Origin of the sequence: Microcoleus sp. CAWBG640, assembly GCF_020883015.1 — a bacterium.
Lineage (GTDB): Bacteria > Cyanobacteriota > Cyanobacteriia > Cyanobacteriales > Microcoleaceae > Microcoleus > Microcoleus anatoxicus.
The window spans coordinates 24,620-82,290 of the sequence record NZ_JAHRFC010000010.1; the positions used below are offsets into that span (position 1 = coordinate 24,620).

56 protein-coding genes (1 of these 56 cut by a window edge) are annotated in these 57,671 nt (G+C 45.2%); 22 read left to right on the top strand and 34 right to left on the bottom strand.

From position 1 onward, the window contains the following. Positions 1-439: 439 nt before the first annotated feature. From AAFP11_RS07585 to purE, 4 genes are all read right to left on the bottom strand, one after another. Positions 440-1,816, bottom strand: coding sequence for an ammonium transporter (locus tag AAFP11_RS07585; protein ID WP_341736490.1), 1,377 nt, complete (start codon positions 1,814-1,816; stop codon positions 440-442). Positions 1,817-2,303: 487 nt separating this feature from the next. Next, complete coding sequence (locus AAFP11_RS07590; protein WP_341736491.1) at positions 2,304-3,206, bottom strand: SGNH/GDSL hydrolase family protein; 903 nt, start codon at positions 3,204-3,206, stop codon at positions 2,304-2,306. 260 nt (positions 3,207-3,466) lie between these two features. Then, positions 3,467-4,963: an ammonium transporter gene (locus tag AAFP11_RS07595; RefSeq protein WP_341736587.1), complete on the bottom strand. Its 1,497-nt coding sequence runs from the start codon at positions 4,961-4,963 to the stop codon at positions 3,467-3,469. Between the two features lie 148 nt (positions 4,964-5,111). Beyond that, positions 5,112-5,633, bottom strand: coding sequence for a 5-(carboxyamino)imidazole ribonucleotide mutase (gene purE, locus AAFP11_RS07600; RefSeq protein WP_341736492.1), 522 nt, complete (start codon positions 5,631-5,633; stop codon positions 5,112-5,114). Positions 5,634-5,708: 75 nt separating this feature from the next. Here purE and nagA point away from each other — a divergent pair, with 75 nt between their 5' ends. Together nagA and bchM are read left to right on the top strand one after the other, a co-directional pair. Further along, positions 5,709-6,938: an N-acetylglucosamine-6-phosphate deacetylase gene (gene nagA, locus AAFP11_RS07605; protein ID WP_341736493.1), complete on the top strand. Its 1,230-nt coding sequence runs from the start codon at positions 5,709-5,711 to the stop codon at positions 6,936-6,938. A 223-nt stretch (positions 6,939-7,161) separates the two neighbouring features. Further along, positions 7,162-7,848 (top strand): magnesium protoporphyrin IX methyltransferase, encoded by a 687-nt coding sequence (gene bchM / locus AAFP11_RS07610; protein ID WP_341736494.1) that lies wholly within the window; start codon positions 7,162-7,164, stop codon positions 7,846-7,848. Positions 7,849-8,027: 179 nt separating this feature from the next. On the opposite strand, the gene AAFP11_RS07615 is transcribed toward bchM, so the two are convergent. From AAFP11_RS07615 to AAFP11_RS07630, 4 genes are all read right to left on the bottom strand, one after another. Beyond that, positions 8,028-8,996: a type II restriction endonuclease gene (locus AAFP11_RS07615; protein ID WP_341736495.1), complete on the bottom strand. Its 969-nt coding sequence runs from the start codon at positions 8,994-8,996 to the stop codon at positions 8,028-8,030. 10 nt (positions 8,997-9,006) lie between these two features. After that, complete coding sequence (locus tag AAFP11_RS07620; protein WP_341736496.1) at positions 9,007-10,416, bottom strand: site-specific DNA-methyltransferase; 1,410 nt, start codon at positions 10,414-10,416, stop codon at positions 9,007-9,009. 162 nt (positions 10,417-10,578) lie between these two features. Next, positions 10,579-11,547 carry an arsenosugar biosynthesis arsenite methyltransferase ArsM gene (gene arsM, locus AAFP11_RS07625; RefSeq protein ID WP_341736497.1) on the bottom strand — a complete coding sequence of 323 codons (969 nt, stop codon included), beginning with the start codon at positions 11,545-11,547 and terminating at the stop codon, positions 10,579-10,581. A 78-nt stretch (positions 11,548-11,625) separates the two neighbouring features. After that, a complete protein-coding gene (locus AAFP11_RS07630) occupies positions 11,626-13,359 on the bottom strand; it encodes a hypothetical protein (protein ID WP_341736588.1) in 1,734 nt (577 codons plus the stop codon). 648 nt (positions 13,360-14,007) lie between these two features. Between AAFP11_RS07630 and psaA the strand changes: the two genes are divergently transcribed. The 4 genes from psaA (at position 14,008) to AAFP11_RS07650 (ending at position 19,284) form a co-directional block, all read left to right on the top strand. Continuing rightward, positions 14,008-16,302 (top strand): photosystem I core protein PsaA, encoded by a 2,295-nt coding sequence (gene psaA, locus AAFP11_RS07635; RefSeq protein ID WP_341736498.1) that lies wholly within the window; start codon positions 14,008-14,010, stop codon positions 16,300-16,302. A gap of 108 nt (positions 16,303-16,410) precedes the next feature. Further along, positions 16,411-18,639: a photosystem I core protein PsaB gene (gene psaB / locus AAFP11_RS07640; protein WP_341736499.1), complete on the top strand. Its 2,229-nt coding sequence runs from the start codon at positions 16,411-16,413 to the stop codon at positions 18,637-18,639. Positions 18,640-18,736: 97 nt separating this feature from the next. Further along, positions 18,737-19,081, top strand: coding sequence for a hypothetical protein (locus AAFP11_RS07645; protein WP_341736500.1), 345 nt, complete (start codon positions 18,737-18,739; stop codon positions 19,079-19,081). Then, positions 19,078-19,284: a hypothetical protein gene (locus AAFP11_RS07650; RefSeq protein WP_341736501.1), complete on the top strand. Its 207-nt coding sequence runs from the start codon at positions 19,078-19,080 to the stop codon at positions 19,282-19,284. Before AAFP11_RS07645 ends, AAFP11_RS07650 begins: the two co-directional genes overlap by 4 nt. 445 nt (positions 19,285-19,729) lie before the next feature. Here AAFP11_RS07650 and AAFP11_RS07655 read toward each other — a convergent pair whose 3' ends face one another. The 4 genes from AAFP11_RS07655 to AAFP11_RS07670 form a co-directional block, all read right to left on the bottom strand. After that, positions 19,730-19,924: a hypothetical protein gene (locus AAFP11_RS07655; protein ID WP_293190080.1), complete on the bottom strand. Its 195-nt coding sequence runs from the start codon at positions 19,922-19,924 to the stop codon at positions 19,730-19,732. A 150-nt stretch (positions 19,925-20,074) separates the two neighbouring features. Then, positions 20,075-20,269: a hypothetical protein gene (locus AAFP11_RS07660; protein WP_236506337.1), complete on the bottom strand. Its 195-nt coding sequence runs from the start codon at positions 20,267-20,269 to the stop codon at positions 20,075-20,077. Positions 20,270-20,424: 155 nt separating this feature from the next. Next, entirely contained in the window at positions 20,425-20,637 is a 213-nt protein-coding gene (locus AAFP11_RS07665; protein ID WP_006631308.1) for a helix-turn-helix transcriptional regulator, read from the bottom strand. 85 nt (positions 20,638-20,722) lie between these two features. After that, positions 20,723-20,935, bottom strand: a complete 213-nt coding sequence (locus AAFP11_RS07670) for a helix-turn-helix transcriptional regulator (protein WP_006631306.1) — start codon at positions 20,933-20,935, stop codon at positions 20,723-20,725. Between the two features lie 168 nt (positions 20,936-21,103). On the opposite strand from AAFP11_RS07670, the gene AAFP11_RS07675 reads away from it, so the two are divergent. Then, the gene (locus AAFP11_RS07675) at positions 21,104-21,574 is read left to right on the top strand and encodes a hypothetical protein (protein ID WP_341736502.1); all 471 of its coding nucleotides are present in this window, start codon (positions 21,104-21,106) and stop codon (positions 21,572-21,574) included. Between the two features lie 157 nt (positions 21,575-21,731). On the opposite strand, the gene AAFP11_RS07680 is transcribed toward AAFP11_RS07675, so the two are convergent. The 6 genes from AAFP11_RS07680 to AAFP11_RS07705 all read right to left on the bottom strand — a co-directional run bounded on the left by AAFP11_RS07680 (position 21,732) and on the right by AAFP11_RS07705 (position 28,636). Next, positions 21,732-22,037 (bottom strand): transcriptional regulator, encoded by a 306-nt coding sequence (locus AAFP11_RS07680; protein WP_341736503.1) that lies wholly within the window; start codon positions 22,035-22,037, stop codon positions 21,732-21,734. Positions 22,038-22,197: 160 nt separating this feature from the next. Beyond that, a complete protein-coding gene (locus AAFP11_RS07685) occupies positions 22,198-22,404 on the bottom strand; it encodes a hypothetical protein (protein WP_341736504.1) in 207 nt (68 codons plus the stop codon). Positions 22,405-22,628: 224 nt separating this feature from the next. After that, the gene (locus AAFP11_RS07690; RefSeq protein ID WP_341736505.1) at positions 22,629-23,951 is read right to left on the bottom strand and encodes a CO2 hydration protein; all 1,323 of its coding nucleotides are present in this window, start codon (positions 23,949-23,951) and stop codon (positions 22,629-22,631) included. A gap of 237 nt (positions 23,952-24,188) precedes the next feature. Continuing rightward, a complete protein-coding gene (locus tag AAFP11_RS07695) occupies positions 24,189-25,742 on the bottom strand; it encodes an NADH-quinone oxidoreductase subunit M (protein WP_341736506.1) in 1,554 nt (517 codons plus the stop codon). A gap of 215 nt (positions 25,743-25,957) precedes the next feature. Continuing rightward, entirely contained in the window at positions 25,958-26,671 is a 714-nt protein-coding gene (locus AAFP11_RS07700; protein ID WP_341736507.1) for a carbonic anhydrase, read from the bottom strand. Positions 26,672-26,776: 105 nt separating this feature from the next. Continuing rightward, the gene (locus AAFP11_RS07705; protein ID WP_341736508.1) at positions 26,777-28,636 is read right to left on the bottom strand and encodes an NAD(P)H-quinone oxidoreductase subunit F; all 1,860 of its coding nucleotides are present in this window, start codon (positions 28,634-28,636) and stop codon (positions 26,777-26,779) included. Between the two features lie 15 nt (positions 28,637-28,651). On the opposite strand from AAFP11_RS07705, the gene AAFP11_RS07710 reads away from it, so the two are divergent. Further along, a complete protein-coding gene (locus tag AAFP11_RS07710) occupies positions 28,652-28,792 on the top strand; it encodes a hypothetical protein (protein ID WP_341736509.1) in 141 nt (46 codons plus the stop codon). 311 nt (positions 28,793-29,103) lie between these two features. Here the strand turns inward: AAFP11_RS07710 and AAFP11_RS07715 are convergent, their stop codons facing one another. From AAFP11_RS07715 to AAFP11_RS07725, 3 genes are all read right to left on the bottom strand, one after another. After that, complete coding sequence (locus AAFP11_RS07715; protein WP_341736510.1) at positions 29,104-30,129, bottom strand: glycosyltransferase; 1,026 nt, start codon at positions 30,127-30,129, stop codon at positions 29,104-29,106. A gap of 258 nt (positions 30,130-30,387) precedes the next feature. Beyond that, positions 30,388-31,503 (bottom strand): phospho-N-acetylmuramoyl-pentapeptide-transferase, encoded by a 1,116-nt coding sequence (gene mraY / locus AAFP11_RS07720; RefSeq protein ID WP_341736511.1) that lies wholly within the window; start codon positions 31,501-31,503, stop codon positions 30,388-30,390. 217 nt (positions 31,504-31,720) lie between these two features. Beyond that, the gene (locus AAFP11_RS07725) at positions 31,721-31,960 is read right to left on the bottom strand and encodes a DUF3134 domain-containing protein (protein WP_340522256.1); all 240 of its coding nucleotides are present in this window, start codon (positions 31,958-31,960) and stop codon (positions 31,721-31,723) included. A gap of 242 nt (positions 31,961-32,202) precedes the next feature. Here AAFP11_RS07725 and AAFP11_RS07730 point away from each other — a divergent pair, with 242 nt between their 5' ends. The 4 genes from AAFP11_RS07730 to AAFP11_RS07745 all read left to right on the top strand — a co-directional run bounded on the left by AAFP11_RS07730 (position 32,203) and on the right by AAFP11_RS07745 (position 36,511). Next, positions 32,203-32,412, top strand: coding sequence for a hypothetical protein (locus AAFP11_RS07730; RefSeq protein ID WP_341736512.1), 210 nt, complete (start codon positions 32,203-32,205; stop codon positions 32,410-32,412). Then, on the top strand, positions 32,403-34,076 hold the full coding sequence (locus AAFP11_RS07735) for a glycosyltransferase family 4 protein (protein WP_341736513.1): 1,674 nt from the start codon (positions 32,403-32,405) through the stop codon (positions 34,074-34,076). The genes AAFP11_RS07730 and AAFP11_RS07735 overlap by 10 nt, the downstream gene beginning before the upstream one ends. 176 nt (positions 34,077-34,252) lie before the next feature. Further along, positions 34,253-34,837 (top strand): PAP/fibrillin family protein, encoded by a 585-nt coding sequence (locus AAFP11_RS07740; RefSeq protein WP_341736514.1) that lies wholly within the window; start codon positions 34,253-34,255, stop codon positions 34,835-34,837. A gap of 153 nt (positions 34,838-34,990) precedes the next feature. Next, positions 34,991-36,511 (top strand): serine/threonine-protein kinase, encoded by a 1,521-nt coding sequence (locus AAFP11_RS07745; protein ID WP_341736515.1) that lies wholly within the window; start codon positions 34,991-34,993, stop codon positions 36,509-36,511. A 422-nt stretch (positions 36,512-36,933) separates the two neighbouring features. Here AAFP11_RS07745 and AAFP11_RS07750 read toward each other — a convergent pair whose 3' ends face one another. Next, the gene (locus AAFP11_RS07750; protein ID WP_341736516.1) at positions 36,934-37,173 is read right to left on the bottom strand and encodes a helix-turn-helix transcriptional regulator; all 240 of its coding nucleotides are present in this window, start codon (positions 37,171-37,173) and stop codon (positions 36,934-36,936) included. 163 nt (positions 37,174-37,336) lie between these two features. Between AAFP11_RS07750 and AAFP11_RS07755 the strand changes: the two genes are divergently transcribed. From AAFP11_RS07755 to AAFP11_RS07785, 7 genes are all read left to right on the top strand, one after another. Then, a complete protein-coding gene (locus AAFP11_RS07755) occupies positions 37,337-37,597 on the top strand; it encodes a hypothetical protein (protein WP_341736517.1) in 261 nt (86 codons plus the stop codon). A gap of 147 nt (positions 37,598-37,744) precedes the next feature. After that, positions 37,745-38,413, top strand: coding sequence for a Uma2 family endonuclease (locus AAFP11_RS07760; RefSeq protein WP_341736518.1), 669 nt, complete (start codon positions 37,745-37,747; stop codon positions 38,411-38,413). A 130-nt stretch (positions 38,414-38,543) separates the two neighbouring features. After that, the gene (locus AAFP11_RS07765) at positions 38,544-38,726 is read left to right on the top strand and encodes a type II toxin-antitoxin system RelE/ParE family toxin (RefSeq protein ID WP_341736589.1); all 183 of its coding nucleotides are present in this window, start codon (positions 38,544-38,546) and stop codon (positions 38,724-38,726) included. A 104-nt stretch (positions 38,727-38,830) separates the two neighbouring features. Next, positions 38,831-39,646, top strand: a complete 816-nt coding sequence (locus AAFP11_RS07770) for a PD-(D/E)XK nuclease family protein (RefSeq protein WP_341736519.1) — start codon at positions 38,831-38,833, stop codon at positions 39,644-39,646. Between the two features lie 104 nt (positions 39,647-39,750). Next, complete coding sequence (locus AAFP11_RS07775; protein WP_341736520.1) at positions 39,751-41,412, top strand: family 10 glycosylhydrolase; 1,662 nt, start codon at positions 39,751-39,753, stop codon at positions 41,410-41,412. A 418-nt stretch (positions 41,413-41,830) separates the two neighbouring features. Beyond that, positions 41,831-42,454 (top strand): restriction endonuclease subunit R, encoded by a 624-nt coding sequence (locus AAFP11_RS07780; RefSeq protein ID WP_341736521.1) that lies wholly within the window; start codon positions 41,831-41,833, stop codon positions 42,452-42,454. Between the two features lie 73 nt (positions 42,455-42,527). Then, positions 42,528-43,805, top strand: a complete 1,278-nt coding sequence (locus AAFP11_RS07785) for a bifunctional sterol desaturase/short chain dehydrogenase (protein WP_341736522.1) — start codon at positions 42,528-42,530, stop codon at positions 43,803-43,805. A 406-nt stretch (positions 43,806-44,211) separates the two neighbouring features. Here AAFP11_RS07785 and AAFP11_RS07790 read toward each other — a convergent pair whose 3' ends face one another. Then, positions 44,212-44,811, bottom strand: coding sequence for a glyoxalase-like domain protein (locus AAFP11_RS07790; RefSeq protein WP_341736523.1), 600 nt, complete (start codon positions 44,809-44,811; stop codon positions 44,212-44,214). A 279-nt stretch (positions 44,812-45,090) separates the two neighbouring features. Here AAFP11_RS07790 and AAFP11_RS07795 point away from each other — a divergent pair, with 279 nt between their 5' ends. Next, positions 45,091-45,492 carry a gamma-glutamylcyclotransferase gene (locus AAFP11_RS07795; RefSeq protein WP_341736524.1) on the top strand — a complete coding sequence of 134 codons (402 nt, stop codon included), beginning with the start codon at positions 45,091-45,093 and terminating at the stop codon, positions 45,490-45,492. A 265-nt stretch (positions 45,493-45,757) separates the two neighbouring features. Here AAFP11_RS07795 and AAFP11_RS07800 read toward each other — a convergent pair whose 3' ends face one another. Beyond that, positions 45,758-45,895: a hypothetical protein gene (locus AAFP11_RS07800; RefSeq protein ID WP_341736525.1), complete on the bottom strand. Its 138-nt coding sequence runs from the start codon at positions 45,893-45,895 to the stop codon at positions 45,758-45,760. On the opposite strand from AAFP11_RS07800, the gene AAFP11_RS07805 reads away from it, so the two are divergent. Then, complete coding sequence (locus tag AAFP11_RS07805; RefSeq protein ID WP_341736526.1) at positions 45,894-46,361, top strand: AHH domain-containing protein; 468 nt, start codon at positions 45,894-45,896, stop codon at positions 46,359-46,361. The two genes, AAFP11_RS07800 and AAFP11_RS07805, sit on opposite strands and share 2 nt — an antisense overlap. 79 nt (positions 46,362-46,440) lie before the next feature. On the opposite strand, the gene AAFP11_RS07810 is transcribed toward AAFP11_RS07805, so the two are convergent. Genes AAFP11_RS07810 through AAFP11_RS07820 form a run of 3 tightly spaced genes read right to left on the bottom strand, consistent with a single transcriptional unit; the run spans position 46,441 to position 47,873 of the window. Further along, complete coding sequence (locus tag AAFP11_RS07810; RefSeq protein ID WP_333106246.1) at positions 46,441-46,845, bottom strand: hypothetical protein; 405 nt, start codon at positions 46,843-46,845, stop codon at positions 46,441-46,443. After that, positions 46,820-47,452 (bottom strand): type II toxin-antitoxin system antitoxin SocA domain-containing protein, encoded by a 633-nt coding sequence (locus tag AAFP11_RS07815; protein WP_341736527.1) that lies wholly within the window; start codon positions 47,450-47,452, stop codon positions 46,820-46,822. Before AAFP11_RS07815 ends, AAFP11_RS07810 begins: the two co-directional genes overlap by 26 nt. Next, positions 47,424-47,873 (bottom strand): hypothetical protein, encoded by a 450-nt coding sequence (locus AAFP11_RS07820; RefSeq protein ID WP_341736528.1) that lies wholly within the window; start codon positions 47,871-47,873, stop codon positions 47,424-47,426. The genes AAFP11_RS07815 and AAFP11_RS07820 overlap by 29 nt, the downstream gene beginning before the upstream one ends. Positions 47,874-48,082: 209 nt before the next feature. Between AAFP11_RS07820 and AAFP11_RS07825 the strand changes: the two genes are divergently transcribed. After that, positions 48,083-48,388: a hypothetical protein gene (locus AAFP11_RS07825; protein ID WP_341736529.1), complete on the top strand. Its 306-nt coding sequence runs from the start codon at positions 48,083-48,085 to the stop codon at positions 48,386-48,388. 9 nt (positions 48,389-48,397) lie between these two features. Here the strand turns inward: AAFP11_RS07825 and AAFP11_RS07830 are convergent, their stop codons facing one another. The 7 genes from AAFP11_RS07830 to cysC form a co-directional block, all read right to left on the bottom strand. Then, positions 48,398-48,715, bottom strand: coding sequence for a transcriptional regulator (locus AAFP11_RS07830; RefSeq protein WP_341736530.1), 318 nt, complete (start codon positions 48,713-48,715; stop codon positions 48,398-48,400). Further along, positions 48,687-49,031 carry a type II toxin-antitoxin system RelE/ParE family toxin gene (locus AAFP11_RS07835; RefSeq protein ID WP_341736531.1) on the bottom strand — a complete coding sequence of 115 codons (345 nt, stop codon included), beginning with the start codon at positions 49,029-49,031 and terminating at the stop codon, positions 48,687-48,689. The genes AAFP11_RS07830 and AAFP11_RS07835 overlap by 29 nt, the downstream gene beginning before the upstream one ends. Before the next feature lie 907 nt (positions 49,032-49,938). After that, positions 49,939-51,576: an acetolactate synthase large subunit gene (locus AAFP11_RS07840; RefSeq protein WP_341736532.1), complete on the bottom strand. Its 1,638-nt coding sequence runs from the start codon at positions 51,574-51,576 to the stop codon at positions 49,939-49,941. Positions 51,577-51,756: 180 nt separating this feature from the next. Further along, a complete protein-coding gene (locus tag AAFP11_RS07845) occupies positions 51,757-53,124 on the bottom strand; it encodes an NAD-dependent succinate-semialdehyde dehydrogenase (RefSeq protein WP_341736533.1) in 1,368 nt (455 codons plus the stop codon). Between the two features lie 466 nt (positions 53,125-53,590). Beyond that, the gene (locus tag AAFP11_RS07850) at positions 53,591-55,921 is read right to left on the bottom strand and encodes a polysaccharide biosynthesis tyrosine autokinase (RefSeq protein ID WP_341736534.1); all 2,331 of its coding nucleotides are present in this window, start codon (positions 55,919-55,921) and stop codon (positions 53,591-53,593) included. 38 nt (positions 55,922-55,959) lie between these two features. Continuing rightward, on the bottom strand, positions 55,960-57,561 hold the full coding sequence (locus AAFP11_RS07855; protein ID WP_341736535.1) for an SLBB domain-containing protein: 1,602 nt from the start codon (positions 57,559-57,561) through the stop codon (positions 55,960-55,962). A 36-nt stretch (positions 57,562-57,597) separates the two neighbouring features. Beyond that, positions 57,598-57,671, bottom strand: the 3' portion of a protein-coding gene (gene cysC / locus AAFP11_RS07860) for an adenylyl-sulfate kinase (protein ID WP_341736536.1). 451 nt of this gene lie beyond the right edge of the window; only the last 74 of its 525 coding nucleotides appear in the window; its start codon lies off the right edge, out of view — the gene reads right to left on this strand; the stop codon is at positions 57,598-57,600.

Below are 57,671 nucleotides of genomic sequence, written 5' to 3' on the forward strand. Positions count from 1 at the left end.
CTTAAAAAAAAGCGCCAAAAGAGGGAAGAACGACTGAACCGCGAAGACGCGAAGGACACGAAGGAAGAAGAAAGAGACACTTGGGCGAACAAGTAGAACAGCAACGCATCATTCTCTCCTTTCAACCTTCTTCCTCCTCTTCCTTCTTCGCGCTCTTCGCGTCTTCGCGGTTCGTTAAAAAAAACTTAAAAAAAAGCGCCAAAAGAGGGAAGAACGACTGAACCGCGAAGACGCGAAGGACACGAAGGAAGAAGAAAGAGACACTTGGGCGAACAAGTAGAACAGCAACGCATCATTCTCTCCTTTCAACCCTTCTTCCTCCTCTTCCTTCTTCGCGCTCTTCGCGTCTTCGCGGTTCGTTAAAAAAAACTTAAAAAAAAGCCTAGAGACGCAGATACCTGCGTCTCTAGGCTAAAGTCGATCGAACTGAGCTAAAAAATCAGCTTCCCACCTTCTTCGGCGCAAAAGGAGAACCTGACTCAAAGGCACTAAAACCACCAGCAAAATCCTCGCCGTAGGCTTCTTCACCGTGTTGACCAATATCCAAACCTTGGTCTTCAGTAGAGGAAGGTACTCGCAATTCCATAAACTGTCCCAGAAGTTTCAGGATCAAAAAAGTACCAACCGCAGCAAAAACATAAGTAGCTATAACACTGAGAAATTGAATTCCCAGTAGCCCAGGATTGCCGAACAGCAGCCCATCATTTCCGGCTGAGTTAACGGCTTTAGTCGCAAACACGCCAGTCAGCAGCGCGCCCACAGTCCCGCCGAGACCGTGTACTGGGTAGGTATCCAAAGTATCATCAAATCCCAGTTTAACCCGCAAGCTAACGGCAAAGAAGCAACACACCGACGTGATAGAACCGATCATGAGCGCCCCAATGGGAAGGACGAAACCAGCAGCAGGAGTGATGCCCACCAATCCGGCCAGGAAACCACTAGCAATGCCCACTGCTGTGGGTTTGCCTCGGAGTACCCATTCCAAAATTGTCCAAGTTAAGCCGCCTGCTGCTGTAGAAATCATCGTGGTGACAAAAGCTACAGTTGCCAAGGAGCCAGAACCCAGAGCACTACCGCCGTTGAAGCCAAACCATCCGAACCACAGCATTCCAATGCCCAGCAACACGTAGGGGACGTTGTGAGGGGTGTGGGGTTTGTTCAAATGGTCTTTGCGAGGTCCAATTACCCAAGCTGCGACTACGGCAGAGACACCGGAACTGATGTGTACTACGGTGCCTCCGGCAAAGTCGAGGGAGCCGATCGCCCCCAGCCAGCCTCTACCCCAAACCCAGTGGGCTAAGGGAGAGTAGATGAAGGTGGACCACAGTAGTACGAACCAGAAATAGGTTTTAAAGGTGACTCGTTCGACGATCGCCCCAGAAATCAATGCTGGAGTGATGATGGCGAACATCATCTGATAAACCATGAATACTTGGTGAGGAATTGTCGGTGCGTAGCCGACGGGATCGATTTTGTCGGCTGTGACACCGTTCAAAAACATCCAGTCTAAGCCCCCGATGAAGCTTTCGAGTCCTGTGCCAAATTCCGGGGCTTTGATGGATACATCAAAGGCTAAGCTGTAACCCCACAGCGTCCAGGTGACACCGATCATTCCCATCATCACCAAACTCATCATCATGGTGTTGAGGACGTTGCGCGATCGCACCAGTCCTCCATAGAAAAATGCTAGTCCAGGTGTCATGAACAGCACCATTGCTGAGGAAACTAGCATCCAAGCTGTATCGCCAGTGTCGATCGGGTTTGGTTCAGCAACCGCAGCAGCAGGGGCAGTGTCTTGAGCTAAGGCATTATTCATCAGTGGCCCGCTCAACAGCCACATTGCAATTAGTCCGATCTTTAAACTTTTTTTGAACACGTTAGTGTTACCTCTAATACTCAGTAATTTGCAGAGTTGACCGAGCCGATTTTAGATGTGAGGATGTTAGATGCAATAGTTATTTGGTTTTAAGATCCTGTATGAGTGGAACAAATCTTAAATAGATAATTCCCGCTCCTCAATTTTCCAACTGCTGATAGGCAGACTCATCTAAAATCGTCAATCTTTCGCCCCAAATTTAGTGACTTTTGGATTGCACCATTTGTGACCTAGGTTTTTCTGTATCTAGATATACTAAATTTTCTCGTCTTAGATTTTCTTAATCATCCACTGGTACTTGACTCATGAGTAACCTATATTCGTGTTTCTAGTAATTAGAGTGACATACTCCCACGTCAAGCCGAGTACAGCTATGACGTGGGCATCTTTGCAGCCCTACTAAGGGCATACAAAATTTCCTTTTTAGCTAATTTTTTAATTGGATCTGACCAAAAAGTTGCAATGCCGATCGCCATACTAAATAACCTCGATCGTTGAGGTGCAGCCCATCTGTGCTGAGTTCAGTTAATAGGTTGCCGTCGGCATCTGTAAACATGGGGTGCAAATCCAAATACAAGACATTTTCCGAAATTGCAATTTCTTTCAATCGCCGATTGATTTCCCGAATCCGATGATTAGAAATAGCTAACAGCCGATCGCGATTTTCCCAAGTAGCCTGTTCCCCGCTGTGTGGCAAAATCGACTGCACCACCACTTGTGCTTTGGGGTGTGCCCATCGCAAATCGCGAATAATCTGTCGCTGGTTGTCCAAAATCCCTTCGTCGCTTGCCCCTTTGAGCAAATCGTTAATCCCAATCATCACAAACACCGCATCCGGCTGAGTGCGATCGAACAACTGTAACCGCTTCAGCAAACCCACGGAAGTTTCTCCCGAAATTCCCTGATTCAGCCAAGTTCGATCGATCGGCAACAGCTTCGTCGGAAACCACATACTCAAAGAATCCCCAGCCAAAACACTCAGCCTGGAGGGTGGATTTACTGCCGCCGCCTCAGCTTCCCTCCCTAATTGTGTTACCCACTGCTGGTAAGTCCACTTATGTCGCTGTCCCACCATCGGCTGATCGGAGACAGATTTGAGGGGATTTTGCTGGCGTATTTGTTCATCCACCCTAGCAGCACTAACCGCTGCACTGGCTGGGGAGCTTTCTGACAAGTTTTGTCCCCCCAGCACAAGCTGAGCTACAGTGACTATCAGTATCCCGTTTGTCAACAGAGATAGCCAAGCCCAAAAGGGAACTCTTTTAGATCGTTCCCTTGCGAATATGAGCCGTTGACTCTTCCGTCCGCTAAATCCTCCAAACTTCTCCATAAACTCAGGCGATTTGCAGGCACCACAACAAATAATTGGCACGCATTACTGCATCAAAGTTTACCGCTCCAGTTTCGCCTCAATTCTTTTGAGAATCAAGCACTGTAATGTGTTTGGCAAGGGCGGCGATGCAGAAATTGGCTTTTGCCGACCACTCTACCACAAAAAATCTACCAGCCAAAGTTTATGAGTTAGTCCTGGAGGCAAAATCCCACCATGTCCTAAATCCCAAATCAAGGAGCATCGGCTAGGGGATGTGGTTAGAATTTCATACCTTTGTTTCTGTTGCCAAAGTCAGCTTCCTTCACAAATCCGCTGTAGGCTTCCATACCGTGTTCTCCGATATCCAAACCTTCAGTCTCCTCTACAGCACTGACTCGGATGCCCAGCAACACCTTGAGTGCATACCAAAAAATTGCACTCAGCAGCACAGTCATCCCGCCTACAGAAATAATCCCGATCAATTGTGGTATTAATTGATCGAAACCACCCCCTACCAGCAATCCTGCTTTCGGCCCTGCCGTATAAATGCCAGTTGTCGGGCCATCGGCAAACAAGCCCACTGCCAGAGTTCCCCAAATGCCACAGACTAGGTGAACCGAGGTTGCCCCCACAGGGTCATCAATTTTCAAGTTGTCAAAGAAAGTTACCGCAAAAACTACCAGGATGCCCGCGATAATGCCGATAATCGCAGCATTGGGCACGTTGATCCAAGCGCAGCTAGCAGTAACTCCCACTAAGCCAGCCAGGATGCCGTTGATAATCATCGAAAGGTCGGGTTTGCCCAGGTACAGCCAAGCGGTGATGGTAGCCGCAACTCCCCCGAAGGATGCTGCGGTGTTGGTGGTGATGGCAATATGGGCGATCGCATTAGCATCCACTGCCATTGTCGAACCGGGATTGAACCCGAACCAACCCAACCACAGAATCAAACAACCCAAGGTAGCAATGCTCATATTGTGTCCCGGCATCGCCACAGTATCACCGTTACGGTACTTACCAATCCGCGGGCCCAAAAATGCTGCTCCCATCAAAGCGGCCCAACCCCCTACAGAGTGAACCACCGTCGAACCAGCAAAGTCATAAAAACCTACTTTTGCCAGCCAGCCGCCGCCCCAAATCCAGTGTCCGGTAATTGGGTAAGCAATCCCTACTAACAACAAGCTGAACACTAAAAAATCAAGGAATCTAATTCGCTCTGCAACGGCTCCAGAAACGATCGTGGCAGTAGTTCCGGCAAAAACTAATTGGAAAAAGAATTTGGCATTCAGAGGTACTCCCGTCCAATTTAACGAGCTGAAAATACCTTTGTAAGCATCTCCGATCGCGGGGCTGTTGTCAGCTATATTCCACAGGAAATATCCGCCACTTGTACCCATAAAACCGTTACCATCACTGAACATTAAAGCAAAGCCCATCGCCCAATAGGCAATGGTAGAAAGTGCAAAAACAATCAAGTTTTTTGCTAGGACATTAACCGCATTTTTCTGGCGACAAAATCCAGTTTCTAACATCGCAAAACCGGCGTTCATAAAGAACACTAGCATCCCTGTTACCATCACCCACATGGTGTCCATACCCACCTTCAGGGTTGCCAATTGTTCGTCAGTGCTAGGTTTGGGGGGCGTTTGGGCTACTGCTGCATATCCCCAGACTAAACAGATGATTGCAGCTAAAGGTATACAGGCTTGCCAACTGGGACTGAGCCTGCGGATGGCTAATTGTATTTTTGGCAAATTGGGGACTTGCTGCCACAATTTTGCTCCGTTTTTGGGCAGATATTTTTGCCTGATTTTTTTCCAGTTTGTCTGTTTCCGACTATTTGTTTTCACTGTTGATTTTCTCCAGACTAATCGCAACAACAATAATTTTAAAAAATCTCAAGCTTACTCCAAAATTGAGAGATTATTGCTTCAGATTGAGATAGTTATGATACCCTAATTCTTCTAGTTGATGTTGTTTTTCCATTACGGATTCGGACAAGCTTCGACGATATTGTTGGACTCGCTCTAGCAATTCTGGCTGGTAAACTGCTAAGATCTGAACTGCTAACAAGCCAGCATTTTTAGAATTGCCGATCGCCACTGTGGCTACAGGTATCCCTGCTGGCATTTGGACGATCGAGTACAAAGAATCTAATCCTTGCAGGTGACGGCTCGGCACTGGCACACCAATCACCGGCAAAGGTGTTAAAGATGCTACCATACCAGGTAGGTGGGCGGCTCCCCCCGCACCCGCAATAATCACTTTCAATCCCCGTTGGTGCGCGTTTTGGGCATATTCTACCATGCGCTCAGGAGTACGGTGGGCTGACACGATCGCCACGGAGCAAGGGATATTGAATTCTTCGCAAACTGCGATCGCATCTTTCATAGTGGGCAAATCAGAATCGCTACCCATGATAATTCCAACAGTCGGTTGATTCATCTAGTTTTGAGATTTGAGCTTTCCGATCAATGCTAATCTAAAATCTAAAATCTAAAATCTAAAATCTAAAATCGGATGACTGAAGCGACAAACTCAACTTTTTTCCCTACAAATATTCTCAATGCGAGGCTCCCCGGTTGTAAGGAATTGCAGATGCTGGCTGTGGATGAAACTGGCATCATTCAAGAAGTTTGCCCGATGGACAAAGTGTTTAAACGGGTTTCTCCCCCAAATTTACAAGTCATCGATGCAGCAGGTGACTGGGTTTCTTTGGGCGGAGTTGACTTGCAGATTAACGGTGCCCTCGGTTTGGCTTTCCCGGATCTAGAAACCAAGCATAGGGAATTTTTGCCCGAAATTTGTCAATTTTTATGGAATCAGGGAGTCGATGCTTTTTTGCCGACTTTGGTGACAACTTCACTAGATAAATTTAGACGATCGCTCTCAACTATTGCTAATTTTATACGCACTCAAAAAAAGAATACTTCCCCAACCAATCAAGTCAAAACAGCCTCAATCATAGGCGTTCACCTGGAAGGCCCTTTTCTTAATCCCCACAAGCGAGGTGCTCACCCGTCAGAATTTCTTTTGCCACTAACCATAGAAAATGTCAAGTTAGTTTTAGGAGATTGTGCTGATATTGTCAAAATAATTACTTTAGCACCAGAGTTAGATAGCACTGGGGAAGTAATTTCTTATTTACAAAGTTTGGGAATTACAGTTAGTCTCGGACACTCTCAAGCGACAGCAGAACAAGCCCAACAAGCATTTGTACGGGGTTCTTCCATGGTAACTCACGCCTTTAATGCGATGCCGAGTTTGCACCATCGAGAACCGGGTTTGTTGGGGGCTGCCATTGTTACTCCTGGTGTTAAGTGCGGTTTAATTGCTGACGGCAAGCACGTTTCTCCGACAATGATTGATTTTTTACTGCGCGCTGGTAGATACGAAACAGGTGTTTTTTTAGTTAGCGATGCTTTAGCTCCTTTGGGTTTACCAGATGGTGTTTATCCTTGGGATTCTCGTCAAATAGAGGTGAGAAAAGGTACTGCTTGGGTAAGATTAGATTATCACTCACCACTCGAATCGGCTACTTTGGCTGGTACAACACTACCACTTTTGGGGGGAGTTCAAAATTTGGTGAAGTGGGGAATTTGTGATGTGGCAAGCGCCATCGCCCTAGCAACGGAATCTCCTAGAAATGCGATCGGACTTTCAGGAATCCTTGGCTTGCCCGCCACTCAATTGTTACGCTGGCATTTGGATGAACCGACAAAGGAATTAACTTGGCATCGCTTATTTTAAAGGAAGATGGAAGATGGAAGATAGTCCTTCAACTAGGCACGCGCCTACCGCAGCGTAGCCCGAGGGCAGGAACCACATTTACTGAAGAAGTAACAAAGGAAGAAAAAAAAATTCAACTTGGGAAATTTACCAATGCCCAATCTTTTTCGGGCAAATTCCAAATTACGACCCTCAAGCATTATAATACCTAACTGTTGGCAATAACTCAGCAGCAGGCAGACTAATGAATTTGGCAAACGACAAGGATATTGTCAAACAGTATTTTAACTCCACGGGATTCGATCGCTGGCAACGGATTTACGGCGATGGCAAAGTCAATAAAGTGCAGCTAGATATTCGCACCGGGCACCAGCAAACAGTAGATACAGTCATCCAATGGCTGCAAGCTGACGGCAATTTGCGCGGGCTGTCAGTGTGCGATGCCGGCTGTGGCGTTGGCTCTCTCAGCATTCCTCTGGCTGAGGCTGGGGCAATTGTTTCTGCTAGCGATATCTCTGAAAAGATGGTAGCAGAAGCCTACGATCGAGCTACAGCAGCTCCGGGCAAGCTCTACAACGTCTCCTTTACAGCCCAAGATTTAGAAGCATTGAGTGGCAAATTTCACACGGTGATTTGTCTCGACGTGCTAATCCACTATCCTCAGAGTAAGGCTGCGGAAATGATTGCTCACCTCAGTTCGATCGCCCAATCCCGACTAATTCTGAGTTTTGCCCCCAAAACTTTAGCACTCACCGTGCTCAAAAAAATTGGTGAATTTTTCCCCGGTCCTAGCAAAACAACTCGCGCTTATCAGCACCGGGAAGCTGATATCATCAAAATCCTAGAAAACAATGGTTTTGTGGTTAACAGAACAGCCATGACTAGCACGAGCTTTTATTATTCTAGATTGCTGGAAGCTGTACGGAAATAGGGTAAAAATATCAGCAAATTCTCAGGCAAATTTAGATAATAGCAAATCCGGTTCAGTCATCCGCTCGATCGTGTTGCAAAAGTGCGTCGCTGTTCTAATCTTTGTATTCTTGGCGAGAATTGTTTCTAGCGACGCACCCGACAAGGGCTAAATCTACGGAGTCAAAATTGTGGCTGCTTCTATAGATTACATAACCAACGACAAATAGATGCAACTTGATTGTCATCATTCAGATTGGCAGCATTACTGAGAATCCCATTTTCCAATTGATCCCATATTTCACCAGCCATCCTGCTTGCAACTGCTGAACCCACAAAAAAAGTAAAAGGTGAGTGTCCAATTCTGGAAAATGCTTCCCGTATGCGATTTAGTGCCGCTTGTGCTGTTTTCCAATGCTCATCTGCACCGGCCGGATCTATTCCACCTTTAAGTTCGCCCAGTGCAATAACATAGGGCTCGACGACATATGGATCGATGGCATTAGATTTATTAGCTACCAACTCCGTCGGAGCCAGATTAAATAAACATAAATCGACATTGCTCCTGACTAGCGGAACAGTTAGGTTATAAATCAGTGTGCGATTACCAAGCTCGCTCTCCCAACTTATTCCACGTAAAGACAACTCAATTTCTGTGTCATCACTTGTCATGGCTATCCACTTTTTCGTCTTTGAATGTTGCCAGTAATATCTCTTACCAGCAATGGTGAGAGTCGAGAGGATTGCACGAGTTAGTTTTCTTTGTGCTAAAGATCCGCCCACATTACGCATTGACCCACCAAGCGTGTCACCACGAGTCAGTAGGAATCTAAAGACCAATTCCTCCACAAAATTTGTCCCTGCTGGCTCAAGAAAATTCCTGATTAGACCATTTATCGCTTCAATCTTATCCTTTGGCATCAAATGAGCAAGAGATTTGTCTGACAATCCTGCCGCAGTCAACAATCCCATTTCAATACCTTTAACGTTTAACAAATCAGTAGGAATCTCGGCTTGACGCGCAGCTTCTTGAAGTGCCCTTGCTTCGGCGAGGTAAGGTGTAGCACGTCGATTTTTTTCAAGCGCAAGTGCAACAAAACCCGCACGAGTGGCTTCATGAGTTGTGACAAGATTATCACTGGAATCAAGGTGATTACGATAAGCACACATAGGTTTCGAGTTATTGCTTCTTCCATATATAAACGCACTTCCTCAAAGGAGCGCGTCCATAATTTCCCATCTGTTGACTACTATTTCCCTTATCACCTGGTAAGACGAGAATATTTTCAGTAACAAAGCCTATTTTTTCAGCAAAATCCGAAAGAATTATGTCCACTGAAATGCTGATACCTGCGTAGCGCACATTGTCATTAACCATAAACAAAAATGCCCCTGGTTTAAGGATACGAAAGCTTTCTTGTATTACGCAAGCCATTTCATAGAAGTATCCTCTTACCATTCTTGGTATACCATTGTTGTTCAATACACCCTGTGACTTTTGGCTGTCCAAATATCTTAAGATAGCCTGCAATAGAGTTTGGGAATTAGCAATATTTAAAGCTAATTCCCAAGCGGGATTTATAGCCAACAAATTTTTGGGTTGGTTCTCAACGGTACAACTTAGCATTTGCTGACGCAGATTAATTAATTCCTTTTCAGAACTTCCTAGTAAAGCTAGCTCTAGTGCATAGGTGCGAGTATAGTCATATCGATTGCAGTAGGGTGGAGAGGTGATGATTGCATCGTATGTAGAGTCAGACAAATGGGGCATTATCTCCAAACAAGAACCTTGATGCAAATTGATTTTACCTTGATGATGCTTCTTACTTTCAAAAAGCTCAAGTTGTTGGGTAGGAGGTTCTAAGTCGTTAACAAGTTCATTAAATTTTTCGGTAATCGCTTTACTGAACTCAAGAACCTCACCTTTATTGAAGGACTTTTTTGACTGTCCATGACCAGAACGGTAATCCCAACGCAGATACTGTCCATCTTTGCGTGTATAGCTTACGGATTCTAAAACACACAGTAACGTAAAGATTAAAACTGATTGAACCTTGGTATTTTCTTGATAACAAGCTCCAAGATATTGCTCAATTGATGTTTTAGTTTCTTCGGAGTAAGCTCCTTTTGTAATTCTCAACTCTGGCAAAGTGACTGGGCTTTCAAATTGTTTCCATATTTGCAAATTAAACCATGTCTTTAGCCGCTCAAAATCATCAATAGTGAATGCAGTGTCTAAAAGGATTTTGGTATTAATTATATGTTGACCAATAGGTAACAATTCAATACCATCCACATCAATTCCCAAGTCACTAGCAGCAAATAATGCAGTTCCACTTCCTGTAAATGGATCTAAAATTTTGCCTTGAATAATTTGATATTTTTGGACTAAAAATTCTACCAGAGAAGCGGAGAAAGCCTCTTTGTATTTGTACCATCGATAAATAGGTCTAGTTTTGTTAGCCTGAAAACTCACCAAAAGTCTGGTCAGTGAGGGTTGAATTAGGAACTTGTCTTGAAAGCGATCGTGTAATTGGCTGTCAAGGATATCAATCTCTCCCAGAGCGTCAATTTCCACTTCAGAAGTCATGTTTGAGATGCTTGACATATTTATTCTGTGATTGAGTTAATCCACCAGTCCTGGACGCACGGGGGGTCAAAAACCTGGTTTCTTCGTCAATATCTTTCGCAGAAAGCGACGATTTGTGCTCATAAACCGGGTTTTTTGTGTCCAGGACTGTCCACGCGAAATTTAACAGCAACCACCGCCGTTATAATGCCAAGTCGAATCAGTAATCAACACCTTGTCCGGCATCAATCCCCCCAACTTTCCAGCAGTTTTATCGCACACTGCCGCTGGAACGCCCCGCTGCAAAACGTGACCAGCCCCGTCATCAAATAGCTCCTCAGACCCCGCATAAATCGCCGTCTTGCCAGTGAAAATGCAAGCACCATCATCCGGTACAGGTACTTTGAAAGACACTGAATCCAGGCTTTCTAGCAGCAAGTCGGCATCCAATTGATAATTGTGTTTGTCCAGCAATCGGTAAGGACGCCGCGCCCGAACTTCCACTTGTCCAAAACCTACGTCTACAAGGTGTTGGACGTATTCTGCGTAGGTCAGAGCGCCGGACAAACACAAAGCGCGCAAGCGTTCGTCTTGCTGCAAATGTTGGGGAATTGTGCGAGTTGCAATGGGATCGCTCATCAATAATCTACCACCGGGTTTCAACACTCGGTAGGTTTCTCTTAATGCCTTAGCTAAATCGGCTGGTTCAAAGATGTTAAATAAACAATTTTGGGCAACAACATCTACAGAAGCATCGGGCATGGGTAAGGCAAAAGCATCCCCGGCTCTAATCTCGACAAAACTAGCATCAAACCAATCATTTTCTTGGGCGGCAATTTGCAAGTTGCGTGTCGCGGCATCTCGCATTGCGGCAACTGGATCGACGGCAATTACTGCTCCTTTTTGGCGAGAGAAATAGGCGAATTGCAGTGCTTCTAAGCCGCCACCAACTCCTACATACAGCACGACTGGATTTCCTACCAGTTCGGCGGCGTGGACTGTTGTGCCGCAGCCGTAATTCATCTCTTGCATTTGTTCGGGAATGTTTAATCCCGGCAGTTGCAGGGGGCTGCTTTGGACGCAGCAAAGTCCGATTTGGGGGGTTTCGGCTACTTCGCTGTAGAATTTTGCTGCTGTTTCGAGGTAGGTCATTGGTGATTGTCCTGATTTGTGAATGGAGTTGAATAGGGAAAGATTTTGTTTGGTTTCAACTGATATTTGTGGTTTGGGCTACAAGTTGAGAGATGGTGTTTTCGGTTCTGTCAGTTGATTCAGAAAGCTACGGAATTTATTCATAAGTTCGCTGATTTTTTGTTTTACTGTTTGTAAAATTGGTGTGGATTTTGGTTCGGTGAGTGGAGTTGGCTCAGTTATTTTGGGTGTGTCTATTTCTGGTGTTGCTGTTGGTTCTGGTTCGCTGAGTGGAATTGGCTCAGTTATTTTGGGTGTGTCTATTTCTGGTGTTGCTGTTGGTTCTGGTTCGGTGAGTGGAGTTGGCTCAGTTATTTTGGGTGTGTCTATTTCTGGTGTTGCTGTTGGTTCTGGTTCGGTGAGTGGAATTTGCTCATTTATTTTGGGTGTGTCTATTTCTGTTGTTGCTGTTGGTTCTGGTTCGCTGAGTGGAATTTGCTCAGCTATTTTGGGTGTGTCTATTTCTGGTGTTGCTGTTGGTTTGGGTTCTGTGACAGGAGTTTGCTCAGTTATTTTGGGTGTGTCTATTTCTGGTGTTGCTGTTGGTTTGGGTTCTGTGACAGGAGTTTGCTCAACTATTTTGGGTGTGTCTATTTCTGGTGTTGCTGTTGGTTTTGGTTCTGTGACAGGAGTTTGCTCAACTATTTTGGGTGTGTCTATTTCTGGTGTTGCTGTTGGTTTTGGTTCTGTGACAGGAATGGGTGCGACTTCAGGAGCCTGTTTTGGTTCTTGACTGGGTTTAGCAACTGGAGTTTCTGGAACCACCGCAGGAGATGGTTTGACATTTGGTGTTTCTAGTGCTGGTGTGGGTTTGGGTTCGGGGTTTGGTGTTTCGGGTTTGTAGGTGCGATCGACTATACCGCCAGATGCTGCTGTTAGTTCACCGCGCACTAATTTAGAAAGGGTATCTTGTCCTTGGGGTTGGTAATTTATCAGTCTGACTGTATTATTAAAGGCGTTTTTGACGGAATTTCCGCGTTCGTCGATAAATTCTAGCTGTACCCAGTTTTTCCCTGGTTTGAATCCTTTCAGATATATAGGTTGCCATTGGTCGATCGTAAAGCTTTCTCCGTTGACTGTGGCTCGAATTTTCCAATCGAGTATTTCATCTTGGGAGTTTTCTTGAGCGGCCAGATGCAGGGGAGCATTTGTCAAGTAAAAGTCCAGCATGATGGGTTCAGCCCCGTAGGTGTCTTGGGGCTGGTTGTAGGTGAGCTGGGGTAAATTGCGATCGGGATTATTATCCTCAGTTTTGGTGAAAACGTGAAAGGTTGTTTGGGCGTAAGCACCCTCGTTTTTAAAGCTTTCTTCCCAAGGGCGAGATGCAAAAACTCGCAGGGTGTGGGTTCCGGGTTCTAAGTCAGATAACTCTAAAGGCTGGTTTGTGTCATAAACTGCCTGATAGGGTTGATTGTCTAACAACACCTGAAGATGGGGACCCAAGCCTAGGTTCGCATCTTTGAAAATCGGCAAGTCTTTGACTTGGAGTCGTACAGATATATAGGTGTCCTCAAGCACTTGGTCTGGCTTGGGATTCAAAATACTAACTTGAGGTTGGTAGCTTTCTAACGCCTGACGCAGTTTTTGAATGCCTACCGGGGGGGAAACCTCTGAGATTTTTGTGACCGGGGTGGGGACGGAATTGCTCTTGTTGCTGGATGTTGGCAAGTCGGGATGATTGTTGCCGCAACTTGTGATACCTAAAATTAATACTGCTGCTGCGAGCAATACCAGCAGCCTGTCCGCAGTCTTCCTCAGCCAATTGATTCCCATCACGCAACCATACTCCTAGAAGCCTTCTCATAGGGAACTATAGCCCAAAACTGAGTTGAGTAATTGGGATTTTGGCGATCGAGAATTTGGGAGGGACTCCTGGCTCAAGTGAGGTGGTTGTCCAGGACTAATCCGATAGTTGGTGCCGATTGCGAATCCAGCTAATAACTCCGGCGGCTTTTTGCAAAACAAGTCTATATAAATCAAAATTCTTCCGTACCCTTATCTTTGAGTTTTGTAAATTTAATGCCAACACCCCTTGACTTTTGTGATGTACTGTGGAGATTCAATTGATTATTACATCAGAAAATGCGACTTTTTTAAGTATTGTTAACAAGCGATTAATACTTCTCTGACAAGCTTATAATTCATAAAACCGCCGCAAGATGAGCAAGAGGAGCAGCACAAAATAAAGGCTGCGATTCGGCTCATCAAATAGCGAAAGTAGTTAACAGTACCCAGCGACACTGGGAAACTGGCTTCTGTCTAGAAGCGCAACGCTTGGGGAGATACAGCAAGTGTGTCTGATTCTGCAAAGAGTTAAATGCAAGCTGTATCGGTGAACCGAGAATCCCCGTACCACAAGTCCGGTGAGTGTCAAAAACAATATCAGTTCTCGTTCCTTGTCTTATCGAGAGGAGAGTCTTCATGACCATTAGTCCTCCAGAGCGAGAGGTAAAAGTTAGAGTAGTAGTCGATAAAGATCCCGTTCCAACTTCCTTCGAGAAGTGGTCTAAACCGGGACATTTCGATCGCACTCTAGCTAAGGGACCAAAAACAACCACTTGGATTTGGAACCTCCACGCTAACGCTCACGACTTCGACAGTCATACCAGTGATTTAGAAGACGTTTCGCGCAAAATCTTTAGCGCTCACTTCGGCCATTTGGCAGTAATTTTCGTTTGGTTAAGCGGCGCATATTTCCACGGCGCTAAATTTTCCAACTACGAAGCTTGGCTAACAGACCCGACAGGTATCAAACCTAGTGCTCAAGTGGTCTGGCCTATTTTTGGTCAAGAAATTTTAAATGCAGATGTAGGTGGCGGTTTCCACGGGATTCAGATCACTTCGGGTCTGTTCCAACTGTGGCGCGCCAACGGCATCACTAACTCATACCAGCTATATTGCACTGCGATCGGCGCATTGGTAATGGCAGCTTTGATGCTGTTTGCCGGTTGGTTCCACTATCACGTCCGCGCTCCGAAACTGGAATGGTTCCAGAACGTGGAATCGATGATGAACCACCACTTGGCAGGTTTGCTAGGCTGCGGCTGCTTGGGCTTCGCAGGACAACAAATTCACGTTGCTCTGCCGATAAATGCTTGCATGGACGCGATCGATGCAGGCTCACCGTTGACAGTAGGTGGCAAACTGATTAAAACAGTTGCCGATATCCCGCTGCCACACGAGTGGCTTTTCAACGCTGGCTTGATGGCTGATATCTACCCCAGCTTCGCTCAAGGTTTAACGCCCTTCTTCACCCTCAACTGGGGCGCATACACTGACTTCCTGACCTTTAAAGGCGGTCTGAATCCCACCACAGGCGGTTTGTGGCTGAGCGATACAGCGCACCATCACTTAGCGTTGGCAGTGCTGTTCATCGTCGCCGGACACTTCTACCGTACTAACTGGGGCATCGGCCACAGCTTTAAAGAAGTTTTGGAAGCTCACAAAGGTCCCTTCACTGGCGAAGGCCACAAAGGGATGTACGAAATCTTCACACAGTCTTGGCACGCCCAACTGTCGTTGAACTTGGCTTTGATGGGCTCGATCAGCATCATCGTGGCTCAACATATGTACGCGATGCCTCCGTATCCGTACATCGCGACCGACTACCCGACTCAGCTATCCCTGTTCACCCACCACATGTGGATTGGCGGATTCCTGATTGTGGGAGCAGCGGCTCACGCAGCAATCTTCATGGTTAGGGATTATGATCCGGCGCAGCACGTGAATAACTTGCTCGATCGGGTACTCCGCCACAGAGATGCAATTATCTCTCACTTGAACTGGGTTTGTATATTCTTAGGCTTCCACAGCTTTGGTTTATACGTTCACAACGACACGATGCGCGCTTTCGGTCGTCCTCAAGATTTGTTCTCGGATACGGGGATTCAATTGCGCCCAGTATTTGCCCAGTGGATACAAAATATTCACGCTGCGGCTCCGGGTAACACAGCTCCTAATGCTATGGAAATCGTCAGTCACGCTTTTGGCGGCGGTGCTGTAGCAGTAGGCGGCAAAGTAGCGATGATGCCGATCGAGTTGGGTACGGCGGATTTCATGATCCACCACATCCACGCTTTCACAATTCACGTTACAGTTCTGATTCTTTTGAAGGGCGTGTTGTTCGCACGCAGTTCTCGCTTGGTGCCTGACAAAGGCAACTTGGGCTTCCGGTTCCCTTGCGACGGCCCCGGCCGTGGCGGCACCTGCCAAGTTTCAGGTTGGGATCACGTCTTCTTAGGCTTGTTCTGGATGTATAACTGCATCTCGATTGTGATTTTCCACTTTAGCTGGAAAATGCAGTCGGACGTGTGGGGAACCGTCGATTCAGATGGCACAATTTCTCACATCACCGGTGGTAATTTCGCACAAAGTGCGATCACTATCAATGGTTGGTTGCGTGACTTCCTGTGGGCCCAAGCTTCTCAGGTGATTCAGTCCTACGGTTCGGCACTGTCGGCCTACGGTCTGATGTTCCTAGCTGGACACTTTGTCTTCGCCTTCAGCTTGATGTTCCTGTTCAGCGGTCGTGGTTACTGGCAAGAATTGATTGAGTCCATTGTTTGGGCTCATAATAAACTCAAGGTAGCTCCTTCGATTCAACCTCGCGCTCTGAGCATTACTCAGGGTCGGGCTGTGGGTGTAGCTCACTACCTCCTAGGAGGAATTGTCACAACGTGGGCATTCTTCTTAGCGCGAATCATCTCGGTAGGTTAAACTACCTCCAGGTTTTGGATTCTGGATTTGGGATCGCTCTCAAACCCGGAACCCAAACCTCCGAACCGAACCCCTTCAACGTTCAGGATTCAGGATTTATCAAGGCTTATGGCAACCAAATTTCCAAAATTTAGCCAAGACCTTGCCCAAGACCCGACTACACGGCGGATCTGGTACGGGATTGCCACAGCACACGACTTTGAAAGCCACGATGGCATGACCGAAGAAAATCTTTACCAAAAGATTTTTGCTTCTCACTTCGGCCACCTAGCAATCATTTTCTTGTGGACTTCCGGCAGCCTCTTCCATGTAGCATGGCAAGGTAACTTTGAACAGTGGATTAAAGACCCTCTAAACGTCCGCCCGATCGCTCACGCGATTTGGGACCCGCAATTCGGCGCTCCAGCAGTTGAGGCTTTCACTCAAGCTGGCGCTTCCAATCCGGTGGACATCTCCTACTCTGGTGTTTACCATTGGTGGTTTACTCAAGGAATTCGGACGAATGCTGACTTGTATCAAGGAGCTATCTTCTTGCTATTTCTGGCTTCTGTCTTCCTGTTCGCTGGTTGGTTACACCTCCAGCCTAAGTACCGCCCCAGCTTGTCTTGGTTTAAGAATGCTGAATCTCGCCTCAACCACCACTTGGCTGGTTTGTTCGGTGTCAGCTCTTTGGCTTGGACTGGTCACATGGTTCACGTTGCTATCCCCGAATCTCGCGGACAGCACGTAGGTTGGGAAAACTTCTTGTCTACCCCTCCTCACCCGGCTGGTTTGGCTCCTTTCTTCACTGGTAATTGGGGCGTATACGCCGAGAACCCAGATGCAGCAAGCCACGTATTCGGTACTTCCGAAGGCGCAGGAACTGCGATTCTGACTTTCTTGGGCGGCTTCCACCCTCAAACAGAGTCTCTGTGGTTGACGGACATTGCTCATCACCATTTGGCGATCGCTGTGCTGTTTATCGTTGCCGGTCATATGTACCGGACTAACTTCGGTATCGGTCACAACATCAAAGAAATGTTGGATTCTAAAGCAGGTTTGGTAGGCGGCAAGAGTGAAGGTCAGTTCAACCTGCCTCACCAAGGTCTCTACGAAACCTACAACAACTCCCTGCACTTCCAGTTAGGAATTCACCTCGCTGCTTTGGGCGTGATTACCTCTCTGGTAGCGCAGCATATGTACGCGATGCCTCCCTATGCTTTCATAGCGCAGGATCACACGACAATGGCTGCGTTGTATACGCACCACCAATACATTGCTGGTTTCATCATGGTCGGCGCTTTCGCCCACGGAGCTATCTTCTTGGTCCGGGACTACGATCCTGAAGCTAACAAAGGTAACGTGCTCGATCGCGTGTTGCAGCACAAAGAAGCGATTATCTCTCACTTGAGCTGGGTATCGCTGTTCTTGGGCTTCCACACTCTCGGCTTGTACGTTCACAACGACGTTGTAGTCGCTTTCGGAACTCCTGAAAAGCAAATCTTGATTGAACCAGTGTTCGCACAGTTCATCCAAGCTGCTCACGGGAAGGCTCTGTACGGCATGGACGTGTTTCTTTCCAACCCTGATAGCATTGCTGCTACCGCTTGGCCAAACTACGGCAACGTATGGCTCCCAGGCTGGTTGGAAGGAATCAACAGCAGTACAAATTCTCTGTTCTTGGCGATCGGACCTGGCGATTTCTTGGTTCACCACGCGATCGCACTTGGCTTGCACACCACCACCTTGATCTTGGTCAAGGGCGCTCTGGATGCACGCGGTTCTAAGCTGATGCCGGACAAAAAAGACTTCGGTTATGCTTTCCCTTGCGACGGCCCCGGCCGTGGCGGTACTTGCGATGTCTCTGCTTGGGACGCCATGTACCTGTCTGTCTTCTGGATGTTGAACACCCTAGCTTGGGTAACGTTCTACTGGCACTGGAAGCACCTGGGCATCTGGCAAGGTAATGTGGCTCAGTTCAATGAGTCTTCTACCTACCTGATGGGCTGGTTCCGCGATTACCTCTGGCTGTATTCTTCTCAGTTGATCAACGGTTACAACCCGTATGGTACAAACAACTTGTCTATCTGGGCCTGGATATTCTTATTCGGACACCTGGTTTGGGCAACTGGTTTCATGTTCCTGATCTCTTGGAGAGGTTACTGGCAAGAGTTGATCGAGACTTTGGTTTGGGCTCACGAGCGCACTCCTTTGGCGAACTTGGTTCGCTGGAAGGACAAGCCAGTTGCTCTTTCTATCGTCCAAGGTCGTTTGGTTGGCTTAGTTCACTTTACGGTGGGTAATGTCTTCACTTACGCGGCCTTTGTAATTGCCTCGACGGCCGGGAAATTCGGGTAACTCTGAACTCTGGTTTCTAGGTAATTAACTGAAATCCCCTGCCTTCTGGCGGGGGATTTTTTGGTAGGCTAGTTAATTGTTGAGAAGAATATTTTTTATGGCGAAGTTAACGCAGGAAACAATTGCTACTATCTTGAATTTGCAGGCGAGGCTTTTGGCAGGAATTGATCAAGCTTCATCGGCAGAATTTGCAATATTTCAGCAATATGGGGAGATAGAAGCGACTGCTACGGTATTAGAGCAGCTTCAAAATGCTACTGAAAGGTTAAGAAACCCTTACTCTCGCTTTTACACATTGCTGCTGCGGATTTCTGAATCACAGCCAACAGCTTCTTCTGCTATGCTAAATTTACTAGCTCAAACGATTGAGCAAGCACAAGCTGATGCCGATGCCATCGAGGCCACTATCCGGGAAGCGAAAAGAGATTTTAACCTGTCATGAGTGAAAAACCGAAACTCCCTGAACCAGAAATAATCGAAAAGACTGTGAGAAATCTGCGAGGTGTCTGTCTACGGCTTGACGCTCTGACTCTCAGTTTAGATGAACTAATTGCGATGGTAGAAGCTGATATTCGCAACAGTCCGATTAATGTTTATCGCCGGGAGAATGCGAAGCGGTTGGCTGAGTCTGTCAAGCCGGAATAAAAGTGCGATCGCTCTGTCCTGAAAACCATTATGTCAAATCTGTTTGCGGTAATTTACACCCTAGGGAAAAATGATAGTGCCGCGGTACAATGTGAAGTCAATCAATCAGCAAATGCTGACTTATTTAAGAAATATTAAGAGATATGCCGTAAGTTTATTTTATGGTAAAATTGTTAGTTAATCTGGCGCTCGCTCGCTCTCCACCATCGCACCGAGCGAGACACAAAGTTTAGTTGAGACAAGGCTTCCGGCTTCTTAAGCCTATGTATCCGTAAATAGCCTAGTGCTGACGATTCAATTTACCAAGAAATTGGGTCTAAAGCCCCGTCCTTTTTATTGGTAGAAAAATCATAATTTGGCTCAGTAGACGAGTTCCACAGGATATATCTAACGAAAAGCCGATCGCCCTTTTCACTTCACCAAAAGCCCGATCGCCCTTATCCCCTCAAATCTCCCCATTCACCTGCATCTGATGCACCTTGTCCGCCAACTCTTGCAGGCGCTTTTCGTCCAACTCGTCGATCGCCAGCATTCCGACATATATAATTTCTTTCAGCGTTAGTCTGGTTGCTAGCGCCTTTTTCTGCACTATATCCTTGATAATTGGGCTGACTCCGATCGCGGTACTGGCTCTAGTCACAAAAATAACGGGAGATTAACAACTTTGACTAAATCTTAGCACCTTTAAGCTAAGGTTTTAGCTGCGATGCAAAATGCTTAAGCGCGTCTTGACAAGACGAAGCAAATGGTTTATAGTGGAAATGTGGAAAGGGCGATCGCCCTCAACCCCTCAAATCTCGCCATTTACCTGCATTTGGTGCACCTTATCAGCCAACTCTTGGCGACTTTCCTTATCGAGTGCATCAATTGCCAGCATTCCCAAATACACGACTTCCTTCTGGGTGAGTCTGGTCGCTTGGGCTTGTTTTTGAATGACTTCCTTAATCACGGAACTGACCGCGATCGCAGTATTAGTTTTTGCCACGAAGAATAATCAACTATGAATAACTTTCCTTGATATTAGCATCCTCGGTCAAATTAAGTACGATAATGTTTGACAAGTCCCAGTTAATCATGCTATAGTGCAACAAATACAAAAAAGCGATCGCCCCCCGTCTAGACAACTTAAGGTCGATCAATCTATTCCTCAATAATCTCCACCAAGTCCTCAATCATCACATCAAACGCCCGCGCTAACTTATACAGGGCCGTAAAGTCAACCATTGAAATTTCGGAACGACGAGCATAGCTGGTTATGGTGCTGTAGATCACGCCCGATCGCTCAGCCACCTCCTTAAATGTCCAGCCCCTCTCAGCCGCTAGCTCTCGCACTTTAACTCTGACTAAACCCATGCTTGACAAATAATGCAGTTGCGTTTTAAGATAATTGTATCTGAAAAAGCGATCGCCTCACGTCTGGACAACTAAGGGCGATCGGCTATTCTTCCAAAACCTCAACCAAATCCTCAATCATCACATCAAAAGTTCGAGCTAATTTCAGCAGTAAGGTAAAGTCAACGGTTGTCAGCCCAGGACAACGAGCATAATGCTTGACAGTGTTGTAGACAACCCCAGAACGTTCTGAAACTTCCTTGAATGTCCAGCCTTTCTCGGCGGCTAGTTCTCTGACTTTAATTCTAACTAAACCCATGCTTGACAATGGGTGTTATAACACCTTACAATAATTTTATCTGAAAAAGCAGATCGCCCTCCGGCCTCGAAAACTAAAGGGCGATCGTTTTCAAAACTTCAATAGACAGTTACTAGCTGTCTGACCTACCATCAATAGATTTATCTACAATCAGAATAGGCACTTACTATGATATCAGATACTTCGAGAAAATCATCGGCGATCGCAGAATCCAAAATAATTCACAAATCTCCCATCCTGCATCCGCTGGCGAGATTTGTTACAGAAGAAACAGTCGCACTGCTGTTCAATATCTCAGTAGACGACATTTACCGGATAGAATGCTGTCGCTACATGGTTTACGTGCACGGTAAACACATCAGCCGATTTGTCAGCTACGCCGATTTTCCGCCGATTGTGGAAGTAATTGAACCCGCACTGCAAGATTTTGGCAGATGGTACAAACGCTGGAAAAGCAAGCTAGCACCGCTATTTTGGACTAAATTCTACACGCACAAGTTCAAAGAGGCTGTTTCTGTTGACAGCTTGCTGGAGTGGGGACTGTTGGTAGGCAAAGTTAAATCGGCGATTTCTGGGGCGGGGCTACAACAGCTACGAGATGTTTATGCCGCAGAAAAAGATTTGATGGATAAATTTTAAAGGGCGATCGGCCCGACGTGCAACTACGAGAATGGGCAAAGGAAAAATTAAAACTAATGGCTAAGTGAGAACATGAAGGTAGAAAATGGACAATCCTCTGTGCGATCGACACATCAACAGCCTGCGCTAACTTGTAGGGGGTGGCAACTTCAACTTTTCAATAATTTCTCTGCTTAACAGTCACAGTCAGTTGAAAACCCAGTGCATCCAGTAAAGCACTCAAACAGTAAATTTCCGATCCTTTTTTTTCCGACAATAGTTCGCCCAGTTTGGTCAAAAGTGCTGTAACATCTTCTGAGAGTTCATTCATCCTGTGATGAGCCTCAACAACATCATTTAATGCCAGCTTTAGCACCTCTGAATTCTCCTCCTCCAAGCAAGCCTCAATATAAGGAGCTGCCTCTAAAGGAGCTTTTAGAGATTCAATTAATTCTTCTTGATAGCTGATACTTCTAGACATCATCTCTACTCTCATAATCCCTCCAGTATTTTAGCTTTAGCTCTGCTATCTCGCAACGCATCCCGCCACTCTGAGAAAGGAATTTTTCCATCTGCTGTTTGGTAATTTTGAATGTCTCTCGGTTGTACTTCCATTATGGCTGATACAAAATAGTTTGTGGCTTTTAAAACACTTCATCCTCGATGCCGAGCCACCATTCCCCCAGATTCATTAAATCTTTGTGAATGTCGGTAAGTTCTGTAACATATTCTTCGGCAGAAATTTCCGATCGCCTTTCTTGCAGTTTTTTGAGTCGGAGTTGCACTAACAGCCAAGGTTTGGAACTCCCATCGGTGGCTTCGATATATTTTGCTACATCTTGGCTATTCATGATTCTTTTTTAGATTGGATTTTTTTTACCACAGAGAGCGCAGAGAGCGCAGAGGAAGAGAAGAGTGAAAGATGAATAATTTTGATGCCAACTGATTTAATATCATACCACTTTTGAAACCAATTCAAAAGCTCTCATGTTCCCCAGTCGGTTGAAACCGACTTGAGCTTTGAGCCAGGGGTTTAAACCCCTGGCGGACTCGTGGACTCGCAGCTAAACATTCTTTACCTGTAATCGGAAGTCTGAATGCTATTCAATTTCGCTGCATATTTCATGCCGTATTCTGGGCGGCAGAAGCGATCGAGCTGTGACTCGAAAAATGCTCGATTTGCCTTCAAATGCTTCGGATTTGGGTCGTCCAAAGGATATAACAGCGCAGTCCGCAATGCTTGAAATACTGCGGAAGTTACACAATACATCGATCGCTGAAATGTTACTCCAATTTGATTGAGGATATCATCTTCGCCACGACAGCGCCCTTTGTAGAAATCCAGCAAGTAAGGCGGCAAGAAATGCAACATATCTTGGGCTAGCAATGTCGGTGGAATTCCTGCCGTACCTACGGGGAATTTGTCTGCATACAACACTCCGTAGTGGAAGTCTTTTTGATCTTCAGGAATTTCTTTAGCTTGGGCGTTGTAAGATTTTGTACCTCGGAACGGCGAAGTGCGGTAAAATACAGCTTCTACGTAAGGTAATGCTGCTTCGTAAAGCCAAGTGAAACCTTTGGATTTCGGGATGATTTCGTAGGTTTCGCCGTCGATTTGGACATGGTGGTAAATGGGCCTTCCGGCGATCGCAAATATCCCATTTACCAGGAAGTTCATCGCATCGGGGACTGTCTTAACTTTCCCTTCATCGTAAAGATCCGAAACTTCAAAAAACACTGGTGCCATTACTTCCCAGAATAAACCGAGATTGCTGTAATAAGACATTTGGCGACATTGTTCTAAAAACATTTCGGGAAATGCTGCATGAAGTCCCAGCATGAACGGGTCTTTTTTGAAGTAAGCTTTAATGGCGCGATCGGCATTAGCTTTATATTCGTCACTGTCCAAATAAGGATCGAATTGATTCGTCGGCACGTACAAGCCCCGGTGCCACAGCATGGATCTCATGCACTCTTCGGCAAATTCCATGTTAATGCGATCGTGCCACAAATGGTGAAACAGCCGTGGTAGTTTACCAGTTTCTCCCTTTTCCATGAACTCCAAAAGTTCAGGGTGAACGCTGCCAGTCCCCCGCCATATTCGCAAATCTGCACCGTCACCTGCATAGTGATTTTGCAAGTCTAAATACTCTTGGGGTAAGAAGTATTTAAAGAAAGGAAGCGGGTGTAAAAATACCCGTTCAGCGATGTAAAGCAAATCCCGCCAGTAGAAGTCCATCGGGACTGCATAAGCTTTCCAAATAGCGATGATTTGCATCAGATTTTCCGGCGTATCTGGAATCATCGCGCCGCCTGCTTCTAGCCGATGAATTACCTCCGCAAATTCGTGCTTGGAAGGAGGTAGTTTAGTTGCCGGTTTATTAGGAGTTTGTACCATTGTTTCTTCCTTTGGTTTGAGTGAATTTCAATATTTATCTACTCGTTATCTACTCGTTCCCAGGCTCTGCCTGGGAACGTAGATCCGGAGGCTCTGCCTCCAATTTTCCTAATCTCTCGCGAGGCAGAGCCTCTAGATATCGGTTCCCAGGCAGAGCCTAGGAACCAGTTAAATCTCTCGCGAGGCAGAGCCTCTAGATATCGGTTCCCAGGCAGAGCCTAGGAACCAGTTAATTTCTTAGTCCACGGAGGCGGACTTCGTTTGTGTAGATGCGATTTCAATCGCCGACTTTTCTACGGAATAACTAATAGCTACTTGAGCATTTCTGTCAGCCGGAAGAGTAGCAACGATCGCATTTGTAGTCGATTCGCTCCACTTCAGCAACCAACCAGGCTGAATTCCTAACACAAAAATGATACCAGCCAAAACCAGCGCTGGCATATTTTCGCCAAAGGTAACAGGAGGATAGTAAGCCGTAGCGTTATCCAACTTCCCAAAACAGGTGCGATTGAGTAGAATCACAAAGTAAACGGCTGTTAAACCAGAAGCTAAAATGCAGATTAAAGTGGGAATTGGAAAGATAGAAAAACTGCCCTGAAATACTAAAAATTCGGCAATAAAACCCACCAAACCAGGAATACCGGCACTTGCCATCCCACCCAAAACTAACAGCGAACTTGCCGTCGGTAAACCCCGCATCGGATTCATCAAGCCGTTGAGCACGTCCAAATCCCGCGTGCCGACTTTGGTTTCGATGATGCCTACTAAATAAAATAGCAAAGCTAAAATCAAGCCGTGGCTTACCATTTGCCCGACAGCGCCGATTAACGCGAGTTTCGTGCCCGCTGCACAGGCTACCAGGATGTATCCCATATGTCCGATCGAACTATAGGCTACCATGCGCTTGATGTCTTTTTGGGCGATCGCGCTCAAAGCCCCGTACATCACACTTACCGTGCCAATAATCGCCAAACCGGGAGCGATAATTGACCAAGTTTCGGGAAACATCTGCAAACCGAACCGGATTAATCCGTAAGTTCCCAACTTCGCCAAAATGCCACCCAGCAGAATTGCAGTTGCTGGTGAAGCTTCGACGTAAGCATCCGGTAGCCAAGTATGTAGGGGTACTAAGGGAACTTTAATCGCCAACCCAAGTAGCACAATTGTTAACAGGATCAATTGTGTTTTAAAGGATAAATCCTGAGTATGAATCGCACTGTAATCGAAGTTTAAAGAGCCACTCAGCCAAGCAACACCTAAAAATCCTCCTAAAACTAAAAGTCCTGAAATAGCCGTGTAGATCAGAAACTTCATCGCAGCATATTCTCGCTGCTTGCCGCCCCAAATTGCAATTAACAGGTAAAAAGGAATTAATTCTAGTTCGTAAAAAAGTACAAACAGCAGCAAATTTTGAGACATCAAAGCTCCAGCAATACCAGCATTGATTAGCAGAATTAATGCGTAGTAAAGTTGGGGTCTAGCCACCGCTTCGCCAGTGCCATAAATGACTAATAGCGTTAGTAATGCACTCAAAACCAGCAGTGGCAAAGACAAGCCATCAATGCCTAATTTGTAGCTCAAACCTAATTGCGGAATCCAAGGCAAATATTCTTGAAATTGCAGTCCCGAATTAGCTGGATCGAATTGAGTCAGTAGCCAGATATTTAATACAAAAACAGCAAGAGCAAAAGCTGATGCTATTGAACGCAGTCGCATCCCATTCATGTTTCCGGGTAGGAACCCGACTACCGCAGCGCCCAACGCGGGCAACCAGAGCAAGGCACTAAGCATAATGTGTGAAAAGTGAAGAGTAAAGAATCAATTTTTCTCGTTCTTTTTGTTTGACAATTTGAGAGTTGAGATGTTACAGTCCTGGACGCAGGTGTCACCCTTAGTAAGGTGCGTCAGATCCGAAACCATCGATCATCGTCCTATAGCTTCGTCTGACGCACCCTACAAGTCTATGTTGATTTTCCCCAAATTATCAATCCAAAATTGCATTACGATTAAACAAGAATATTGACTGCACCCGTGTCTAAATCGTAGTAGCCACCAACAATCTTCAGTTTATTCTCAGCAATTAACTTAGAGATGACTGGAGATGCTTTTAACTTGTTAGCTTGTAGCACCACATTGGCTTTGCAGGCATTTTCTAGCCGATCGCCGGTTTTGTCTTTTGAGCTTTCTACAGCAGGCTTAATGGCTGCTAGCAAACTGCCAATTTGACCGGGAACTTCAGCACCTTTGATGGTTGCGTCTACCGCACCGCACCTTTCATGTCCGATTACCACCAGGACTTTTGCTCCCAATACCAGGGTGCCATATTCCAGGCTGCCAATTTCTTCTGGGGTAGCAACATTTCCGGCTACGCGACAGACAAATAAATCTCCGAACCCCCGATCGAATATCATCTCAGGAGGAAAGCGGGAATCTGCACAGCCGAGAATCGCCGCAAAGGGTTTTTGAGATTTGGCAACTTCGGTGAGGCGAACAAAGTCTTGGTTGGGAGTTTGGCGTTTTCTGTCCACAAACCGCTTGTTCCCGTCCATTAACTGTTTCAAAGCTGCATCGGGAGTCAAGTCATTTTGAGCGATTGCTGGTTCTGGTGCAACCACATCACCGCCTACTCGTGCTGCGAGTATCCCTGTGCCGATCGCACCTGCGACAAATTTGAGGGAATTGCGCCGGGAAAGATTGACTTTTTTGTCGTTTATATTCATGGATGTTGCCGTATTTGAAAATGTTTGAAATCTTGGTTCAAGAATTCGTGATTTTAAGATTGTAGACTAAAAGTGGCACCTAAAATCCAAAATCTTATTGTCTCTTTACCCGCCCACAATCAGCGATAAGCGAGCTAATAGAGGCCAGCTTACAATCAGTCCCAAAATTCCAACTCCGAAGAGAATTGTCAAGGCGTAAAATTGAGTTTGACCATTAACGTTGTACTTGAGGCTTTGCCCGCCGAAAACCGTTGCCAAACCGATCAAGTTCACGAATCCGTCAACAATATTGCGATCGACCCAAGAGACAATTTGAGCCACTAAACCGACTGCAAATATCACGGTGACGCGGTAAAGTTTGGCAGTGTAAAAGTCGTAGGCAAAAAAGTCTTGTAGGGCTTGAGAACCAATTCGCACTGGTTTTTCCCATTTCTCATTCAGGTAAACAAATGCTCCTGCACCGATGCCGATCGCACTTGACAAAACTACCAGTCCAGTTACGGTATAATTCAAACTAGCTACAGGTAACAATTGCCACGCTGCCAAAAAATGCGGAACGTGCAAAGTAAAGCCCATTAAAATCATCATCGGTAAGATGAATGGCCAATGAACTTCTGGCGAACGTTCGGTCATTTGCTTTGGTTTACCACCGAAAACTAAGCCGAAGACGCGCACTAGCCCAAAAGCAGTGACACCATTGACAAACAAAACTATTCCTAACAAGAAAGGGTGAGTTTCCGAAAGTCCTGATGTGAATTCTTCTAAAGCCCAGAAACAGCCGAAGGGCGGTAATCCAACCAATCCAGCGCTACCGACAATAAACGAGATTGCCGATACCGGACGTTTTCCCCACAAACCACCGAGAGAACGGACATCCTGAGTGATACTGTTCCAAACTACCGAACCGATGCTCATTACCAACAAACCCATTGCTAAGCTGTAGGCAAAGATCAATGTCAGGGCGGTTTCGGCTTGTCCCGTGCCGACGGCGATAAATACTAAGCCCATGTATGAGCTAACTATATAGGAAAGCGTGCGCTTGATGTCGATTTGGGCGATCGCAATTAAGGAAGCACCCACCGCCGTCGCAGCACCTACAATAATAGTTGTCTCTAGTCCGATCGGCGACAAAGCAATTACCGGCTGTAATTTAATCAAAATCCAAGCACCAGTCTCCACGACTACGGTGTTCCGCAAAATCGTAGCCGGCAGAGGGCCCTCCATTGCCTCATCCAGCCACAGGTGCAAGGGAAACTGAGCGCATTTCCCCATCGGGCCAGCAATCAAAGCCAAGGCCAACAACGTCGCGACAGTGGGGTCAACCTTCGCAGTCTGAGCCCACACAGCCAACTCGTCAAAATTCCAAGTTCCAGCCAGCGGCAGAATTGAGACTACTCCCATCAACAGGAATAAATCTCCTACCCGCTTGGTTAAGAAAGCATCGCGAGCTCCTGTAACCACCAAAGACTGATTGAACCACAGCCCGACTAGCAGGTAGGTGCCCAAAGTGAGAACTTCCAAAATCATGTAACTGAAAAACAGGGAATTGCAGAGCACTAAGCCACACATCCCCGCTTCAAACAGCCCCATCAGGGAAAAGAACCTAGCCCAGCCCCAGTCCATTTCCATGTAACCAAAGGCATAAATCTGCGCCAGCAAGTTCAGTCCCGTAACCAAAACTGTCGCCCCGACGGTGACACTAGAGATTTCGACGGGAATGGTTAAGTCTAAACCTGCGACATTCAGCCAGGGTATGAACTGCTGTTGTGCTGGCTGGTTCCAGATAGCTGTGAGGGCGATGACGCCGTGTACGAAAGCCAGGAATGTGAAGATGGCATTAAGATAACCGGATGGCCTTGGCCCCGTGCGGCGGGTGACAGCCGGAAACCACAGCATCGACAGAACTCCACCGATGAGTGGATAGCAAGGTATTAACCAAACGGTCTGGAGTAGGATTTGAGCCATTGGCATTACCTGTAAATGTTACAAAACTTTAAAAATCTGAGAATAATTCCGATCGCCCTGACTACAGTATGGGAAAGCCAGAATTCAGAAGTAGAGGCATTTTTTGCGTCAGTCTTCCAGTTACTGGTTGTCTTGAGACTAGGCGCTTCAGAATAGACTTATTAATTTTATATTAAGTATTGCGTTAAATTTTCAGATTTCTGATTCACCATATTTATCTGTACCTATAAACTCTACTTATAATATCGTTTACGGTTGTATCGGAATGATTTAACCGCAGAGAGCGCAGAGGGCACAGAGGAGGAGAAGAGAGAGATGAATACAGGACGATACCAACGGATTTGATATCAGATGGCCAGCGGACTCGATGTATCAGTTTTTTTACTTATTGATAAACAAGGTTGTATACAAAGCGAGAACGGTCGATCGCACTTTCGATGGAATCCATGATTGATTGCTCTAAAATATTAAAACGGCTCTATTTCCCAAGCGGATTCGGGAAGTTTCGCTCTTAGCTGTCCGATCGCCCTTGACCTAACATTCACTAGACCGATCGGCGTACTCAACAAATCTACCAGATCCGAAGAGCCGATCGCGCGCTTCACCGCAGCAACCGGCAATTCCTTCAACAGCCACCTCGCCAGCCGATACAAATATTCCTGTGTTGTCAATTCTCGCATCAAATCGACACCGTGGAGTTCGTGCAAGTATTTATTAGATTCACCGTACCGATACCATTGACTTTGCAACTGTTTTAATGTACTGCGGTGTCGGTGTCGCACAATGGCACTTTCGACAAAATCCAACTTATAAGATGTTTCCCGCAAAATCCGCCAGCACAAATCCGCATCGCCACCACTCGTAAGGTAGGGGCGAAATAAACCGACTGTTTCTAAAACAAGCTTGCGTACAGCTAAATTGGCAGTTTGGCCGTAGGCACAAAAAGGGTGAGCGAGTGTATGTTTTTGAGATAGAGTATTTTGGCGATCGGCGTGTTGTTCTAAAATAGTTTTACCGGGTAATGCGAGTATTTCCCCGGCGGAAAGCGCTATTTCTGGATTCACAAAAGGCTGAACTAAATTTTCCAACCACTCAGATTCCGGGCGACAGTCTGTATCAGTAAAGGCAATGATTTCACCTTTCGAGTTGTGAATTCCTTGGTTGCGGGCGGCGTAGGAACTTTGAATCTGGTTTTCAGTGAGGTGGCGAATAGTTATTCTATCCAAATCCCCTCCCCCTCTTGGTAAAGGGGGGTTAGAAACTCCTATCTTACCTCCCCCCCTTACCAAGGGGGGGACTGAGGGGGGGTTAGAGACTGCTGTTTCGAGGATTGCTGAAGTGCGATCGCGACTGTTGTTGTCTACTAATATATATTCTACTTTGTCTGGTGGATAAGTTTGCGATCGCAAACACTCAATTAACTCCGGCAAATCCGCCTCACCGTTATAAATTGGCACTACCACCGAAACTTCCGGTAAAAACATTTTAATCATTCAAAACAACTCTTCCTTCGCGCTCTTCGCGTCTTCGCGGTTCGTTCAAATAATTAAAAAGCGTTATTAAGTTCCATTAGACATCTCCCAAAAAGCGAGTCTTGAACAGGCAGGCGGTGTCCTGAGCGTAGTCGAAGGGTCGAAGGGATGCCTGTTCCACAACTACCTTTGAATTCTTGTGGAACAGGCATCTTGCCTGTTATTGACACTAGACAATATCTCTTACATCCCCTGCACAATGCCTTACCCAATCCACAGTCAACTGTTGCCAGTCAACAAAACAATCATTAACACCAGGAGCGCGTTAGTCAAATAAAATATACCTACAACCTGAGTTTCTAACCAGCCAGACAACTCTAAATGATGGTGCAGAGGAGCCATTTTTAACAGACGCTTGCCGATGCCATCGGGCCCTTTTGTAGCCTTGTAATAACTGACTTGAGCTATGACTGACAGCGTTTCTACCAAGAAAATGATGCTGATGATTAATAATATCCAAAGGCTATTAGTTAATAAAGCTACCGCAGCCAAAGCACCTCCCAAGGCTAAGGCACCTGTATCGCCCATAAACACGCGGGCTGGATTGCGGTTGTGAGTCAAGAAACCCAAACAACTGCCGCTCATACAGACACAAAATATCATTAATTCGGGTGAAGTTGAAGCTACAGATGCACCTAATCCCAAAAGTGCGATCGCCCCCAAACCACCCATCAATCCGTCAACGCCATCCGTAAGATTAGTAGCATTGCTTTCGGCAACCAGCACAAAACCAGCCAGCGGCCAAAACAGCAAACCTAAGGGCAATACTATCCCAAATGGCAAAGGAATATTTGTAGAAATAGTGGGTTGATGAAACATTAGCCACAGACAAAATAGAGCAGCAAAACCTATTTGCAAAGCCAACTTCATCCGAGGAGAAATACCTTTATTCGACTTGCGGCGCAGAATTTGCCAGTCATCTAACCAGCCGATAAAACCGTAAGCTAAAGTTAGAGCCGAAACTGCCACCACATCAGAGTTAAACCTAGACCAAAGTAAGGCGACAGCGACTCCTACAGGCACAAAAAATATGCCTCCCATGGTGGGGGTTCCTGCTTTTTTCAAGTGTGCTTGAGGGCCGTCCTCGCGGATTATTTGTCCGGCTTTGAGTTTTTGAAGTAAAGGTACAACTACAGAACCCAAACCCGCTGCGCACAAAGCACAAACAACTAGCGGCATAAATAGGGATGTAGGTGAATTTAAAAATCTACCCGCGGCCAAATCTAAACCGATAGATGCAATGCCGAGCCCCAAACTCAGCAGCAGGAATAAATTCCTGCCTGTAAGTTTTAAAGCCATACTCAAAGAAACTTTCTCATCCAAAAAGTTATCCATAAAACTCCTCACCACACACCATTTGATAACAAGAAAATTGACAGTTTGGTAATTTGGGTATGGCATTGACTATCGGGGAAGTTATGAGTTTTTTTCTTCCCTGTTACTAGCTAAGTCCTGCACCCTATTAGTCCCTATTAGACCTCTCCCGTAATTATTGTAGAACCAGCCCTTTAGCTTGTTCTTGACTTTCTTTTTAGGAGATGTCTATTAGTCGTTAGTCATCGCCAGCAGCCACATCGTCATCAACTTCGTCGTCTAAGTCATCATAGGGGTTGTCGTCAACTGCCATCAATTCTGAGATTTCTTCTTCGTGTAGATAGTCCGGTTCTTGAACATCCCTTGCTAACAGGCGATTGGTAGATTCCAGCCAATCTAACAGAGAAGATTGCTGCTTTAATGGAATGACATCAGCAGGAAGATGGCGGGGTATTTGACGCAGAGATGGGTTGTACATAATTCTCGGTTTTTAAACACAAATACTCGATCGAATTGAGGTAATTTGCTTGCCTGACCACTACTTTGATGTAGCCTTGGAAATCGGGTATTTAGCAGAGCTAAAGCATTATACCACAGGCTCCTTTTGGTTCCGGATCTAGGTACGATGGCCCATGGTTAAGGCGATCGTACCCAGGCTTGCGCGCTAGATTAGCACAAAATCCGCTCGGAGTCATCATCTTTTTGCAGTAATATTTTAGTTTGAAACCAGATTTTGTTACTTCTCCTCGGATATATTCGGATAGATGGCGATCGACCATTGAATCCATCCCATCCACTCTACACATCCAATCTCAAAAGCTCAAACTCTTTGAGAGTAAAGCTTTTATCGCTTTTGGGGTATTAAAATTTTCCCGAAGTGAATATCTCTACAACTTGCATCAAGGACGAGAAATCCCAGAATGGACATAACAGCAGCAGTTTTATACACCAAGGATGGCTACGATACAGGCGGCAAAAGGCTTTTAGGGCGTCATTCCGCCGGAGAAGGATTTCTCAAAAGCTTAGTCCAACACGGAACTGCGGACTCTCTCTACTGTTGCGCCGACAGCGAAGCCACATTTCAAGAGTTTTGTACCCGCATTCAGCCCTGGCTGTCCCAACCTCGGAAAGTCCGGTGGATTCAGAAAGAGCGACCCGATTTGCTATCTGCGCCTGGTACAATTTACCGACCCGATCCAGCCCTTTCAGACATGGTTTGGGGACGTCGATTTGTCAATCAGCGGGCCTACAGCGTTTGCGGCGTTACCCACACGATCGCAACTAAGTATGTCATGGATGCGATCGGAAATTTAGTCACAGCACCAGTACAACCTTGGGACGCCCTCATCTGCACCTCTGCCGCCGTCAAACACACCGTCGAACAAGTAATGACTAGCTGGGGCGAGTACCTAGCACAGCGTACAGGCGGTAAACCCGAAATTTTGGTCAAATTGCCAGTTATTCCCCTAGGAGTCGATTGCAGCGTCTTTGCACAAGGCGTAGACGCACTCAATAGTCGCCATCAACAGCGGCAAGAACTCGGAATTTCTGCCGACGATATAGTCGTATTATTTGTCGGGAGATTAACCTTTTCCGCAAAAGCTCATCCGGTACCAATGTACATGGCCCTGGAAGGCGCAGCGCAACAAACCAAGACTAAAATTCACTTAATCCAAGCCGGTTGGATCGAAGATCCGAGAGAAGAACCCGACTTTAAAAACAGCGCCAAAGTATTTTGTCCCTCAGTAAATACTATTTTCTTAGACGGAAGAAATCCAGAAATTAGAGTCAATATTTGGTCAGCGGCCGATATTTTTATTTCGCTTTCCGACAACATTCAAGAAACCTTTGGGCTGACCCCCATTGAAGCGATGGCGAATGGATTGCCCTGTATAGTCTCCGATTGGAACGGATACAAAGAATCAGTCCGTCATGAAATAGATGGTTTCAGAATTCCCACACTGATACCGCCACCGGAATCTTGTTTAGACTTAGCGATAAATTATCTAGATGATAGTTTAAATTGGCCGACTTACATGGGTCATACTTCCCTAGCCACAGCGGTTGACATCGATGCTTGCACTCGCGCTTTGTGCCAATTAATTGCAGACAGCGAATTGAGAAAGCGGATGGGGGAAAATGCCCGACAAAGAGCCAGGGAAGTTTATGATTGGAAAGTGGTAATTGCCGCTTACGAACAGTTGTGGCGAGAATTGGCAGAAATTCGCCTTCTTGCACCAGAATCTGCCCCTGTAAAACCAGGAATGCCACCTTATCCCCTGGGTGACGATCCATTTCGGGTGTTAAGCCATTATTCGACTCGAACTTTAAGCAATGAGATGATGCTGAGTCTGGGTAAAATAGCCACACCGGAACTTGTGAGGCAGTTACAGACAATTTGGTTTACCAGTTTTGGTCAAGACCGGAGAATTTCTGTTAGCATTCAGATGGAGATCTTGGAGACAATTAAGCAAGAAGGTACTGTCAGCGTGGGAGAAGCGATCGCACGCTATGTTAAAAACGAGCAAGAATTAGCAGACCTCTATCGGACTCTGCTCTATTTTGTGAAGTTTGGCATCTTAGTCATTGGTTAATACTCGGCGATTCAAGTATTCGGCGATTGAAATCGCTACTACACAAACAAAGTCCGCCTGCGCGGACTAAAGAGTATCAGAATATTTTTCCTTCTTCCTTCTTCCTGAATTTCCCCCCTTGGGGGGGGCAGGGGGGGGTGACTTCTTCCTTCTTCCTTCTTCCTTCTTAAAAAATCATGATTGGAAAATCTGGACTATTAGAAATAATTGCGGGTAAGAATCGCGGCTTGCTGGCGACGGCTAGCGACAAACAGGCGATTTTAAGTGCGATCGCCTCTTTGGAAGATTTCAACCCCACACCTCGCCCCGTGGAAGCCACAGAGCTCTTAAATGGGGATTGGCGGTTATTATACACCACCAGCCGCGCACTGCTGAATCTCGACGGTTTTCCCTTGTTAAAACTCGGTCAAATTTATCAATGTATCCGAATTAAAGAATCTAAAATCTATAACATTGCTGAACTTTACGGATTGCCTTATTTAGAGGGAATAGTCAGCGTAGCGGCAAAATTTGAAGCAACTTCAGAATGTCGAGTACAAGTAAAATTTGAGCGGTCAATTTTAGGTTTACGCAGCTTGATTGGCTATGAATCTCCGGTTAAGTTTATCAATGAGATTGAGTCGGGTAAAAAGTTCACTGCTGTAGATTTCGGGCTGGATGCACGGGAACAACAGGGATGGCTGGATGTTACTTATTTGGATAGCGATTTGCGGATTGGGCGCGGGAATGAAGGAAGTGTGTTTGTATTGACAAAAGAGTGAGTTTGTGATACTTGATTTAGACAGAGAATTCATTCCCTGGCGGACTGGCGGACTAAAAGCTTAGTCTAAACACCAACGGAAACTGCCCTATCCCTACAATCAATCTGGCGTATAATACAATAATCACCAACCACCAACCACCAACTAAAAATCATGTACCCAGAAAAACACTGGAGAAAACTACAAGGCGAAACAGTCAACAAACAATACTACCTGGAAGAATACCTAGGATGTGGAGGATATGGAGCCGTATACAAAGCAGATGAAGTAATCAAAGACGATTTCATCAGGGAAGTAGCAATCAAACTAATCGCCTTAGAAGAAGATGAAACCAAAGCCAAAAAACAACTAAACGAAATAAGAGCAGCAGCCAACCTGCTACACGAAAACATCATCCGTAGCTACACAGTAGGCTGCTGCGAAGTCAAAGAAGACGAATATTTATTCATAGTCATGGAAATCGCCACAATCACCCTAGAAAAAAAACTAAAAACCGGAAAACTATCCATAACAGAAGTACAAAAAATAGTCCAAGCCACAGCAGCAGTATTAAACTATCTACACAATTCAGATCCGCGAAAAGTCCACAGAGACATCAAACCAGCCAACCTGCTATACGCAGCGGATAAATGGAAAGTATCCGACTTGGGACTGCTCCGAGAAATCGGCACCAACTCGCTGAGAACCCAAGATATAAAAGGTACACCATCCTATGTTCCCCCAGAATCCTATCAGGGAGTAGTAGGAACAGGATGGGATATGTGGTCTCTGGGAATCATGACAGCAGAAATCCTGACAGGAAGTCTACCATTCACAGGAAACACAGACCAAGAATTGCAAAAAAAAATCCTAGAAGCACAGCCGGAAATAGACTGGTCAAAAATACAAGAACCATTCACGGCCATAATCAGGGGATGTTTGAAAAAAGAGCGAGAAAATAGATGGACAGCGGAACAAGTATTGACAGCCTTAGCACCAAAACAGGACTTATACACTCCGACCAAAGAAACCGGGTTTTTATCAGATTCTTCGTTGTTACCAACAGATTCAGTAAAAAACCCGGTTTCTGATCCCATCCTAGCCCCGGCCCCTAAGCTTAGTCGAATCGATCAATTGCTAGCATCAATATCCGCACCAATACCTAAGCCAAAACCAGCGCCTCCTGAAATCCCGATGATTTCAGCCGTGGGGATGGATTATACAAACTTGCGGAATTTATTGGCGGCCAAAAAGTGGAAAGAAGCCGATGAGGCAACCAGGAGAGTGATGTTGAAAGTGGCGGGTAGGGAGGAAAAAGGATGGCTAGATATAGAAAGTATTGATAATTTTCCCTGCGAGGACTTGCGTACCATTGACCAACTTTGGGTAAAATACAGCAATGGGCGCTTCGGCTTTAGCGTGCAGAAGCGCATCTATCAAAGTCTGGGGGGAACTAGGAAATATGATGGTAAAGTATGGGAAGCGTTTGGCGACAAGGTAGGTTGGAAAAAAAATAACTCATGGCTGTACTACAAAGACATCACTTTTTCAGAGAATTTTTTCAGAAAAGCACCAGAAGCTCACCTCCCTGTGGTGTGGGGGTTTTGTTGTTGTGGGAGGAGGAGAAGCGGGTGGTGGTGTTCGACCGGTTCTGTGGGTGGTCTCTTCTCTCGCGTCGAGACTTGTAAAGTGTAACATCTAAGCGTTACAGATTTTTATTAAGACTTGTGAACTAGACTTTTTGAACGAAGCCATGCCTGTTCTACGTTTCCGATACCTGGCACTCGCTATCATCTGTTTCCGGCTCGTTCTTCGTAGTTTTTTGTAGTATCTGCCCCGCTATTTGCGGGTTGTAAAAATTAGCAAAGTTGAAACGGAAAACCTGATAATACTGACGCACCCTACGCGGAGGAGTTTAAATGCCGAACAGCTTAGCATAGGTTGGGAAATAACCTAAAATCCAATTTATTGTTATACCAATTTTTTATGAAGCTGCATAGAATTCGATCCCCCCTAACCCCCCTTAAGAAGGGGGGGACAAGAGTCGAATCAAAGTCCCCCTTCTTAAGGGGGATTTAGGGGGATCGGAATATGTGCAACGACCCATTAAATTGGTATTACTCCGTCGGTTTTTCCTGTTCTTTCTGTTCCGTCGGCATTGACTTTCTGACAGCTAGCACTAACTCCGCTTCGGTACATCGATACAAGTCCCGCATTCGGAATACTTGCCAAACTTCCATCTTTGGCAATGTTCGGCCCTTTTCCCAGTTGCGAATTGAAGATTCAGCACATTCTAGTATATGTGCTACGTCTATAATTTTCAGCCCCGCACGTTCTCTTAAGGCTCTCAGATCCATAGATGACCGAACCTTTTGACAGAATAAGCGTTAATATTTAGCGCTAAATATTGACATAGAAAGTGAGTTTGGTGTTTAATCATAGTAGTAGAGGCGTTAGTCGATTTCCGGCAAGAGACTTGCTAACGCCCTTTCCTGTACTCCTTACGAATACCAGACGATTATGACACAAAACGGTTATCAACAGGGATTCACCGGGAATCCTGGTGCGATCGCGTACCAAAAACGGCTTTACCCTTGGGCGATCGCCAAACTCATGCCAAATATGCAGCGCGCGATTGTGGGGCGATTTCGGAGGCGATCGGATGCTGACGGCCATTTGCTGTGTCTGCGTCAACTAATGCCTCAAGTAAGGTTTGTCGTAGTCTTTGACTTGCAACCAGACTTAGAAGTAGCAATTCCCGCGCCGACAGTAATTCGATAAACACCGCATCAAAATCAAACAAACCGGGTTTTTTGCGGTTTTTGCGGGCTGTAACGAGTATTTTCGCAAAAACCCGGTTTCTGGGCCCCCAGCAGATAAATATCAACTTCAGTTAGGATTAAATTATCCTTAATTCACTTTTGAATCATGACTTATACAACTCCAAAATTCATCGTGTCTCAAGTAGGTGAAATCCCCCAATGGCAAGCCGCCACATGGGAAGATTATGTAGCTGCTTGCGAAGATCCATCTTTGGAAGAAGCTAGAATATGTTTTTATGAAGGATATCTTTGGATAGACATGGGTAATGAAGGAATTAATCACGCCAGATTTAACAACCTCTTGACTCTGGTGTTTGGATTTTGGTTTGTCAGCAAAGGAGGACAAGCTTTTGATGATTTGGGTGGATGTGTAATTGAGAAACCAAAGGTGGGAGGAGGTGCGCCCGATCGCATTTTATACGTTGGCGGAGATTTCATCCAGTGGCAAAAAGGGGAACCGCGCCGAGTCAATCTGAATAAATCGCGAATTCCCGATTTAGTGATAGAAACTTCCGATACTACTTTGACGAGCGATTTAGATCAAAAGAAGCGCTTGTATGCTGCTTTAGGAATTCCTGAATATTGGGTGGTAGATATTAAAGGCGAGAGAGTTTTGGCATTTCGATTGAACGAGAATGGCAACTATCAGGAGTGTGAAATTTCTGGTGCGCTTCAGGGTTTACCAATTGCGTTGCTATCGGAGACTTTGAAACTTTTGACTCAGGGAAATGGGACGGCGGCGATGTGGTTTGCTCAACAAATTGGGAATTTGTAAATGGGGGTGGGGAAAAGTGCGATCGATCATGGCTCACGACATTGAGCAAATTGCAGACTACATCGCTAGTCAATCGGGACTCGATAAAGCCGATCGCTTTTTAAGCAAACTCGACGCAAAATAGGCCAAAATTGCTCAGTTTCCCAACATTGGACGACAACGAGACGAGATTTTGCCATGTCTACGCAGTATCCCGATGGATAACTATCTTATACTCTATATGGCGATCGGACAGGATGTAGAAATCTTTCGAGTTGTCAGTGGTTATCGAGATTTGTCAGACCTGTTCACGGATGTTGATGATTCAATTTAATTCATCTCAGAATAACAGATAGTTTGGGCGCATAAACTGTCACATAAATTTCATAATGGGCATAAAAAAGCTTACCAAAAACAAAAAAAATAACAGACACAAAAATGTTCCGACTCTCCCAAAGCCAACTCAAAATCATCCAAGAATGCCCGCGCAAATTCCAACACAGCTACCTAGAACTCCTCGCCACCCACACATCCCCAGAACACCAAGAAAAACTCGCATGGGGTAGCCGATTTCACCTATTAATGCAGCAGCGCGAACTAGGATTGCCCCTGGCCTTCATCACTGAAAAAGAAATTGAAATGGAACGCTGTCTGGTAGCATTTATCCATAGCGCCCCCGAACTTTTTACCCAGTATCAAAAGGATGAAAAAACCTTCCGCCAAGCGGAACATCCCCGTACCTTCATTTTTCAAGATTACCTATTCACCGTCATCTACGATTTGCTAATAGCAGAACCCAACCAAGCTCAAATTCTCGACTGGAAAACCTATCCCCGTCCTCAAGAATTCCACTGGATTTCCCAAACTTGGCAAACTCGCCTCTATTTATATGTATTAGTAGAAACCAGCGATTATTCCCCGGAACAAGTTTCTATGACATATTGGTTTGTGCAATTGCAAGGAGAGGAACCGCCACAAAGCCTCACATTTTCTTACAGTCAAATAGAACACGATCGCACAAAACAAGATTTAACCAACCAGTTGCACCAGCTTAGCCAGTGGCGAGAGGAATATGCCCGATCCGGTGAATTTTTACCCCAAGTACACATTAATTCCCATGTCTGTAATTCCTGTCAATTCGCCCCTCGTTGCAACCGAACCAAAGACACCAAAGCTTCCTTAGCCAATTTTGTTGTAGAACCTCCGACGGATTGGCTACCAAATATTGCTATAATCGATGAAATAAGTATTTAACAGGACTGACGCATTTCCACGTAATTTTGTAGTGGTGCATCAACGTGATCGCACTTAGGCGATCGCACCGAAAATTAGACGCTTAAACCCAATTTAATGTTCCCATGAAATTTGCACCAAATCCCATCGCCATTCAGCAAAGCCAGCGACGCTTTTTAAGTGCAGTAACTGCCGTTTTAACCTGTAGCTTCATCTGCCCAATCCTGGGAGAAATCATTGAAAATAAACCAGCAGTTGCCCAATTCTCAGCCTATTGCCAATTTTCCAAAGAACAAGTAAATGAAAAAGAAGATTTGCGTCGGGCGGCCCTCTCAGGAAAACCGGAATCTCAGCAGGCATATTTTAGTGCATTAAACAAACACGCGCGGGAAATAGCCGAATGTCGCCAAAAAAATTGGCCCCAAACTCAAGCAGTTTGGCTGCGCTTGTATCCCTGCGATGTCCGGGCGGGAGAACTCGATCGCGTATTAGACAAAGTTGTGAATAAAGGCTACAATCAAGTCTATATCGAAGTATTTTACGATGGTCAAGTGCTACTTCCAGTCGCGGATAATCCTACGACTTGGCCTTCTGTTTTGAGAAATCGTGGCTACGAGAAATCCGATTTATTAGAAAATGCGATCGCCAAGGGAAAACAGCGAGGTTTAAAAGTGTATGCTTGGCTATTTACCATGAACTTTGGCTATACCTACGCCCAGCGTGAAGACAGACAGCAAGCACTGGCAAAAAACGGTCAAAATCAGACAACTTTAACGGTAGTTCAAGACGGAGGAATTAACGATGACTTCGGAGAAGTTCCGGGAAATCAAGCCTTTGTCGATCCCTACAGCCCCCAAGCGCGGCAAGACTATTCCTTGTTAGTAAATCAAGTGCTCAAACGTCGCCCCCAAGGAATGTTATTTGACTACATTCGTTATTTACGAGGCGTTGGCCCAGCTTCCGTTGTCACTAAAGTCAAAGATTTGTGGATTTATGGCCCAGCATCCCAGCAAGTTTTATTGCAGCGTGCTAACAATCAACAAGGGCGAGATTTAATCCAGCGATACTTGACAAAAGGATTTATTAATGTTAGCGATGTTCAAGCAGTAGTCAAACAATATCCAACCGAAAAAGAACCTCTTTGGCAGGGGCGAATTCCGCAACCGATAGCAACACCAACTCCCACACCAACTCCCCCTCCTAAAAAAGCCAACTCTAGGGGACTGACTGCTGCAAAAGTTCCCGATAATGGTAAACCAAACGTTCCGAATCCCACACCAAAACCAACCCCAACACCAAAACTGCCTGACACTGGTACTCTGCAAAAAGACCTCTGGAAACTGAGTGTTGCTCACGCAGTCCAAGGAGTTTTAGAATTTTTGGGGATGGCAATTCAACCAGCCCAAAGGATGGGAATACCTGTAGGAGCAGTATTTTTTCCGAATGGGAATCAAACTATAAATCTAGGAGGATTTGATTCGAGATTGCAGCCTTGGGACAGGTTTGCGGCTTCTGTGGAATTTCACGCGATGTCCTATGGCAATTGTGGGGATGTAAGCTGTATTGTACCCCAGGTGCAGCGAACTGTGAGTTTAGCACCTCCGGGAGCAAAAATTATTCCGGCGATCGCTGGTGATTGGGGAAAATCCCTGAAAAATCGGCCTTCTTTGGAAGTTCAAATGCAGGCAATTCGCTCTGCTACACCGCAAATTAATGCAGTGAGTCATTTCTCTTTTGGGTGGCAAGAACCGGAGGATGAAAGGGCACGACAAACTTGTCGGTTGTAGGGGGATGATATGGGAGCATCCCGATTTTGTACGGGCGAAGCCAGACGGTAGTAAATCTTTCCTTTTAACCAATAACTTATCTGCGGTCATGCTTCGCCCCTACCGATATATTTGCAAATTATAAATGAGTCGTAAATATTTTGACCCCACCCCAACCCTCCCCGCGAGTTCGGGGAGGGAGTAAGAAATTCACAAATGATTTAGAATTGCTATATTTGCAAATTCGAGATGCTCCAAATGATATCAAATCTCGATCTCAAATCCGGTAGAAAATCTAGAGGGTTATCCCTTTGAGGAGTCGGGAGAAAGTGAACCCACCTTAATCAATAATCGTATTTCATCTGCGTTCATCTGCGGTTAAAAATCCCAATTATGCTAAACTAATTAATAACAATAAAAACTTTTATCTATTATCATCATGCAAAAACTACAAGCAAGAGATATCAACCTCCGTTATTTAATCGACAATTTCGGTTTACAGCGAGTTCGGAATCTAGAATTTTTCCGAGAATGGCAAGAAAACTTGCCCGAAGTAACAGACTCAGAGAAACAATTGCTCGATCGCATCCAAAACATATACTACAACCTAGTAGATACCCCGCCGGTATTGGAAAATGCAGTCAAGCTAACAATCATCAGTCCCATTTTGTTTATTGCCGGTCTCTATGAGTCTCCTTTTCAAGTCAAAGCCGAAAAGTCCATCGCCATTCAAGAAGAAGACGAAGGCAGAATCATCGAAGGCAGAATAGATATCTTAATTATGAAAGCAAACTTGTGGGTGACAGTAATTGAATCCAAACAACTTGCTTTTTCCACAGACGAAGCACTGGCTCAACTCCTGACATATATGCTGGCAGATCCTAATCGCGAAACTCCTACTTTTGGTATGATTTCCACAGGTGCTAACTTCAGTTTTGTCAAATTAGTCAGAGGAGAAACTTCGCAATATGCGCGATCGGCTGAATTTGTGATTTCCAATCCAGGTAATGAATTGTACCGCGTTTTGCAGATTTTAAAACACCTGAGTAAACTTCCAGACTAGCTAAAAAAACCATTTTAAGTTATCTTTCAAAACAGACAATATCTAATATCTCAAATTTCCAACTGGTGCGAGTATGATCAATTACTGGATAGTCGGCGCTTTGGCAATAGCTTCTGTCTGTTGGGCAGAAATCATCCGAGACTTTTATCATGTCGCATCCCACTATTGGCCGCCACTGTACAAGCTACACGCTTGGCACCACCGCGTTTTTCGCCCGAATTTGACTCCCGTCAGCGAGACAATCTACAAGCAAGCCCACTGGCGCCACGATGTGCCGGAAGCTGCGTCTATGATGGTTTTGGGCTTGTTGCTGTGGGTGGCGGCTTTTTTCTGGATGCCGGAATATCACTGGGGCGCAGCAGCGGGTTGTGTTTATACTTTAGGCTTTTTGTTGAGTGCGATCGCCCGTGGTTGCGGCATCAAGGGTGCTGATGAATTAACCGACATCACCCATCAACCCGGAGACTTCCTGACTCCACCGGGAAATTGGTTGGTGAATAAACCTTACCATTGGCGGCATCATTTCGATAATCAAAATGCTTACTATTGTGGTACTTTCACGTTAATCGATAAACTTATGGGCACTGCACTTTCTCTTAAAGGCAAAACTGTAGCCGTCACCGGGGCATCGGGAACTTTAGGAAATTTGCTGTTAAAATATCTCCACCAAGCTGGTGCAAAAGTTATCGCCCTCACATCGGGAAATCAAACAATTACTGTGAATATTGATGGCAAAGATTTGCCTGTGAAAACCATAAGTTGGCAAATAGGTCAAGAGGCAGACTTAGCAGAATTGTTAGAAAAAGTCGATATTCTGGTGATTAATCACGGCATTAATGTGCAGGGTTCGAGAAGCCCAGAGGCGATCGCCAATTCCTACGAAATCAACACTTTTTCCGCGTGGCGGCTGATGGAACTTTTTCTGCTAACGGTGCGCACTAACGAAAATATAGCTAACAAAGAAGTTTGGGTCAACACCTCGGAAGCCGAAGTCATTCCGGCTGTCAGTCCCCTCTACGAGCTCAGCAAGCGGGCTTTGGGAGACTTGGTAACTCTGCGGCGACTGGATGCACCTTGTATTGTTCGTAAACTAATTTTAGGGCCGTTTAAAAGTAAGTTAAATCCGATCGGCATTATGTCGCCAGATTGGGTAGCCCAGCAAATTGTCAAACAAGCTAAAGCCGATGCCCGCAATATCATCGTGACAATTAATCCTTTGACATTGATACTCTTTCCGGTTAAAGAGTTTTTGGTTTCTTTGTATTTCCAAATTTTCAGCCGTCAGGTAATTTCCGAGAGCAAAGAAGCGATGACACCGGAAAAATCTACTGTGGGTACAAAGATTAATTGACCAATAAAAAACCCGGATTTTTAGCAAAACCGGGTTTCTCAAGCTGAATCAAACGGGAGCATCCCGATTTTGTATAGGCGAAGCCTGACGGCAGACAATTTATATCGTTGACCGTTGCATCGGAATGATTTAACCACAGAGAACACAGAGAACACAGAGAGAAATGAATACAGGACGATGTTAACGGAATTGATATTATTAGCTCGCGCCAGAGATTTACAGCGAGAGCATCCCAATTTTTCAGGGCGAAGCATGACCGCAGATAATTTATGAGTTAAAAGCAGAGATTTACAGCGGTCATGCTTCGCCCCTACGGATATATTTGCAAAAATGGGATGCTCCCTTTATAGCGGTCATGCTTCGACCCTAGGAATATACTTGCAAAATAGAGATGCACTCAATCAAACTAATTACTTACTTCAGACATTTCAATGACGCGGCCATCATAATCTTTTACCAAAAAGTTTAGTGGTTTTTCCCGGCGAATTTTATATTTAATGCCACGAGTTTGGACTCTCATTAATAGCTGATCCAAACATTCGCGATCGAAACAAACGTGACGCTGGCGATTTTTTTCCCCCGCCAGAGCACCGCTAATTACGTGCAATTGGGTGTTTTTCATTAACTGATACCACAAACCCTCGGAAGTGGCCATGGTTTGACTGTTAGTCCCCCTGCCGACATTGGGCGACAAATATAGTGGATCGATACCCGTTGTGCCCAAGGTTTGCTCGTAATTGTAGTAGTAGTGCAGCGGCACCTCTGCTACTGGCAGATCTAACATTCCCTCGTAAAATTGTCGAGCTTGCCCCAGATCTGATACCATCACGGTGTGTACCTTGGGTGCACTGGTGAGAAACATCCACATCGCCCCTGCATAGGCTGCTAGCAGCATCACCATAATGCCTTGAGTCGAAAACAAGCTGTCTAGGGGCAGCGATGGCAAGAAAGAACTTAAGTGCAAAGGGTGAAGTGCCGGGGTAATAATACTAACTGCTAGAGTCATGAATTATAAGAAAGGGTAAACAACGAAATTTATCAGAAAATTGGGTTTAAAACCCCGTCCTGATAGCAGGACGGCTTTTTCCCCGAAAGTGCATAGTCCCAAATCCTATTGTTGGTAACAACACTCGCAGTCGCCCGCGAGGCTTAAACTATTTAGAGAGATCCCAAACAGCCTGTTAAGAACAGGTCTGATAACCTGACGGGTTCGACAATAATTATGGGAGAAGTTTATTAGGTTAGCCATATATGTTAGCAAAAACTAGCCGTTAGGGTCTGCGTGATGAAAGTCTTTGTCTACGGTACTCTCAAACCCGGTGAATGCAACTACCTCCGCTATTGCGAAGGAAAGGTTGTGTATGCTTGTCCGGCGATCGCCCGCGGTCAGCTTTTTGCCTTGCCCGCAGGCTATCCGGCCATGATTTCTGGGGAAGGAAGAGTCTACGGTTTCCTCCTGTGTTTCGGCGACTCCGCTATTTTGCCAGATTTAGACGGACTTGAAGAATACGATCCTGAACGCCAACCCGCACAAAACGAATATCAGCGACAGGAAATCGAAATATTCGATCTCAATTGCCAATCTTTAGGTACTGCTTGGGCTTACTTGATGTTACCCGATCGCCTTCGTTCTCTCAGAGGCATCTTCCTGCCTGATGGGACGTGGAAAAATAGGCTGTATCTCTGATTTGGTATTTTGAGGCTCTGGGGGCGTTGAAAGCCTTATTTTTGGTTTATTGAGTGTTGACTGTTATGGCTAGGGCTTACGCAAAAAACCCGGTTTCTTCCAAAAATCGTCGATTTTTTCAACAGATATTCACGCAGAAACCGGGTTTTTGACCTTTAGCTGTATTTTATAATTCTGATGGTAGCAGATTTGATCTAATATCAATTCCGGTTGCACCGTCAGGTGATGTTGACAGTTGACAGTCAACCGATTTCTGCCGACTTGACTAATCTGGATAAGTCGATCGCTTTTTGATGCTGGTTTTGTTGATTATATATTCTCTGATTACTGGCCAGATTGTGAAGTGCGATCGCCCGTTTTGCTTTACTGTTTCAACTAATGACCGTCGTCCTAAAGATTGCATGACTTTCAATAGTTCTGGCGGTGATAGTTGCAGATTTTCTGGTATTTTTGATATGACTGAAGTCGCTAGAAAATCAACATTTTCTAGTAAAGAAAAAGGATTTGTCGCGCACCACGTTATACCAATTAACGTATGGGAACATAGCAATTTGACACTTCGTGCAAAACGACCACCATGCAATGTTGATGAAAACAATCCAATTAACCGTTTGCTAGTGCCTGTTTACTTTCATAAAGGTAATCATCCAACATACTCAGATGATGTAATGTATATTCTTGAAAAAGAATGGTCTTACCTTGTTATAGATGGCGAAGAAAATGATTGTGAAGCTATAATGCAGGTTTTGAATCAAGTAATTGACTATCTTAAAGATACAATCACCGAAATGATAGCAGCAGGAATTTGCTCAATAGATGATGCAAAACTAACATTCAGAAGCGATCGACCCGAATCTCACTACTTTTGAAAAAGCGCGATCGCCATTACGTCCCAATTTGTCAAAAAGTGCGATCGCCCCTCGCCTCTATTTTTCAAAAAAACGCTGCTTACTGATAAAGATTATGATTCGGATCTAACCAAACAATATAAAACACATCCTCAATAAAGAATCCATGCACTCGACCGTGTTCGTTAGTTGACAGAGAAAACTGATAAGGAACTGTTACCAATTCTTTTTCATTCGGGATACCAAACCCATTGGGTTCGGTTGTTTCTCGCCACTTAATCGGATGACAGCGAAGGGATTGACTGCGATTCATCTTCACTTCTTGTGCTGTCAATGTCGATAAATCGCGCAATCTTTCCAATAAAATAATGAAATAATTCGCATCCCGATCGCGAATTGAGAATTTTTCATTCTGAGTTTGCAGGTACTTGAAGGAAAATCCCAAGCCTTCGGGCGATTTCGGTTGAGAAGGGACAATTTTAGACAGAGGTTTCTTCTTTGACACGGCCCGAATAATATTTTTTCATCGATTCTTGAGAAATAATGGCATGACAAGATTCGTCTTTCGGCAAATCCCCTCTCGCTTCCCGCCAAGGCATTTCACTGCAAATCATTCGTTCCAAAGTTTCATCATCATACTCAAAATATGCCTCGGCAACTTCTTCGATAAATTCCCCGATTTTTTGGGGAAGTTTCGGTTGTTCGATTTTCTCTGCAATCGGTTCCCAGCTAAATTGGCATTGATACTTCTCCAATAAATCAGGAATCACCGGCCCGTGAATCCATGCTTGAAAATCTGCATCAAATAGTGACGTGCCGTAAACTCCTAAATACCAAGCTTGAGCGTAATACAGGAGTTTTTGTAGCTTGTAGACATTGATTGCTACATCAGTTTGCGCGGCTAACCAAAGGAAAGCATTTGCAATATCTCGATCGCTCAATTTGTCCGAATTACTTGGAACCGCAACAACTTTCAGTTGACCTTCGCCTATCTGTTCCAATAGTTCAGAAACTGACAAGTTAAATTCTCCGGCTATTTGCTCAACTTTTTGCCAGACAGGAGAACTTATAGTTATTTGATATTCAGTTGTTATTGAGGAAGCTTGGGTCATGGCAGTTCTGAGAGCTGATTTGAATAATTGTAGCAAGCTGAGACACTACATTCAGGACTTCAGATAATGATACCTCGTTTTTCTCATCAAATTTTCTCTCGCTTCCTTCTCCCTTAATTAGTAGATAGCTGAAACTCATATCAGGCTTAATTTCCACTTCTAGATTGCCGTGTGGGCTTCGCCATTCCAGTTGTAGACTACCATTAGCAATTGGTGCTGCATCATAGGGTAAAATCCGATCGCCAACTAAAGGCGAAAGAGAATATTTAACATGAATTAGCAACTGACAGGCTTTTACAAAAGCAACGGGAGAAACTGCTAATGCACCATAAGAATCCCAGTCAGGTTCTAGTTGGGCAAGTTGCGTTAAGCGCTCTAATATTGGATCTAAGGAAACATCAATTAATGTTGCTTGAGACATAGCTTTTACAAATATCGTATTTTTTATTATATCATAGTTATTGCTGACGATAAGTTAATAGAGTGAGACATGAGAGCAAAAGCGCGATCGCCCTTACATCCCAAATTGTCAAAAAGTGCGATCGCCCTTTCCCCTGTGCTTGTAAAACTTTTCCATCTGAGATAAACTAGGAAATAAAAACCAAGCAACCTCTGAAGGAGGATAAAACAATGTCCGAAAGAGAACTATTGATTCGTGAGATTGCTCAAACACCTGATACTTTAGTGAGAGAAGTTTTAAATTTCTTGCTATTCATTAAATCCAGAACAAATCAAGATGATTTTCAAAACCATAATTCAGAAAAATCCGATCTTCCATCTTTCTTGAATTTCATAGATCGAGTTAATTTAGAAACACCAGCGGAAGAGAATGCACAGCTACCCAGAGACTTATCAAAAAATCTAGATAGATACTTGTATGGCTCACCCAAGGAATATCGCCCCTCACTTATATTATTTATCGCCCTAACTACTTGATTAATTAACCTACTTTACTGCGACAGCTAACTGGAGCCCCAGTTTATCTAGTAAAACTATCAAAGCATAAATTTCCTCGCCCCCACTCTCAGACAACATCCGATCGAGTTTCTCATATATAAATTTAGCTTCCGTCGATAACTTACTCATCTGCAAATAAGCATCCACAACATCTTTAAGTCCTGCTCGCAGCAATTCTGGTTCTGGTGTTTCAGACTCTAATTCCAACATAACCTCGATATAGCTAGCAGCACTTTCTGGATTTTTCAGAGAAGAAATCAAGTATTCATGGTAGCTTCTACTTGTTGGCACTTTGAGTTCTTTCATAATCTCTCCAATATTTTTTAGCTTGGCTAATATCTTGCTCTTGAGTGCTTTTATCACCGCCACATAGCAGCAACACAACTGTTAACCCGATTTGTCCAAAATAGATGCGATAGCCAGGGCCATAATCAATCTTAAGTTCATAAACTCCGGCTCCTAGTGAGCGATAATCTCCCAGATTGCCTAGCTCAACTCGCCTGAGTCGTTTCTTAATTTTAGATACAGTTTTCGTATCTTGAAAGGAATCAAGCCATCCTTCAAAGGGACTTGTCCCGTCGGCTTTCAGGTAGTTCTGTACTTCTCGTGGTTGAGCTTCCATAATTTTAACACAGGCGATCGGGCTTTTAAGGGGAGTGCTAGCGTGTCGCCACTTTTTTAAGCCTTCTGACTCAAGTGCAAGTCACCCACAATCGGTAATTCAAATACATTACTATCTCGCAACCGCTTTGAGAAAAACATAACTTGAGGACTCAAGAACTCATCATATCAATTCCGGTAACACCGGAATGATATAGAGGACACGGCAGTGCCCATTAGTGTCAACTTAAGGTATAACCCATAGTCCGGCAGGGGTTGAAACCCCTGCCTAAAAGCGAAAGTCCTCTCAAAGAGGACTGAAGAGTTAGTTAATGTGTATTGGTTTCAGGTAAATCGACCGTCGGTTTCAACCGACTTTAGCTATGAGACAGGGGTTTTAACCCCTGTCGGAGTCGCGGGATGACTAACAGACACGGGGCGGGCTGACAGCTTAAGTTGACACCAATGGGCAGTGCCGTTTCCCTACAAGATTATTTTGGGTAGGGACACGGTACTACCCATTGGTGTCAACTTAAGGTAAAAGTTATAGTCCGACAGGGGTTGAAACCCCTGTCTCATAGCGCAAGTCCTCTCAAAGAGGACTGAAGAATTAGTTGAGTTGATAGGTATTGGTTTGGGGCAAATCGACCGTCAGTTTCAACTGACTTTGGCTATGAGACAGGGGTTTTAACCCCTGTCGGAGTCGCGGGATGACTAACAGACACGGGGCGGGCTGACAGCTTAAGTTGACACCTATGGGTACTACCGTGTCCTAATTTCGGCTAATAATTCCGATGCAACCGGAAACGATATCAGTCCTCTTTTAGAGGACTTGCGCTTTGAGGCAGGGGTTTCAACCCCTGCCGGACTATTGGTTGTACCTTAAGTTGACACTAATGATCGCTGCCGTGTCCCCATCTAGACTACTCTTACAAATGGCAACTCATATCGCCAGATTGTTGACTGAAACGCGCGTTTTCCCGGTAGTCAACCGGACAGTCTATCACACAAGGCACATCTTGAGCCAGGGCTTCTTTCAAAATCGGAATTAAATCCGTTGCAGCCTCCACTCGATAGCCTTTCAAACCCATACTTTCGGCAAACTTCACAAAGTCGGGATTGCCAAATTTGATGAAATCGGAATGACCAAAATGATCTTCCTGCTTCCATTCAATCAAACCATAACCGCCATCATTAAAGATGAGCGTCACAAAATTAGTACCGACACGCAAAGCAGTTTCTAACTCCTGACAATTCATCATAAAACCGCCGTCTCCCGTGGCTGCTACCACCTTGCGATCGGGATAAACCAGTTTGGCGGCCAACGCGCCCGGAATCGCAATTCCCATCGCCGCAAAGCCGTTGGAAATTAAACAGGTATTTGGGCGATCGCAATGATAATTCCGCGCGATCCACATTTTGTGAGCACCCACGTCAGATATCACAATATCATCAGGCCCCATCACCTGCCGCAAATCGTAAATGATTTTCTGTGGCTTAATTGGAAAACCATCATCGCTAGCATATTGTTCGTAGCCCGCGCGAATATCTGCCCGCAACTGCTTAGCAAAAGGATCGGCTTTTCCGGTTCTATCCGCCCGCTGTAAAATTTCATTGAGCGAATCGGAAATATCTCCCACAACTTCTACAATGGGAATATAACTGCTATCGATTTCTGATGGCAAAGCTCCAATGTGAATAATCGGAATTTTGCCGTCAGGATTCCACTTTTTCGGGGAATATTCAATTAAATCATACCCAACTGCAATCACTAAATCCGTTTCTTCAAAAGCACAACTAATGTAATCCCGTTTTTGCAAACCCGTTGTCCAAAGTGCCAAAGGATGAGTGTAAGGAATTACACCTTTGCCCATGAAAGTATTCGCTGCTGGAATATTCAATCGAGTAGCAAATTCGGTAACAGCTTCACTAGCATTCGCTCGAATCGCGCCATTTCCGATTAACAACAGAGGACTTTTTGCCTTGGAAATCGCCACAGCAGCTTTATTCAAACTTTGGTAAGCACCAAAAGTTTTTTCCCGGTTGTCTTTGGTGAGAGGTTTTCCTTCCACAGGCATGGCTGCGATGTTTTCTGGCAAATCAATGTGAACTGCTCCCGGCTTTTCACTCTGAGCTACTTTAAAGGCTTTGCGGACAATTTCTGGGGTTGTACCGGGGCGGACAATTTGAGCTCCCCACTTAGTAACCGGAGCAAACATAGCCACCAAATCTAAATATTGGTGCGATTCTATGTGCATTCTATCAGTACCGACTTGTCCAGTAATTGCTACTAGAGGAGCACCGTCTAAGTTCGCATCAGCAACACCGGTCATTAAGTTAGTTGCGCCTGGTCCCAAGGTGGATAAACAAACGCCGGCTTTGCCTGTCAGGCGGCCGTAAACGTCGGCCATGAAAGCAGCGCCTTGTTCGTGACGAGTAGTAATAAATTTAATTGAGGAGTTTCTTAGGGCTTCTAAAACTTCTAGATTTTCTTCGCCTGGGAGTCCAAAAACATATTCGACTCCTTCATTCTCTAGACATTGTACCAGTAATTGAGCTGTGTTCATTTCCATTTTTGTCCTCTGTAAGTGGGGATATGTTCTCGTGGTCAACTTCTGGCAACAATCCTAATTAAGAGTTAGGCAAAATCTCTCTGTGTTGCAGAATTTATATCACAGGCAGGATGCCCGTGGCACAATCAACACAGATTAATTTAGATTTTTGCCGGAAGTTGATTGAGTGCGCGCTTATTTTACCCACACTGTTTTAATGTTAACAAATTCATGAATTCCTTGGATGCTCAATTCGCGTCCGTAACCGGAGCGTTTGATGCCACCGAAGGGCAATCTGGGGTCTGATTTGACTAAACCGTTGATGAATACTGCCCCAGCTTCTAGTTCGGAAATAAACCGATCGCACTCTGAGCTTACTGTAGTCCAAGCTGTCGCGGCTAAACCAAAGGACGTACTGTTGGCTAATTCGATCGCCTCATCGATGTTAGCTACTCGGAATACTAAAGCTACTGGCCCGAAAAATTCTTGTTGACGGGCGGCGGCATCCAGGGGAATATCTGTCAAAATAGTTGGCAAGTAGAAATTGCCGGCTTTCTCTGACAAAGCATGGCCGCCTGTTAGCAGTTTAGCTCCCGATGCGATGCAAGCTTGCACTTGATTGTCTAATTCTTTGAGGATTGCGGGAGTCGCTAAAGGGCCGATATCAGTTTCTGGTAACATCGGATCGCCTACTTTTAGTTGCTCGAATTTTTCCACAAATCCTGCGATAAATTCCTCGGCAATCTCTTCTGCTAAAATAAACCTTTTAGCAGATACGCAAGTTTGGCCGCTATTGAGCATTCGCGATATCACAGCAGTGGATAAAGCTGCTGGTAAATCGGCGCTAGACATGACAATAAAGGGGTCGCTTCCTCCCAATTCCAGCACTACTTTTTTCAAATTTTTGCCAGCCTGGGCTGCTAAACTTTCACCCGCGGGTTCGCTACCCGTGAGAGTGGCTGCTTTGATGCGATCGTCCGCAACTATCTTACCTACTTTGTCGGCTCCCACTAACAATGTTTGAAAAACGCCTTCGGGAAAGCCTGCTTCCGTGAAAATTTCCTCTATTTTCAAAGCACATTGTGGCACGTTGGAAGCGTGTTTGAGCAACCCTACGTTGCCCGCCATCAGTGTCGGCGCTGCAAACCGAAAAACTTGCCAAAATGGAAAATTCCAGGGCATGACGGCTAAAATAACGCCCAAGGGTTGGTAGCGGACAAAGCTGCTGCTAGCGTCAGTGCTGGCTGGTACGTCTGCCATAAATTGAGCAGCGTTTTTGGCGTAGTAGCGACAAACTAGGGCGCATTTTTCGACTTCGGCGATCGCAGATTTGAGAGTTTTCCCCATTTCTAGGGTCATCATTTTAGCGTAAATTTCGCGATCGCGCTCCAAGATCTCGGCAGCTTTTTGCATCCACATAGAGCGCTGCTCGAAGGGCAGTCGCTGATATTGTTTAAAAGCTGTTTGTGCTAATGCTAGCTTGGTTTCGATTACCGCATCTGTGAGGGGCTCAAAAGTTTTGACAGTTTCTCCCGTTGTCGGGTTGATAGTAGCAATAGCCATTGTTTTATCTCCTGTGTGAAAAACACAAAACTCCCTTCTAGTTTTCCAGCTAGGCGGGGAGTTGTATCAATGTATTACAAAATGGAAATTTACCGGCCACGTTTTCAGGTTTTGTTAATTTGCAGGTTTTGCAATTTGTTTAAAACTCTCAACTTTTAATTATAGTGCAAAATTTCGATCGCAAATCTTAAGAAAATTAGTTTTTCAAGTTTAATGTTGAGCCGGAAATGCGATCGTTTCCGGTTGTATTGGAATGATTTAACCGCGAAGGCGCGTTCGACGAAGCCGTTCCCGTAGGGTAGGACGCGAAGGCAGAAAAGAGAGAGTGGGGCAGGGCGAAGAATTCTGGCCTATAAATTTGGGTGTTTCCCATCGGCTATTAGCCCGAATGCTTCGCCCCTACAGGGATTGGGGTAGATATAAATTGGGGGATTTCCGATTTTATTTTCACCCCAATGTTGCGCGCCTACACCGATTTTTCCTCGATGTAATTCTGGACGTAAGACTGATAGTAATACCTGCTCCCTTTATCGTTATTTGCCACCATTCCCAACAGCGGAATATCAGCCATTCTCAAATCTTCCAAAGCCAATAATAGCGCCTGCCGCTCAGTTTGATTCAGCCCCACCACCAGCATCATTCCATTGGTGTGAGCCGCCAATAAATTGGCATCGGCTAAACCCAAAAGTGGCGCAGTATCGTAAATCACTAAGTCAAAATTATTTGACAAAGCTGCCATTAAATGCTGCATTTTTCGGGAAGAAAGCACCTTGGTGGGATCGAGAGGAACAGGGCCTGATGTTAACACAAACAGGTTTTCATCGTGGGGCGATCGCAAAATCAACTTTTCCACATCTACATCATCCGCGATCGCATTGTGTAACCCTTGCCAATTCGGTAAACCCAGCATTTCGTGCACCTGCGGGCGTCGCAAATCCGCATCCACCAACAGCACTTGCTGACCCATGGCCGCGGCCGCCCGTGCTAGATTTACAGCTACAGTAGACTTGCCATCGGCTACTTGACAAGAAGTAATTACACAAGAGGCGATCGGACTATCAACCTTTAGCAAGCGAATATTAGCATTGAGCGATCGAAAAGCCTCCTGAAAAGCATCCGTCGGCATTTGCGAAATGCCCACATCCAAAGTAACTGTCTCCGCAGGAGGAAGCCTCAAAATTTTATCGCTAGCAGGAATTACCCCCAACAAAGGCAGTCGAATTGAATGTTTGACATCCTCTGGAGTCTGGAACACCTTATCATTATTAAACCGTTGGGCCAACTGCGCCACCAGGGCACCAAACACCAAACCAAGCAATCCACCAACAGCCAAATTTAAAGGCATAATTGGAGCAACAGCCATCAACTCCCCATTGCGATAGCGCGGAATTTCCGGCTTAGCAATCACCTCCCAAGCCACCTCTTTTTTACCCACAGCTTCAAGCTGCAAAGCTTGTTGTTTTGCCAACAAATTTTTCAGGGTACTATTGGTTAAATCCGCCTCCCGCTGCAAATCCGAATAGCGCCGCAAAATCACCGGGAATCCTTGAGAATATTGATTCAACTGCTTAGCAGCTTGTTCCAAAACTTGATTTCGCACTCCCAAAACCTGAATAGTATTAGCAGTACCAATAAACTGCTCGATCAACTTAATCCGCACCGGATCTTGAAAAGCCAGCACTTGAGAATTTACTTTACCTAAATCAGTTCCCAAAACCTGTGTAGCCTCTTTTTTCAACAAAGGAATCAGATTTTTTTGCTGTTCTCGCAACAACTGCATTTGGGGAGTTTGGTCAGTATAAGTCGCGGAATTAATCGCAATTTGTCCTTCTAATTGCTGCAATTGAGTCAGCATTGCTTGGTAGCGAGGTGCTTGACTCAGAGAAGAAGCCATCAGGGCTTGTTGCTGATTCAGTCCTAGCTGATTTTGCAAATTAGCATAGAGCAATTTTTGCTGATTTAGTTGGGTTTGAGCATCCAATCTTTGCGCTTGAAGTTGACTAATTTGCTGCGCTAATTGTTGGGTTTGAATTTGCGGATCGATGAAATTGTACTGCTGACGCAATTTTTGAATTTCTGTTTGAATCGCTTGTTGGCGCTTTTGCTGATTGGGAATTTGCGATTTCACAAAATCCAGACTCTGACTAATTTGAGTTCTGGTATCTTGGACGCTGTAGTTGCGGTAGCCTAACGCAACTTTTTCTAAAACAAACTGAATTTTTTTCGGATCGAAATCCCGATATTTAACTTCGATAATCTTGGTATTTTTAAACCGATTAATTGACAACCTCGTTTGCCGATCGAATGCCAAATTATCTGTTTTTTCGTTAAAAAGGTAGTTGTAATTAATTTCAGGATACTTCGCCCGCAACTGTTTAATGATTGGCGACATTACTTGCGGACTTTGCAAAACCTGAATTTGGGATTCGTAGTCAAAACCAGCATTTTCTGGTGTTTCGGGAGCCGCTGGTTTCAGTTTCAATTCACCGGAGTAGATTTTTGCTAAAGTGTTTTGGGTAACAGTGGGTTCTACTAATAATTGAAATCGTCCTTCGTACTCACTTTTTTGATTCAAAGTCCAAGCAAAAACACCCGTGGTTACTGCCGCAGCTACGCCAAGGACTAAAAACGAGCGACTGCGGCATACTTCCCAAAAATTCAACGGCTCTGACTCTGTTTGTTCCAGTTCTAAAAAATCATTTTCTCCATTGTAAAGCACCGAAGATATTTGTCGCGTTCCTGGGGATTTTTGGTTTTTTTTAAGCAGTGATATCTGAGAGTTTTTCCCTGGTTTCATTTGTTTATGCAGCTTATTAGTTTCAACGTCTGTACGAGCTATCGAAAAATATTGAACAATCTGAATATTCCCAATAAAGGATTAAGAGGAGCGAGGGTACCACCTACATTATCCGAGAATGCAGCGCGACCCGATCGCCTGACCATGATTACATCATTATTTTGCAGTTTAGGATTGGCTTCATCATTAGCAGTGGCGGAAAAATTCACCTTAATCGCGATGCGGGAAACAGTACCATTAGCATTGATGCGGATTAAATCCACCGAATCCATTTCTGCCCGCGCTTTATTAAAACCTCCCGCTGCTACCAGCGCTTGATTTAAAGAAGTATTTGGCCGCAGGGAAATCGCCCCTGGTTTGATGACTTCTCCCACCACTGTCACCTTAATTGTATCCGGTGAAAAACTAGAATTAGCTACCTGGGCACCCTGAGTTTCGTCAATATTTTCGGCTTTGGGAATAATCACCGTATCTCCCTGTTGCAGCACTAAATCTTGAGATACATCTCCTGTTTGCAAAAGTTGCCACAAATCGACATTAATAATTTGTTCAGTACCAGCCCGCGTCAGACGACGAACTTGTATTTGCCGAATATCAGCTACGGGGGTAATACCGCCAGCTACTTTAATCGCCCTAGTGACAGTTTGCTGCACAACGGTTTCACTACCCGCCGTCTCAGTGGCACCAAACAAACCCGAATTTGCACCCATGTCATTCTCTTGTAACCTACTTTGAGAATCTTTTGCCAGAGTATAAGTACCGGGACGAGCTACTTCTCCCACCACAGCAATATTAATGGGCTGAGTGCTTTGTCCGGTAATATTGGCAACTGCTAAAGTAGGTGCTTCTTGGCGATTGAGGCTAGTGACAGTGGGAATAAATATAGTATCGCCGTCGCGCAAAGTCATATCGGCGCGCAAATCACCGTTTTGCAACAATTCCCATAAATCAACACTAATAATTTGTTCCGCTGCATTGCGTTGGGGGCGGCGGATTTTGATTTGTCGCACGTCTGCTGACTGTGTAATACCACCAGCCATTCGCAAAGCCCGCGATATCGTGGGCATTTGAGTTCCCATTTGTTCTGCTGTGCCTCCGGGGCCCGCCGCTGAGGATATTGTATAGGCTCCTGGGCGGTTGATTTCCCCTGCGATCGCAATTTGTAAAGGACGCGGGGCCAGCAGTTTCAGTGTAATCCAAGGACGCTTTAAGTATTGACCATATCGCCCTTTGACACTATTGGCTGCTTGTTCTAAAGTCATCCCGTACACTGAAACGCTACCAATTAAGGGCAAACTTAGGGAACCGTCAGCCTGTACCTGATGTTGACCGTTGGGGCCGCTATATTCCGGGACATTAAAAATATCCAGTTGAATGCGATCGCCCGCTCCTAAAGTGTAGACTTCCGATCGTACACTCGAAGGTGTCGGTGGTGCATTGACTGGCGTAGTTCCCGGAACCAGCGGCAATCCCGGCGCGGAGGGTACCGGTACGGGTACGGGCGCGGGCGTGGGTATGGCTAGGGGAGGAGGGGGCGGAGGTAACTGAGCCCAACTAGGAGCAGAAACTAGAATCGCCATCAGCACTGATCCAGTGAAACCGTTGACAATATTGATTCCCAAATCACTTTTGAGCACCATCGTTTTTTGCCCGATCCTTTTGCTAACCCATCACCATCAAATGTAACCCAACTCCTCTAATTTACTCAGAATTTTTTCGACACACTCTGTCACACTTTCCTTTTCTGTGC

Bases quoted from the DNA above. Each gene is read 5' to 3' on its own strand.
- AAFP11_RS07770 (WP_341736519.1), top strand. From the start codon at position 38,831: ATGTTCCGACTCTCCCAAAGCCAACTCAAAATCATCCAAGAATGCCCG.
- AAFP11_RS07650 (WP_341736501.1), top strand. From the start codon at position 19,078: ATGAGTGAAAAACCGAAACTCCCTGAACCAGAAATAATCGAAAAGACT.
- AAFP11_RS07755 (WP_341736517.1), top strand. From the start codon at position 37,337: ATGACACAAAACGGTTATCAACAGGGATTCACCGGGAATCCTGGTGCG.
- AAFP11_RS07685 (WP_341736504.1), bottom strand. From the start codon at position 22,404: ATGAATAGCCAAGATGTAGCAAAATATATCGAAGCCACCGATGGGAGT.
- AAFP11_RS07845 (WP_341736533.1), bottom strand. From the start codon at position 53,124: ATGGCTATTGCTACTATCAACCCGACAACGGGAGAAACTGTCAAAACT.
- AAFP11_RS07830 (WP_341736530.1), bottom strand. From the start codon at position 48,715: ATGAAAGAACTCAAAGTGCCAACAAGTAGAAGCTACCATGAATACTTG.
- AAFP11_RS07775 (WP_341736520.1), top strand. From the start codon at position 39,751: ATGAAATTTGCACCAAATCCCATCGCCATTCAGCAAAGCCAGCGACGC.
- AAFP11_RS07645 (WP_341736500.1), top strand. From the start codon at position 18,737: ATGGCGAAGTTAACGCAGGAAACAATTGCTACTATCTTGAATTTGCAG.
- AAFP11_RS07705 (WP_341736508.1), bottom strand. From the start codon at position 28,636: ATGGCTCAAATCCTACTCCAGACCGTTTGGTTAATACCTTGCTATCCA.
- AAFP11_RS07620 (WP_341736496.1), bottom strand. From the start codon at position 10,416: ATGACTTCTGAAGTGGAAATTGACGCTCTGGGAGAGATTGATATCCTT.
- AAFP11_RS07670 (WP_006631306.1), bottom strand. From the start codon at position 20,935: ATGGGTTTAGTTAGAATTAAAGTCAGAGAACTAGCCGCCGAGAAAGGC.
- AAFP11_RS07760 (WP_341736518.1), top strand. From the start codon at position 37,745: ATGACTTATACAACTCCAAAATTCATCGTGTCTCAAGTAGGTGAAATC.
- nagA (WP_341736493.1), top strand. From the start codon at position 5,709: ATGACTGAAGCGACAAACTCAACTTTTTTCCCTACAAATATTCTCAAT.
- AAFP11_RS07715 (WP_341736510.1), bottom strand. From the start codon at position 30,129: ATGATTAAAATGTTTTTACCGGAAGTTTCGGTGGTAGTGCCAATTTAT.
- AAFP11_RS07780 (WP_341736521.1), top strand. From the start codon at position 41,831: ATGCAAAAACTACAAGCAAGAGATATCAACCTCCGTTATTTAATCGAC.
- AAFP11_RS07710 (WP_341736509.1), top strand. From the start codon at position 28,652: ATGTTACAAAACTTTAAAAATCTGAGAATAATTCCGATCGCCCTGACT.
- AAFP11_RS07835 (WP_341736531.1), bottom strand. From the start codon at position 49,031: ATGGAAGCTCAACCACGAGAAGTACAGAACTACCTGAAAGCCGACGGG.
- AAFP11_RS07790 (WP_341736523.1), bottom strand. From the start codon at position 44,811: ATGACTCTAGCAGTTAGTATTATTACCCCGGCACTTCACCCTTTGCAC.
- AAFP11_RS07700 (WP_341736507.1), bottom strand. From the start codon at position 26,671: ATGAATATAAACGACAAAAAAGTCAATCTTTCCCGGCGCAATTCCCTC.
- AAFP11_RS07680 (WP_341736503.1), bottom strand. From the start codon at position 22,037: ATGATGTCTAGAAGTATCAGCTATCAAGAAGAATTAATTGAATCTCTA.
- AAFP11_RS07590 (WP_341736491.1), bottom strand. From the start codon at position 3,206: ATGGAGAAGTTTGGAGGATTTAGCGGACGGAAGAGTCAACGGCTCATA.
- AAFP11_RS07585 (WP_341736490.1), bottom strand. From the start codon at position 1,816: ATGAATAATGCCTTAGCTCAAGACACTGCCCCTGCTGCTGCGGTTGCT.
- AAFP11_RS07785 (WP_341736522.1), top strand. From the start codon at position 42,528: ATGATCAATTACTGGATAGTCGGCGCTTTGGCAATAGCTTCTGTCTGT.
- AAFP11_RS07725 (WP_340522256.1), bottom strand. From the start codon at position 31,960: ATGTACAACCCATCTCTGCGTCAAATACCCCGCCATCTTCCTGCTGAT.
- bchM (WP_341736494.1), top strand. From the start codon at position 7,162: ATGAATTTGGCAAACGACAAGGATATTGTCAAACAGTATTTTAACTCC.
- AAFP11_RS07690 (WP_341736505.1), bottom strand. From the start codon at position 23,951: ATGGTACAAACTCCTAATAAACCGGCAACTAAACTACCTCCTTCCAAG.
- AAFP11_RS07665 (WP_006631308.1), bottom strand. From the start codon at position 20,637: ATGGGTTTAGTCAGAGTTAAAGTGCGAGAGCTAGCGGCTGAGAGGGGC.
- AAFP11_RS07695 (WP_341736506.1), bottom strand. From the start codon at position 25,742: ATGCTTAGTGCCTTGCTCTGGTTGCCCGCGTTGGGCGCTGCGGTAGTC.
- AAFP11_RS07815 (WP_341736527.1), bottom strand. From the start codon at position 47,452: ATGACCCAAGCTTCCTCAATAACAACTGAATATCAAATAACTATAAGT.
- AAFP11_RS07745 (WP_341736515.1), top strand. From the start codon at position 34,991: ATGTACCCAGAAAAACACTGGAGAAAACTACAAGGCGAAACAGTCAAC.
- AAFP11_RS07630 (WP_341736588.1), bottom strand. From the start codon at position 13,359: ATGGGAATCAATTGGCTGAGGAAGACTGCGGACAGGCTGCTGGTATTG.
- AAFP11_RS07795 (WP_341736524.1), top strand. From the start codon at position 45,091: ATGAAAGTCTTTGTCTACGGTACTCTCAAACCCGGTGAATGCAACTAC.
- AAFP11_RS07825 (WP_341736529.1), top strand. From the start codon at position 48,083: ATGTCCGAAAGAGAACTATTGATTCGTGAGATTGCTCAAACACCTGAT.
- arsM (WP_341736497.1), bottom strand. From the start codon at position 11,547: ATGACCTACCTCGAAACAGCAGCAAAATTCTACAGCGAAGTAGCCGAA.
- AAFP11_RS07850 (WP_341736534.1), bottom strand. From the start codon at position 55,921: ATGAAACCAGGGAAAAACTCTCAGATATCACTGCTTAAAAAAAACCAA.
- AAFP11_RS07840 (WP_341736532.1), bottom strand. From the start codon at position 51,576: ATGAACACAGCTCAATTACTGGTACAATGTCTAGAGAATGAAGGAGTC.
- AAFP11_RS07855 (WP_341736535.1), bottom strand. From the start codon at position 57,561: ATGGTGCTCAAAAGTGATTTGGGAATCAATATTGTCAACGGTTTCACT.
- AAFP11_RS07750 (WP_341736516.1), bottom strand. From the start codon at position 37,173: ATGGATCTGAGAGCCTTAAGAGAACGTGCGGGGCTGAAAATTATAGAC.
- mraY (WP_341736511.1), bottom strand. From the start codon at position 31,503: ATGGATAACTTTTTGGATGAGAAAGTTTCTTTGAGTATGGCTTTAAAA.
- AAFP11_RS07820 (WP_341736528.1), bottom strand. From the start codon at position 47,873: ATGTCTCAAGCAACATTAATTGATGTTTCCTTAGATCCAATATTAGAG.
- AAFP11_RS07805 (WP_341736526.1), top strand. From the start codon at position 45,894: ATGACTTTCAATAGTTCTGGCGGTGATAGTTGCAGATTTTCTGGTATT.
- AAFP11_RS07735 (WP_341736513.1), top strand. From the start codon at position 32,403: ATGGACATAACAGCAGCAGTTTTATACACCAAGGATGGCTACGATACA.
- AAFP11_RS07615 (WP_341736495.1), bottom strand. From the start codon at position 8,996: ATGTGTGCTTATCGTAATCACCTTGATTCCAGTGATAATCTTGTCACA.
- psaB (WP_341736499.1), top strand. From the start codon at position 16,411: ATGGCAACCAAATTTCCAAAATTTAGCCAAGACCTTGCCCAAGACCCG.
- AAFP11_RS07800 (WP_341736525.1), bottom strand. From the start codon at position 45,895: ATGCAATCTTTAGGACGACGGTCATTAGTTGAAACAGTAAAGCAAAAC.
- psaA (WP_341736498.1), top strand. From the start codon at position 14,008: ATGACCATTAGTCCTCCAGAGCGAGAGGTAAAAGTTAGAGTAGTAGTC.
- purE (WP_341736492.1), bottom strand. From the start codon at position 5,633: ATGAATCAACCGACTGTTGGAATTATCATGGGTAGCGATTCTGATTTG.
- AAFP11_RS07740 (WP_341736514.1), top strand. From the start codon at position 34,253: ATGATTGGAAAATCTGGACTATTAGAAATAATTGCGGGTAAGAATCGC.
- AAFP11_RS07675 (WP_341736502.1), top strand. From the start codon at position 21,104: ATGATATCAGATACTTCGAGAAAATCATCGGCGATCGCAGAATCCAAA.